Source organism: Cytobacillus sp. FSL K6-0129 (genome assembly GCF_038007625.1).
Lineage (GTDB): Bacteria > Bacillota > Bacilli > Bacillales > Cytobacillaceae > Cytobacillus > Cytobacillus kochii.
Map to the genome: position 1 here is coordinate 2,076,168 of NZ_JBBOXM010000001.1, position 57,671 is coordinate 2,133,838.

The 57,671-nt window shown below is 36.8% G+C and carries 62 protein-coding genes and 1 other annotated feature (2 of these 63 cut by a window edge); of the genes, 17 read left to right on the plus strand and 45 right to left on the minus strand.

Going from position 1 to position 57,671, the window contains the following annotated elements; all coding sequences use genetic code 11:
- The 27 genes from MHI57_RS10260 to MHI57_RS10390 all read right to left on the minus strand — a co-directional run.
- On the minus strand, positions 1 to 69 hold the 5' portion of the coding sequence (locus MHI57_RS10260) for a glycosyltransferase (RefSeq protein ID WP_307318100.1). Its footprint begins 1,110 nt before the window's first position; the window shows 69 of its 1,179 coding nt (coding positions 1–69); the start codon lies at positions 67 to 69; the stop codon falls past the left edge of the window.
- A complete protein-coding gene (locus MHI57_RS10265) occupies positions 69 to 1,229 on the minus strand; it encodes a polysaccharide pyruvyl transferase family protein (RefSeq protein WP_340976187.1) in 1,161 nt (386 codons plus the stop codon). Before MHI57_RS10265 ends, MHI57_RS10260 begins: the two co-directional genes overlap by 1 nt.
- Entirely contained in the window at positions 1,226 to 2,275 is a 1,050-nt protein-coding gene (locus tag MHI57_RS10270; RefSeq protein WP_340976190.1) for a glycosyltransferase family 2 protein, read from the minus strand. The genes MHI57_RS10265 and MHI57_RS10270 overlap by 4 nt, the downstream gene beginning before the upstream one ends.
- A gap of 18 nt (positions 2,276 to 2,293) precedes the next feature.
- Complete coding sequence (locus tag MHI57_RS10275; RefSeq protein ID WP_328197434.1) at positions 2,294 to 3,487, minus strand: glycosyltransferase; 1,194 nt, start codon at positions 3,485 to 3,487, stop codon at positions 2,294 to 2,296.
- Positions 3,484 to 4,224: a glycosyltransferase family 32 protein gene (locus tag MHI57_RS10280; RefSeq protein WP_340976196.1), complete on the minus strand. Its 741-nt coding sequence runs from the start codon at positions 4,222 to 4,224 to the stop codon at positions 3,484 to 3,486. Before MHI57_RS10280 ends, MHI57_RS10275 begins: the two co-directional genes overlap by 4 nt.
- Positions 4,225 to 4,256: 32 nt before the next feature.
- The gene (locus MHI57_RS10285) at positions 4,257 to 4,571 is read right to left on the minus strand and encodes a helix-turn-helix domain-containing protein (protein WP_095372106.1); all 315 of its coding nucleotides are present in this window, start codon (positions 4,569 to 4,571) and stop codon (positions 4,257 to 4,259) included.
- A gap of 10 nt (positions 4,572 to 4,581) precedes the next feature.
- Positions 4,582 to 5,763 carry a DegT/DnrJ/EryC1/StrS family aminotransferase gene (locus MHI57_RS10290; RefSeq protein ID WP_095372105.1) on the minus strand — a complete coding sequence of 394 codons (1,182 nt, stop codon included), beginning with the start codon at positions 5,761 to 5,763 and terminating at the stop codon, positions 4,582 to 4,584.
- A complete protein-coding gene (locus MHI57_RS10295) occupies positions 5,750 to 6,397 on the minus strand; it encodes an acetyltransferase (protein ID WP_340976198.1) in 648 nt (215 codons plus the stop codon). The genes MHI57_RS10290 and MHI57_RS10295 overlap by 14 nt, the downstream gene beginning before the upstream one ends.
- A gap of 5 nt (positions 6,398 to 6,402) precedes the next feature.
- Positions 6,403 to 7,005 (minus strand): sugar transferase, encoded by a 603-nt coding sequence (locus tag MHI57_RS10300; protein ID WP_095372104.1) that lies wholly within the window; start codon positions 7,003 to 7,005, stop codon positions 6,403 to 6,405.
- A gap of 35 nt (positions 7,006 to 7,040) precedes the next feature.
- Positions 7,041 to 8,099, minus strand: a complete 1,059-nt coding sequence (gene galE, locus MHI57_RS10305) for a UDP-glucose 4-epimerase GalE (protein ID WP_340976201.1) — start codon at positions 8,097 to 8,099, stop codon at positions 7,041 to 7,043.
- 22 nt (positions 8,100 to 8,121) lie between these two features.
- The gene (locus tag MHI57_RS10310) at positions 8,122 to 9,192 is read right to left on the minus strand and encodes an EpsG family protein (protein ID WP_307318113.1); all 1,071 of its coding nucleotides are present in this window, start codon (positions 9,190 to 9,192) and stop codon (positions 8,122 to 8,124) included.
- A gap of 2 nt (positions 9,193 to 9,194) precedes the next feature.
- On the minus strand, positions 9,195 to 10,103 hold the full coding sequence (locus MHI57_RS10315) for a glycosyltransferase family 2 protein (RefSeq protein ID WP_340976205.1): 909 nt from the start codon (positions 10,101 to 10,103) through the stop codon (positions 9,195 to 9,197).
- Between the two features lies 1 nt (position 10,104).
- The gene (locus MHI57_RS10320; protein WP_340976207.1) at positions 10,105 to 11,226 is read right to left on the minus strand and encodes a glycosyltransferase family 1 protein; all 1,122 of its coding nucleotides are present in this window, start codon (positions 11,224 to 11,226) and stop codon (positions 10,105 to 10,107) included.
- The gene (locus MHI57_RS10325; protein WP_340976210.1) at positions 11,226 to 12,305 is read right to left on the minus strand and encodes a glycosyltransferase family 2 protein; all 1,080 of its coding nucleotides are present in this window, start codon (positions 12,303 to 12,305) and stop codon (positions 11,226 to 11,228) included. Before MHI57_RS10325 ends, MHI57_RS10320 begins: the two co-directional genes overlap by 1 nt.
- Positions 12,268 to 13,431, minus strand: a complete 1,164-nt coding sequence (locus tag MHI57_RS10330; RefSeq protein ID WP_340976213.1) for a glycosyltransferase family 4 protein — start codon at positions 13,429 to 13,431, stop codon at positions 12,268 to 12,270. The genes MHI57_RS10325 and MHI57_RS10330 overlap by 38 nt, the downstream gene beginning before the upstream one ends.
- Positions 13,428 to 14,309 (minus strand): UTP--glucose-1-phosphate uridylyltransferase GalU, encoded by an 882-nt coding sequence (gene galU / locus MHI57_RS10335; RefSeq protein ID WP_307318122.1) that lies wholly within the window; start codon positions 14,307 to 14,309, stop codon positions 13,428 to 13,430. Before galU ends, MHI57_RS10330 begins: the two co-directional genes overlap by 4 nt.
- 20 nt (positions 14,310 to 14,329) lie before the next feature.
- Complete coding sequence (locus tag MHI57_RS10340) at positions 14,330 to 16,156, minus strand: polysaccharide biosynthesis protein (RefSeq protein WP_340976217.1); 1,827 nt, start codon at positions 16,154 to 16,156, stop codon at positions 14,330 to 14,332.
- 259 nt (positions 16,157 to 16,415) lie between these two features.
- Positions 16,416 to 17,081: a CpsD/CapB family tyrosine-protein kinase gene (locus MHI57_RS10345; RefSeq protein WP_095372095.1), complete on the minus strand. Its 666-nt coding sequence runs from the start codon at positions 17,079 to 17,081 to the stop codon at positions 16,416 to 16,418.
- Positions 17,041 to 17,790 carry a YveK family protein gene (locus MHI57_RS10350; RefSeq protein WP_095372094.1) on the minus strand — a complete coding sequence of 250 codons (750 nt, stop codon included), beginning with the start codon at positions 17,788 to 17,790 and terminating at the stop codon, positions 17,041 to 17,043. Before MHI57_RS10350 ends, MHI57_RS10345 begins: the two co-directional genes overlap by 41 nt.
- Before the next feature lie 100 nt (positions 17,791 to 17,890).
- Positions 17,891 to 19,078 (minus strand): nucleotidyltransferase domain-containing protein, encoded by a 1,188-nt coding sequence (locus MHI57_RS10355; protein WP_307318127.1) that lies wholly within the window; start codon positions 19,076 to 19,078, stop codon positions 17,891 to 17,893.
- Positions 19,072 to 19,548, minus strand: a complete 477-nt coding sequence (locus tag MHI57_RS10360) for a lasso peptide biosynthesis B2 protein (RefSeq protein WP_095372092.1) — start codon at positions 19,546 to 19,548, stop codon at positions 19,072 to 19,074. The genes MHI57_RS10355 and MHI57_RS10360 overlap by 7 nt, the downstream gene beginning before the upstream one ends.
- Positions 19,541 to 19,840 (minus strand): lasso peptide biosynthesis PqqD family chaperone, encoded by a 300-nt coding sequence (locus MHI57_RS10365; RefSeq protein WP_095372091.1) that lies wholly within the window; start codon positions 19,838 to 19,840, stop codon positions 19,541 to 19,543. Before MHI57_RS10365 ends, MHI57_RS10360 begins: the two co-directional genes overlap by 8 nt.
- The gene (locus tag MHI57_RS10370) at positions 19,809 to 20,762 is read right to left on the minus strand and encodes an aldolase (protein ID WP_307318131.1); all 954 of its coding nucleotides are present in this window, start codon (positions 20,760 to 20,762) and stop codon (positions 19,809 to 19,811) included. The genes MHI57_RS10365 and MHI57_RS10370 overlap by 32 nt, the downstream gene beginning before the upstream one ends.
- 208 nt (positions 20,763 to 20,970) lie before the next feature.
- On the minus strand, positions 20,971 to 21,096 hold the full coding sequence (locus tag MHI57_RS10375) for a paeninodin family lasso peptide (RefSeq protein ID WP_224937966.1): 126 nt from the start codon (positions 21,094 to 21,096) through the stop codon (positions 20,971 to 20,973).
- Positions 21,056 to 23,020: an asparagine synthetase B family protein gene (locus tag MHI57_RS10380; protein ID WP_340976231.1), complete on the minus strand. Its 1,965-nt coding sequence runs from the start codon at positions 23,018 to 23,020 to the stop codon at positions 21,056 to 21,058. The genes MHI57_RS10375 and MHI57_RS10380 overlap by 41 nt, the downstream gene beginning before the upstream one ends.
- Before the next feature lie 233 nt (positions 23,021 to 23,253).
- Positions 23,254 to 24,063, minus strand: coding sequence for an endonuclease I family protein (locus MHI57_RS10385; RefSeq protein ID WP_340976234.1), 810 nt, complete (start codon positions 24,061 to 24,063; stop codon positions 23,254 to 23,256).
- Positions 24,064 to 24,438: 375 nt separating this feature from the next.
- A complete protein-coding gene (locus tag MHI57_RS10390) occupies positions 24,439 to 25,080 on the minus strand; it encodes an SDR family oxidoreductase (protein WP_340976237.1) in 642 nt (213 codons plus the stop codon).
- 75 nt (positions 25,081 to 25,155) lie between these two features.
- Between MHI57_RS10390 and MHI57_RS10395 the strand changes: the two genes are divergently transcribed.
- Positions 25,156 to 26,175 carry a potassium channel family protein gene (locus MHI57_RS10395; protein WP_322910439.1) on the plus strand — a complete coding sequence of 340 codons (1,020 nt, stop codon included), beginning with the start codon at positions 25,156 to 25,158 and terminating at the stop codon, positions 26,173 to 26,175.
- On the opposite strand, the gene MHI57_RS10400 is transcribed toward MHI57_RS10395, so the two are convergent.
- Positions 26,172 to 26,579, minus strand: a complete 408-nt coding sequence (locus MHI57_RS10400; RefSeq protein ID WP_095373616.1) for a YugN-like family protein — start codon at positions 26,577 to 26,579, stop codon at positions 26,172 to 26,174. The genes MHI57_RS10395 and MHI57_RS10400 overlap by 4 nt on opposite strands.
- A 259-nt stretch (positions 26,580 to 26,838) precedes the next feature.
- On the opposite strand from MHI57_RS10400, the gene MHI57_RS10405 reads away from it, so the two are divergent.
- From MHI57_RS10405 to MHI57_RS10415, 3 genes are all read left to right on the plus strand, one after another.
- Positions 26,839 to 29,271, plus strand: a complete 2,433-nt coding sequence (locus MHI57_RS10405; protein WP_340976243.1) for a peptidase G2 autoproteolytic cleavage domain-containing protein — start codon at positions 26,839 to 26,841, stop codon at positions 29,269 to 29,271.
- 247 nt (positions 29,272 to 29,518) lie between these two features.
- Complete coding sequence (locus MHI57_RS10410) at positions 29,519 to 30,034, plus strand: DUF3189 family protein (protein WP_180317064.1); 516 nt, start codon at positions 29,519 to 29,521, stop codon at positions 30,032 to 30,034.
- 207 nt (positions 30,035 to 30,241) lie between these two features.
- Positions 30,242 to 30,676: a ferritin-like domain-containing protein gene (locus MHI57_RS10415; protein ID WP_340976245.1), complete on the plus strand. Its 435-nt coding sequence runs from the start codon at positions 30,242 to 30,244 to the stop codon at positions 30,674 to 30,676.
- Positions 30,677 to 31,196: 520 nt separating this feature from the next.
- Here MHI57_RS10415 and MHI57_RS10420 read toward each other — a convergent pair.
- The 3 genes from MHI57_RS10420 to yugI all read right to left on the minus strand — a co-directional run bounded on the left by MHI57_RS10420 (position 31,197) and on the right by yugI (position 34,615).
- A complete protein-coding gene (locus MHI57_RS10420) occupies positions 31,197 to 32,546 on the minus strand; it encodes a glucose-6-phosphate isomerase (RefSeq protein ID WP_340976247.1) in 1,350 nt (449 codons plus the stop codon).
- A 306-nt stretch (positions 32,547 to 32,852) separates the two neighbouring features.
- Positions 32,853 to 34,016 carry an iron-containing alcohol dehydrogenase gene (locus MHI57_RS10425; RefSeq protein WP_328197391.1) on the minus strand — a complete coding sequence of 388 codons (1,164 nt, stop codon included), beginning with the start codon at positions 34,014 to 34,016 and terminating at the stop codon, positions 32,853 to 32,855.
- A gap of 194 nt (positions 34,017 to 34,210) precedes the next feature.
- On the minus strand, positions 34,211 to 34,615 hold the full coding sequence (gene yugI / locus MHI57_RS10430; RefSeq protein ID WP_095372077.1) for a S1 domain-containing post-transcriptional regulator GSP13: 405 nt from the start codon (positions 34,613 to 34,615) through the stop codon (positions 34,211 to 34,213).
- A gap of 191 nt (positions 34,616 to 34,806) precedes the next feature.
- Between yugI and MHI57_RS10435 the strand changes: the two genes are divergently transcribed.
- On the plus strand, positions 34,807 to 35,091 hold the full coding sequence (locus MHI57_RS10435) for a helix-turn-helix domain-containing protein (protein WP_307318145.1): 285 nt from the start codon (positions 34,807 to 34,809) through the stop codon (positions 35,089 to 35,091).
- Between the two features lie 193 nt (positions 35,092 to 35,284).
- Complete coding sequence (locus MHI57_RS10440; RefSeq protein ID WP_307318146.1) at positions 35,285 to 36,121, plus strand: alpha/beta fold hydrolase; 837 nt, start codon at positions 35,285 to 35,287, stop codon at positions 36,119 to 36,121.
- A gap of 19 nt (positions 36,122 to 36,140) precedes the next feature.
- Here the strand turns inward: MHI57_RS10440 and MHI57_RS10445 are convergent, their stop codons facing one another.
- A complete protein-coding gene (locus MHI57_RS10445) occupies positions 36,141 to 36,404 on the minus strand; it encodes a DUF1871 family protein (protein WP_307318148.1) in 264 nt (87 codons plus the stop codon).
- A gap of 88 nt (positions 36,405 to 36,492) precedes the next feature.
- Between MHI57_RS10445 and MHI57_RS10450 the strand changes: the two genes are divergently transcribed.
- The gene (locus MHI57_RS10450) at positions 36,493 to 37,662 is read left to right on the plus strand and encodes a MalY/PatB family protein (RefSeq protein ID WP_307318150.1); all 1,170 of its coding nucleotides are present in this window, start codon (positions 36,493 to 36,495) and stop codon (positions 37,660 to 37,662) included.
- A gap of 45 nt (positions 37,663 to 37,707) precedes the next feature.
- On the opposite strand, the gene MHI57_RS10455 is transcribed toward MHI57_RS10450, so the two are convergent.
- From MHI57_RS10455 to MHI57_RS10470, 4 genes are all read right to left on the minus strand, one after another.
- Positions 37,708 to 38,280: a GNAT family N-acetyltransferase gene (locus tag MHI57_RS10455; RefSeq protein WP_307318151.1), complete on the minus strand. Its 573-nt coding sequence runs from the start codon at positions 38,278 to 38,280 to the stop codon at positions 37,708 to 37,710.
- A 253-nt stretch (positions 38,281 to 38,533) separates the two neighbouring features.
- Positions 38,534 to 39,094 (minus strand): superoxide dismutase family protein, encoded by a 561-nt coding sequence (locus MHI57_RS10460; RefSeq protein WP_095372072.1) that lies wholly within the window; start codon positions 39,092 to 39,094, stop codon positions 38,534 to 38,536.
- 110 nt (positions 39,095 to 39,204) lie between these two features.
- The gene (locus tag MHI57_RS10465; RefSeq protein WP_095372071.1) at positions 39,205 to 39,414 is read right to left on the minus strand and encodes a hypothetical protein; all 210 of its coding nucleotides are present in this window, start codon (positions 39,412 to 39,414) and stop codon (positions 39,205 to 39,207) included.
- Between the two features lie 67 nt (positions 39,415 to 39,481).
- Positions 39,482 to 40,225 (minus strand): peptidylprolyl isomerase, encoded by a 744-nt coding sequence (locus tag MHI57_RS10470; RefSeq protein ID WP_307318154.1) that lies wholly within the window; start codon positions 40,223 to 40,225, stop codon positions 39,482 to 39,484.
- Positions 40,226 to 40,372: 147 nt separating this feature from the next.
- On the opposite strand from MHI57_RS10470, the gene MHI57_RS10475 reads away from it, so the two are divergent.
- Positions 40,373 to 40,753 carry a kinase-associated lipoprotein B gene (locus MHI57_RS10475; protein ID WP_095372069.1) on the plus strand — a complete coding sequence of 127 codons (381 nt, stop codon included), beginning with the start codon at positions 40,373 to 40,375 and terminating at the stop codon, positions 40,751 to 40,753.
- 417 nt (positions 40,754 to 41,170) lie between these two features.
- Here the strand turns inward: MHI57_RS10475 and kapD are convergent, their stop codons facing one another.
- Both kapD and MHI57_RS10485 read right to left on the minus strand, forming a co-directional pair.
- Entirely contained in the window at positions 41,171 to 41,785 is a 615-nt protein-coding gene (gene kapD / locus MHI57_RS10480) for a 3'-5' exonuclease KapD (protein ID WP_095372068.1), read from the minus strand.
- Between the two features lie 379 nt (positions 41,786 to 42,164).
- The gene (locus MHI57_RS10485; protein ID WP_095372067.1) at positions 42,165 to 42,368 is read right to left on the minus strand and encodes a hypothetical protein; all 204 of its coding nucleotides are present in this window, start codon (positions 42,366 to 42,368) and stop codon (positions 42,165 to 42,167) included.
- 258 nt (positions 42,369 to 42,626) lie between these two features.
- On the opposite strand from MHI57_RS10485, the gene MHI57_RS10490 reads away from it, so the two are divergent.
- Genes MHI57_RS10490 through mnhG form a run of 7 tightly spaced genes read left to right on the plus strand, consistent with a single transcriptional unit; the run spans position 42,627 to position 48,389 of the window.
- Positions 42,627 to 45,002, plus strand: a complete 2,376-nt coding sequence (locus MHI57_RS10490; protein ID WP_095372066.1) for a Na+/H+ antiporter subunit A — start codon at positions 42,627 to 42,629, stop codon at positions 45,000 to 45,002.
- On the plus strand, positions 44,974 to 45,414 hold the full coding sequence (locus tag MHI57_RS10495; RefSeq protein WP_180316937.1) for a Na(+)/H(+) antiporter subunit B: 441 nt from the start codon (positions 44,974 to 44,976) through the stop codon (positions 45,412 to 45,414). Before MHI57_RS10490 ends, MHI57_RS10495 begins: the two co-directional genes overlap by 29 nt.
- The gene (locus tag MHI57_RS10500) at positions 45,414 to 45,755 is read left to right on the plus strand and encodes a Na(+)/H(+) antiporter subunit C (RefSeq protein ID WP_095372064.1); all 342 of its coding nucleotides are present in this window, start codon (positions 45,414 to 45,416) and stop codon (positions 45,753 to 45,755) included. The genes MHI57_RS10495 and MHI57_RS10500 overlap by 1 nt, the downstream gene beginning before the upstream one ends.
- Positions 45,748 to 47,238 carry a Na+/H+ antiporter subunit D gene (locus tag MHI57_RS10505; RefSeq protein ID WP_340978597.1) on the plus strand — a complete coding sequence of 497 codons (1,491 nt, stop codon included), beginning with the start codon at positions 45,748 to 45,750 and terminating at the stop codon, positions 47,236 to 47,238. Before MHI57_RS10500 ends, MHI57_RS10505 begins: the two co-directional genes overlap by 8 nt.
- A 5-nt stretch (positions 47,239 to 47,243) precedes the next feature.
- Complete coding sequence (locus MHI57_RS10510) at positions 47,244 to 47,723, plus strand: Na+/H+ antiporter subunit E (RefSeq protein WP_095372063.1); 480 nt, start codon at positions 47,244 to 47,246, stop codon at positions 47,721 to 47,723.
- Positions 47,720 to 48,004 carry a Na(+)/H(+) antiporter subunit F1 gene (locus MHI57_RS10515; RefSeq protein ID WP_095372062.1) on the plus strand — a complete coding sequence of 95 codons (285 nt, stop codon included), beginning with the start codon at positions 47,720 to 47,722 and terminating at the stop codon, positions 48,002 to 48,004. Before MHI57_RS10510 ends, MHI57_RS10515 begins: the two co-directional genes overlap by 4 nt.
- Positions 47,988 to 48,389 carry a monovalent cation/H(+) antiporter subunit G gene (mnhG, locus tag MHI57_RS10520; RefSeq protein ID WP_095372061.1) on the plus strand — a complete coding sequence of 134 codons (402 nt, stop codon included), beginning with the start codon at positions 47,988 to 47,990 and terminating at the stop codon, positions 48,387 to 48,389. Before MHI57_RS10515 ends, mnhG begins: the two co-directional genes overlap by 17 nt.
- Before the next feature lie 239 nt (positions 48,390 to 48,628).
- On the opposite strand, the gene MHI57_RS10525 is transcribed toward mnhG, so the two are convergent.
- Positions 48,629 to 49,015, minus strand: a complete 387-nt coding sequence (locus tag MHI57_RS10525) for a hotdog fold thioesterase (RefSeq protein ID WP_095372060.1) — start codon at positions 49,013 to 49,015, stop codon at positions 48,629 to 48,631.
- Between the two features lie 125 nt (positions 49,016 to 49,140).
- Here MHI57_RS10525 and MHI57_RS10530 point away from each other — a divergent pair, with 125 nt between their 5' ends.
- Positions 49,141 to 49,536, plus strand: coding sequence for a hypothetical protein (locus MHI57_RS10530; RefSeq protein WP_095372059.1), 396 nt, complete (start codon positions 49,141 to 49,143; stop codon positions 49,534 to 49,536).
- Between the two features lie 160 nt (positions 49,537 to 49,696).
- Here MHI57_RS10530 and MHI57_RS10535 read toward each other — a convergent pair whose 3' ends face one another.
- The 6 genes from MHI57_RS10535 to MHI57_RS10560 form a co-directional block, all read right to left on the minus strand.
- Positions 49,697 to 49,987 carry a hypothetical protein gene (locus tag MHI57_RS10535; RefSeq protein ID WP_340976266.1) on the minus strand — a complete coding sequence of 97 codons (291 nt, stop codon included), beginning with the start codon at positions 49,985 to 49,987 and terminating at the stop codon, positions 49,697 to 49,699.
- A gap of 92 nt (positions 49,988 to 50,079) precedes the next feature.
- The gene (locus MHI57_RS10540; RefSeq protein ID WP_095372058.1) at positions 50,080 to 50,664 is read right to left on the minus strand and encodes an ATP-dependent Clp protease proteolytic subunit; all 585 of its coding nucleotides are present in this window, start codon (positions 50,662 to 50,664) and stop codon (positions 50,080 to 50,082) included.
- Between the two features lie 24 nt (positions 50,665 to 50,688).
- The gene (locus MHI57_RS10545; RefSeq protein ID WP_322910411.1) at positions 50,689 to 51,327 is read right to left on the minus strand and encodes a sigma-70 family RNA polymerase sigma factor; all 639 of its coding nucleotides are present in this window, start codon (positions 51,325 to 51,327) and stop codon (positions 50,689 to 50,691) included.
- An 81-nt stretch (positions 51,328 to 51,408) separates the two neighbouring features.
- A complete protein-coding gene (proS, locus tag MHI57_RS10550) occupies positions 51,409 to 52,839 on the minus strand; it encodes a proline--tRNA ligase (protein ID WP_340976267.1) in 1,431 nt (476 codons plus the stop codon).
- A gap of 58 nt (positions 52,840 to 52,897) precedes the next feature.
- Positions 52,898 to 53,109 (minus strand) — a binding site (T-box leader).
- 478 nt (positions 53,110 to 53,587) lie between these two features.
- Complete coding sequence (gene ald / locus MHI57_RS10555; RefSeq protein WP_307318163.1) at positions 53,588 to 54,718, minus strand: alanine dehydrogenase; 1,131 nt, start codon at positions 54,716 to 54,718, stop codon at positions 53,588 to 53,590.
- Positions 54,719 to 54,893: 175 nt separating this feature from the next.
- Complete coding sequence (locus MHI57_RS10560) at positions 54,894 to 56,153, minus strand: PucR family transcriptional regulator (protein ID WP_322910413.1); 1,260 nt, start codon at positions 56,151 to 56,153, stop codon at positions 54,894 to 54,896.
- A 291-nt stretch (positions 56,154 to 56,444) separates the two neighbouring features.
- On the opposite strand from MHI57_RS10560, the gene MHI57_RS10565 reads away from it, so the two are divergent.
- A protein-coding gene (locus MHI57_RS10565; RefSeq protein WP_328197467.1) for an alanine/glycine:cation symporter family protein crosses the window boundary here: on the plus strand, positions 56,445 to 57,671 show its 5' portion. It continues 159 nt past the right edge of the window; the window shows 1,227 of its 1,386 coding nt (coding positions 1–1,227); it begins with the start codon at positions 56,445 to 56,447; its stop codon lies beyond the right edge, outside the window.

Consider the following 57,671-nt stretch of genomic DNA (forward strand, 5'->3'; position numbering starts at 1 on the left):
ATTGATCAAGCTTTTTTCTCCTCCACCTGCTGCTAAACTAGGGATAATAAATAATAGTTGTTTTTTCATTATCCTAGCAATTCCTTTAAAGAATGCACGGCTTCATACGAACGGTTTTGTATAATGGGGATGACTTTTAGCAATTGTTCTTTAATCTGGGCTTCTTGATCTACCATTTCACCAAAATATTGAATCAGTTTATTACTATTTGACACTTCCTCAATCGAAACTACAAATCTTTCACTATTGAATAAGTCATAGGCGATACCTCTTGACTTCACACTATAGCCTAAAACGAGGGTCGGGACAAAACTGGAATAGGCTGCAATCGTTGCATGTGTTCTTGCGCCAATGAAAAAACGCATTTTTGCAATATACCCTTTATACTGTAATGCGTTTAAATCCGCTGGTAGCAATATGACTCTTCTTGAACTTTTATATTTTTGATAGTACTCTTGTAATAAATCATAATCATTATTCCCCTTTTGCATGACATGTGGTGTGAGCGCGATGACAGATTCGGTATTTTCTAAAATATATTCAATTAAATGAGAGACAGCTTGTTTACTACCTTGATTCTTGCTAACTAAAAGTGGACTGATATTTAAGCCAATCGTATCCCCATCTTTCCAAGCAATGGGCAGGTCTACTTCTTCTTTCTCTAGTGTAAATGCAGGATCACCACAAAGTGTCACATGATGAATGCCTCTCTTTTTTAACATTTGGTACGTATATGTCTCTCGAGCCAAAATTAAATCAAATGTTTTGAGATCTGCTAGCTTTCTTGCCGACATATCTTCCTCTCCGATCGAACACCCCCATAATACTAATTTTTTCCCTTTCTTTTTGACCATTTTATCAACTTCATACCAACCGGGCTGTTCACCATAACAGTAATTATCTCCGCCAATTGAAAGACAAATGTCAGCCACATCAATTTGATTAATCGTTTTTTGTTGCGTTTTTTGCAAGGCGTATGTTTCGTCTTGAAAGAGTTTATTCCGAATCGCAGCTCTCCACCAATCTGTTGAATATTTTCTTATAATTGTTTCTGAACCATCAAAGATTCCATCTAGCTGTTGTATATGTTGATCTGTTTCAGGTTGATAAGATGAAAGAAAAACAGCCACATCTTCCACTTTTTCTTTGAGCATAGTTGACGTTGATCGTACAATCGCCTCACAACCGCGATTCTCACTTCCTCCATGGGCAAACATCAGTATTTTCATGAATGAACCTCCCCTTTTTTTCTATTTCGCCACCTACTATATGCAGTTGCACTATATAAACCAAGAAGCGATTGATGCTTTATACACTTCATTAAGAAGCGGTCATATCTGCCGAGCATTCTTACCTTTTCTACCGGGTAGAGTCGTAAAGCTTCTTGAACAACTGGATGATGAATCATTGTTTGTACATATTGCCTTCTTTCTTTTTTACTTAATTCATTTGTAGGTAAAATATAGATGTGAATATAAGCTAACACTTGATGAAGCAGCTTCATAGCCTTTAGTGTCTTGATTTGAGGGCTACTCATTTCAATCCGATCTGGTATACTACGCTGATAAGAGCGTAACGCATGAGAAAAGTAATCTTTTTCTTGGAGATTTCTTGTCGCACTGCCTGCTACTTCACGATAATAATAACCAGGAAAATCGCTATAAATCGCTGAATTCGCACATAAAAAAAAGGACCAATTAAATTGTCCATCTTCCCCAAGCACCTCGTTTATCGGAAATTGCAGCCGAAGTTTATTCAATGTTTCTCTTCTATATAACTTGTTACACACACTATTAAAATCTTCTTTTTGTAACATGTGTGGAATGATAAACTCATGAATGTCATTTTTATGTAATTTTACCCGCCTTGGAAAGGGATAGCTAATCACTCTTTGAATGCCATTGACCTCTTCAACTAAGTGAAATATAACGACCTCACTATCGAATTGATTAGCAAGCTGATATACGTGCTGATAAGTATTTTCTGTTATTGTATCATCAGCATCTATAAATCCGATGTATTCACCTTTAGCTATTTCAACCCCCTTATTCCTCGCATAGCTGACCCCGTGGTTTTCTTGATTCAAAAGTTTAATGCGATAATCTTTTTCTTGATAAGCTTCAATGAGTTGTTGACTGTGGTCACTAGACCCGTCATTGACGAAGATAAATTCACATTGTTGTAAACTTTGCGTAAGTAAAGATTGAATACATTCTTCCAAATAATCGGCTGCGTTATAAACGGGGATGACGACACTTACTTTCGGTTGTTCCAATGGCCCTATCCCCCTTTTTCATTCACAAATAGCATGTAATTTTTCGAGCTCGGCTTCATTACTAAAGTTCGTTCGTTGACAATTCTTGCTCAACCTCTCCCTTTCCTCCGGATGTTCATATAGCTGAATAATGCTTGAAGCTAATTCTTCTGGATTGTTGCCAGCGATATAACCATCCACTCCAACACGAATTTGGCTTTTTGCTGTAGGATAATTCATAAGTAGTACTGGCTTTGCTAGTATTTGCGCTTCACTTACTGTAACGGCTTTCCCTTCATAACGAGAGGGTTGAACATAGAGGTCACATGCCTTCATAAATGGATAAGGGTTGACCTTTTTACCAAGTAATATAAACTGACTTTCTAAATTACAAGCTTGAATGAGTTGTGTCAGTTCTTTTTCATCTCCACCAAAACCAATCACATACCACACAATGTCGTGATAACCTTTTTCTTTAACTATTTTCATCGCCTGTATGGCAATATCTATTCCTTTTGCTTTTGAGAGTCTAGCAACTGTAACAATAGTAAAACGATGATCTAAGAGAATAGGATTTTCGACTATTTCCTCAGACAATTCTTGTATAAATGTCGGCGATATCAGATTTTCCATCACCATCACCTTATTGGCTAACTGTGGATAAACGGTAAGAAATGCTTCTCTACAAGCATCAGAAACTGCGATAATATGATCAAATAACCGCCAAACTTTTTCATCTTCATTCGTATCAATATGAAGAGAGGAAAAGTCAGTATGAATCCAAGCAATCTTCTTTTTAGCCTTTACTTTATAGGCTACAAAATGGTGGGGCCATAAATAACTAATAGCCACATCGTAAGTTTTATCCATTGTAGGAAGGAAGGGTGATGAATATTTACCGATTTGCTGCATCTGATAGTAACCCCACTCTTCATCACGTGCGTGCAGGCTTTTCCATTGTGTTTGCCATTTGGCTAGTAGTCTTACAGAAGCCAATAGCATATGCTTCTTTTGGATTGTTTCAATAATGGACTGACGAAATGTAGCCATACTTGAAAACTCTTGCAACAAATGCACTTGTTTAGGAAGCAGATGAAAAAAATCGCCTTGATGACGATATAATAATAGATCCACCTCATACTTTTCGTAGTTAAGTTGTTTCAATAATTGTAATAAACTTCTTTCTACCCCGCCAATTTCCATATCATATGTAGCAATGAATATTCGGCTCATGACCTCACTCCCGAAAACTTCTTACGTAAATTAGCTAATTTTTCTCCGCCAATCAATTTGACTATATTCCTTTTCACGATTCGTTTAACTAACACATGAGGAGGCAACCAACTCTGATAAAAATGATGCTTCGTTACTGTTTCATCTGATTGCAGGTCGCGACAATTAATATAATCATATGGGGAGAAAATTGTTTGCTCGAATATTACTCCCATTTCTTCTATCACTTGCTTTTGTCCGTTACATATAACCCCTTTTTTCTTCATTTCTTCTGTTATGGCGGCAACATTTGTCCATTCGTTAAAAGTCCCGTCATCATTGATAAAATGATTAGATTGATAGGATTCTAAAAAATACTGGATAAGCGGATGCCCCTTACTGGCACCAATCGTGCTTGTTGCAATATAATTGCCTTCTTCAAATCCCCAAAAGGATGGATAATGAAGGAAACGATCAAAAGATTGATAAACCTCGACATCTGTATCAAGATAAACCCCACCTTCTGTATACAAAGCATACATTCTAAAATAATCACTCACAAAAGCATATTTTTTCGCTTGATACGCTTCGTGTACATAAGCATTACATGTTACATCAACATTGCTTTCATCCCATTGCTTTAGCTCATAATGAGGGAGATGTTCTTCCCAGGACCTTATACACTGTTTCATTAACTCTGGCTTTTCCCCGCCACCAAACCAACAATAATGAATAATTCTTGGTATCTTCTCCATCATTTCAGCGCTCTCTTCCTTTTCTTAAAACTGAGTTATTTATTCTTTACTTCATAAATTCTTTGTTTAACTGTCTCCATCTGATCTTTTTCAATGCCTAACTCTCGCATTTCCTTAATAAGTATTTGCCATTGTCTATTTTGCTCCGTGATATAGACGCCTCTGATGACTTCTTCTATTTCAACACCGAGTACGAAAATAATTTTTTCAATGACTTGAATAGAAGGGTTTTGATGGACCTCCCTTTCAATATTACTAAGATATGACTTCGCTACGCCCGCTCGTTCGGCTAGTTCTGTTAATGTTAATCCTTTTTGTTTACGTAGTTTTGCAATATTTTTTCCTATCATTCTCTGCCACCTATCCTAATAAATATGGATGCAGATGAAGATTTGAGGTAATGGTTGTTTGAATACAGTGTATCACTCTGTTTTGTTGCTCAATTGTTAAATCAGATCCTGAAGGTAAACAAATTCCTTTTTCGAATATCATTTCCGATATAGCTTCGTGCTCGACATCATGTGGATAAAAACTATAACCTTGAAATAACGGTTGTAGATGTAATGGTTTCCATACTGGACGAGCCTCTATATTCTCATTCCTAAGAGCGAAAATTAGCTCCTCGACAGTTACACCAATTGTCTCACTATCAATCAATATAGTAGTTAGCCATCTATTGGAATAGGTTCCCGGAAGCTCAGGTAAAAATGAAATGCCTTCCAAGCCTTGAAGCCCTTCTTCATAACGCTGAAAAATTTTCCGACGTGCATTTATTCTCTTTTCCAGATAGGTCAATTGGGCTCTACCAATACCGGCAGCGATATTACTCATACGATAATTAAACCCGATTTGGCTATGCTGGTAATGTAGTGCTGTATCTTTTGCCTGTGTGGCTAAAAACGAAGCATACTCCACACCTTCTTTATGATTGGAAACGAGCATCCCCCCTCCAGAAGTAGTAATGATTTTATTACCATTAAATGAGTAAATACCATAACTGCCGATTGTGCCGGTTGGCTTCTCCTTGTATGTAGAACCGAGAGATTCAGCAGCATCTTCAATTAAAGGCACACCATAACGTTGACAAATCATTAGCAATTCATCCATTTTGGCAGGTTGCCCATATAAATGAACGACAATTACCGCTTTTGGTAAATTTCCATTTGCACTCGCTTCCTTTAGTGCTCTTTCTAACGCATCAGGAGACATATTCCAAGTTTCGGGTTCTGAATCAATGAATACCGGTTTTGCCCCAATATAAAGAATAGGATTAGCCGTAGCTACAAATGTAAATGTAGAACAAAAAACGGTGTCTAGAGAGCTAATACCAAGTGCTAATAATGAAAGGTGAATGGCAGCAGTACCCGAGTTCACCGCTAAGCAAGATTGGACATTCACAAGTGTTGACATTTCTTGTTCGAACAAATCGATATGAGGACCGACGGGTGCCACCCAATTATCCGTAAATGCGGATTGTACATAATGAATTTCTTCACCAGTCAAATGGGGAGGCGATAAATAAATACGCTCAGTCAATGTCATCACTCCATTTCAATATTTTCTTTGCTTGTGCGGGTAATCCCACTGCCATTACTCGCTCTGGTATTGAATGAATCACTGTCGAGCCTGCCCCTATGACAGACCAATTTCCTAATGTTACTTGTGGAATGACAACAGAAGCAGAACCGAGATGCACCCCCTCTTCAACTTTTACTGATCCAGTTAAAGTTGAACGCGGGGAGATGTGCACATAATCACCAATTTCATTATCATGTTCAATCACTGCTCCTGTATTAATGATTGTATGATGACCAATCACCGCATCCGCATTAATAACCGTCTGCGGCATGATGACGGTTCCTTTACCAATTATTGCGCTCGGACTAATACAAGCAGAAGGATGGATACAAGTGGTATAGTATTCTATTGGTAAAGCTAGCCTTTCGAACATTTGCTTGCGGATTTTATTATTGCCTATAGAGATAACAAACCTAATATTAGGGTTGATTTTTAGGACATCATGTACATAATCAATCGGTGCTAAAAATACATTCCCTTTCATTTTTAATGAGCGATGCTTATCATCAAAAATACCAACCACTTTATTTTTTTGCATTGTAATAATGTCAAAGATTACTTTGCTATGCCCGCCATAACCAATTAATGCAATATCCATTTATGTCACTCTTTCATTTTTATTTGGCTTCCCTTAAACACTTCAGTTGTGGCAGCACCTGGCTGATTAATTCCTTCTGAACGGATGACCTTACTAATCGTAAGAAAAAGAATTTTTAAGTCTAGTAAAAAATGTTGATGATCGACATACCATACATCCATTTTTAATTTTTCTTCCCAACTAATCGCATTCCGGCCATTTACTTGTGCCCAGCCTGTGATTCCAGGTTTGACACAATGTCTTCTTGCTTGTTCTGGTGAATATAATGGTAAATAATCTATTAGTAACGGACGCGGTCCAACCAAACTCATTTCACCTTTTAAGACATTAAGCAGTTGTGGTAATTCATCCAAACTATATTTTCTTAACTTGCTACCGATTTTGGTCAATCTTTTCTCATCTGGTAACAGATGACCTTGCTCATTTGTTTCATCAGTCATTGTACAAAATTTATATAAGCGAAAGGATGATCCATTAAGTCCAGGTCTTTCTTGTCTGAAAAAAATGCACGATCCATTGATAAGCAAAACGGTAGATATAATTGCCATTACAGGTGCAAATAAAAGAAGCAGTATACATGCGCTAATAAAATCAAATAATCTTTTCATATCCTTCCTCTTCTTATACGGGATTCGGCATCTTATTAAGAAAAAGAAAAATCCCCACTTTGCATTAAGTGCGGATTTTTCTTATCACTATATCCAGTGGGGTTATTTTTCTGCCAACGCCAGGCGTCTATACACATTTCCTCTAATCCTCTTTGAGCCTTCCAACCTAACCCCGTCGCTGCAGCTGTTGGATCAGCATAACTAATAGGGATATCACCCATACGGGCATCCGTAATGATATACGGTATATTCACATGATTTACTCTCTCAAAAGTATGGACAATTTCTAAAACACTATAGCCTTTCCCTGTACCTAAATTATAAAAATTAAAACCGGTCACCTTTTTTAATTGTTCTAGTGCACAGATATGTCCCTCAGCTAAATCCATTACATGGATATAATCTCTTACTCCTGTACCATCTTTAGTAGAAAAACCATCGCCGAATATTTGTAATACCGGCCGTTTACCAATAGCTACTTGGGTAATATAAGGCATGAGGTTATTAGGGATACCTCGTGGATCTTCACCTAAATTTCCACTTGGATGGGCACCGATTGGATTAAAATAACGTAAGCATGTAATCGCCCACTCATTATCGGATTCATAAATATCTCTCAACATATCTTCGATTATTAGTTTTGTTCTGCCATATGGATTAGTGGCCGATAGATGAGCATTCTCCGCAATCGGTACCTGCTTTGGTCTACCATAAACAGTCGCTGAAGAGCTAAACACCAGTTTTTTTACGTTAAACTGTTTCATTACTTGCAATAAGTAAATCGTGGAAATGAGATTATTATCATAATAGGAAAGTGGATTAACTACTGATTCTCCAACTGCTTTATACCCGGCAAAATGAATCACTGCCTCGATTTCATTATCAGCAAAGACAGAATGAACTGCGTCTTTATCCTTTAAATCAATCGAATAGTACTTTACCTCTTTCTTCGTCATATGCTCAATCCGCTGCACCACTTTTTGATTACTGTTGGAAAAGTCATCAAGAATAATGACATCCATACCACGGTTTAATAAAGAGACACATGTGTGACTGCCAATATACCCTGCTCCACCGGTGACGAGAACACTCATTTTTTCTCCCCTCTTTCTCTCGTTATCCTAACCAATCACTTTGGTACTGAATATTTAAACTAATGACTGTTTCATAAAAATAATAGAAAAAATATAGCACAAGGATACAATAATAAATAAAGCGTTGATCCTTTGGTTGAAATAATTTAACTATCCAAGCAACAAGAATCAATTGATAAAGACTAAAATAGATAGAAAATCGCGCAAAAATCCAGTTTTGTGTAGAAATAATCATAAATACTAAACCAACTAGTGCCATATTCACAATAAAATCACTTTTAGGAAAGATAGTCCTTAACTTCTCTCGCCCAAGATAAGCAATGAATAAAGGGGTTGCTTCCACAGCCACGCGTAAAATATTGGCTCCTCCTTCTTGGAATTCTGCATATTGCCCATATTGTGTATCTTCTATCGCTGAAAAAAGGAGTGTCGAAAACTCATTAAAGCCGACAACAATAAGAACGGCTATCAGAAGTAATATCAACGTCGCTTTCGACCAGGCCTTATAACGTACAAAAAAGTAAATAGGTAATAAAATGAGCGCACTTTGATGAATTGAAGAAGCAAGGATAACAAATAAAAAGTACACAGGCCAATTCCCATTTATAAGGAACTTTGTTGCCGCAAATACTATCGCCGCTGCTAAGCATTGGCGAATACCATTCATCGTAACTAAAAATAAACCACCAGTTATATAAATATAAATACTCAACTCAAATAATCTTGCATAGTGTGCGAGAACAAATACTATTAAACTGTTCGTCAATAACGAGACAACGAAAATTAACACTTGCGGGTCATCAGTATAAAACTTCAGAACCATTTGTAATAATCCGAAGCCAATATCCTTTCCCTCAACTATTGTTGCCCAGCTAAAATCATTGACTTCATATGCATGCATATAAAAAAAAGTGTCGCCAATATTGGTTCTTGCCCCTGAAACAGCAATAAGAATGAAAGCAACAAAAGTAATCATCAGTTTATTAGGATAAACAGTCTGGACTGAATCCCCTACAAGTACAGGTCTAGAAAAGTATCTAGCTATTAAAGCAACACTAAAACTGGCGAATAAACACATCCAAAAAACAGTCATGATTACTGCTCACTTCCCATGACATTCCTCTTTCGTTGCTCATAGCGTACATAAAATGAAAGTAGATACCCAAATGGTAGCGCAACAAGTGTCATACCTTTTAAAGGTGACTCTTTAATAAAGTGTTTCTTTCGACTTAATAAACAACTAGAAACGTAATGTATACATTCTCTTAATTTTTCTTTCAATGATGGAGCATGGATCATTGCTGTTTGACGAAAGAATGCAAATCCTTTCGGGTTTTTATAGTATTGATTAAGCATATTTAAACTCGATCCGTCTGGTAAATATTCGACATGGCATAATACTTCATTCAGAAGTAATAACGGTTTTAACTGATCAATAAAAATATACTTATAGCTTAATGGGCAATACTTTTCTCCTGAGAAAATAGGATAAGCAGGGGTCGTTTTTGTCAATGCTGTTCGATAGACAAGCTTCTTATCACCCTTCACTTTATGAACACCATACAATTCCCCTAGAGTACAAGTAGACAAATCAGCGGGTAATTCGGTCCCTATGATATCCCCATTTTGATGGGCATCAAGCCCGACAATTCCAGCTACCTCCTCACTACCAAATTGGTTCCAATAAGTAATGATTTTCTGTACCGCATCCACTGGCATATAATCATCAGAATCAATGCACACATTCAATTCTGTTTCGATTAACTCATAGGCTGTATTATGTGCCCCATGCATACCTGAATTTTCCTGGTAATGGTAGTGAATAGAAATGATCCCCTCTTCTATCCACCCTTGAACCAATGACCTTGTTCCATCATTCGAACCATCATCAATGATTAACCACACAAAAGATTGACATGTTTGTTTTTTTAAACTTTCATAGCCTAAATGTAGGGTGTAAGCACGGTTATAGGTAGGGGTAAAGATTGTTAATATAGGTTTCATCTTATCTCGTCCCGCTTGCATGATTTGTAGTATCGTTATATTCGTTATAAAAGGTAGATAACCACTGACTCGTGGTCTCGATATCATAACCAGCTACTTTTAACTCCGTAGAGGTATCCTTATGTTGGTTATCTAATTGCAACAGTTTATCTGCCCACTCAGAAGCCTTTCTAGATAAGCTCACAAACGTTACCCTATTCGTCAGATTCACTTCTGCCGTTATCGTATCAGAGACAAGGCAACTGAGACCTGCAGCCTGTGCTTCAATTAAAACTACAGGTAAACCTTCAAAATGAGAAGGGAATAAAAAGACGTCCAAGGATTGCAAAAGCGAAGGAATATCTTCTCTAACACCTAAAAATTTCACTTGTTGTTCTAGCCCTAGCTTGTGAACTTTTTTCTTTATTTGTGGCATTAAGTCACCATCTCCAGCAAAAATTAAAACAGCGTCTTTTCTTTTATCAGATATAGATTGGAAAATATCTATGATGAAATCATGATTTTTCTGATAATTAAAGCGCCCAATATGACCAATTACAAAAGAATCATCCACGCCCAATTCTCTTCTTATCCGCTTTCGCTCTGGCAAATGATAAAGATATTGACTCACATTTACTGCGTTAGGTAAAACGGTTACCTTGTTCTTAGATGATGTAAACAACCATTCCCCAGCACGTTCAGAACATGCAAAATAATAATTAGGATAATCCTTCATGCATGACCTTGCATACTTGCGAAACGGCCATTTAAAATCTATATGTAAATCGCTCAAATGGCTATGTGCAATCCGACACGGCACTCCAGCATCATATGCTGCACGCATAACAAAACTACTGTTTTCGTTTAAATGAGCATGTACAATTCGATAATATGGGTGTTCGGCAAAAAAGGTGTCCAATTGTTTAAAGTATTTTTGGTAATTGCCTGGGCGAATGGATGGCATATGAAATATACGACCACCTAGCCTCTTAATTTCCTTGTCATAATGACCTTCTTCCTGCCGATGGACAATGAAGTCAAATTGAATGCCAACATGCCTAAGCCGACGATAATAATTCATTAACATGGTCTCTAACCCACCACGATTCATAATCGTTACCACTTGCAACACTCTTAATTCCATTATGACCTACTCCCCCAGCGCTTTTTTCTTAATTTATCAATCATCATAAGCATATAGTAGACACTGCTAGCTGAACGTGAACGGGCACAAACAAAAAATACCCTCCAAACGAATGGAAAGTAGTTGAGATCCAACGTTTTAAAAGCCTCTCTAACAATAGGTTCACTTAATATGTTATCTATTTCATTGATTTTTTCTCGTACTGTTAGTTGGCTTTTAGAAGCAAGGATATTTAAGCCTAAACCAATCATATTTAAGCAAATACGATTATTTAAAGCTGATTGAGCATGACGACTGAATGAATATTCCTTTATGCAATGATTCATTTCATCATAAAGTTGCTGCCAAAGCTGAAATAAATCCGATTTATATTCACTCGTTTGTGAATGTTCATTTTCCTTCCAGTAATGATATAAAGGCCGATCGACATAGACAAAAGAGTCAGCTAGGCTCATCACTTTCATATTGAAAAGGGTATCCTCATTTGATCCAATATGATGTAAATCTGTAAAAAAGATAGGTTGTTTTGTTAATAAATTTGTACGGTATAGCTTTGACCAAACGGTTCCCATAGCATCAAGCATACTAGGATCAGATACTTCTTCCTTAATTGGACCTACTAATCGCCTGACAATTTGTTCTTTATAGGCTTGACCTCTATAGGTTTTTTCTTTCAAGTGATGGAAGTATCTTTCCTTAGAAAAGTGTTGATACGCTCGTGTGTATCGACACATAGCGATATCTGCCTGCTCTCGTTGAAGCGCTTCATATAATGCCTCATACATCTCTTGGTGAACCCAGTCATCAGGATCGACAAAACCAATATACTCTCCTTCCGCGTGCTTTAGTCCAAAATTACGGGCCTGGGAGACACCTTTATTCTCCTGGTAGAAGACCTTCAGCCTTTTATCCTTCTCTTGATATTTTGAAAGAATGTCACCCGTTTGATCGGTTGAACCATCATTGACGGCAATAATTTCAATTCTTTTAAATGTTTGTGTGAGTAAACTATGTAGACATCTTTCAATATACATTTCCATATTATATATAGGCACGATAATGCTGATGATTGCTTTCATCTTTCTTCTCCTGCGTGTATTTAGCGTAAAGGATCATTAATTCTTCCATGACGACTTCAGTTGAATACTTGCTAACAAGTTGCCTATTTGCTTTAGCGAACCTCTCTCTCTCTTGTTCAGAAAGTATAAGACTCTCCATTTTTTCGGCGAAACGATGCACATCAGTCGCTGCTATCAGATATCCATTATGCCTGTCCCTGATCAATTCATGATGCCCTCGATTCATAGTAGCTACAATGGGTAGGCCACAAGCCATAGCTTCCAAAATATTCACTGGGAGGCCCTCCCTTAAACTAGAAGCCACAGCCACATCACTCATTTGTAACCATTCCTTCACTTCATTTGTAAAGCCGAGAAATACTACCTGACGATCAATTCCAAGCTCAGTAGCAAGTCTTTGACAATCTGATAACAGCGGTCCTTCTCCTGCTAATAGTAATTGGCTAGATGGGTGTTGTTTCGCTATTTTCTTAAACGCTTGTAGTAAAAGCCTTTGGTTTTTGTTTCGATTAAACTCTGCTGCATAAAAAAATAAAAAAGCCTCTTTTTCAATTAGATGCTTTTCTCTTAGTTTTTCCTTTATTTCCTTATCAATTGGCTGATATTGTGCCACATTGACGCCTACTCCATGGATAAAAGCTATTTCCTTCGCTTTCAATGCCTTAGTGGCTAAGGCATAATCTTCTTGATTAATCGTAATCAAACAATCCGTTTTCCGCGCCAAGGTTTTTTCAATAGGATAATAGATAAGCCAATTAAGTAGTGGGGCACCTTTGCAAAAATGAAATCCATGGGCAGTATAAAATAGTAATGGCTTCTTCTTCATACTAAAAGTCGCCAATCTCCCAAGTAATCCACCAGTGGGTGTATGACAATGAACAATATCGAATTGATGAATCTCCATTAAGCTTTTCAACTGCTTGTACGCATATAGATTGGCTTTTTTCAACGGATGCCTTTCAATTGGGAGGCGATGCTGTTTGGATACAAAAGGTAAGGTTAAGTCACCTTTAGCCGCTATATGTATTTCCCAACCTTGTTCGTATAGTTGTCGCATAAAGGGGAGATGAAATGCCTTGAAATGATAGTCGACTGTGGCAACTAATAGCAGTTTTTTTGCCGTCATTTGATTGGATATCTTTCTGTTATCGTTTGTAGAAAACCTAACAGCTCCTCTTGTAAATCTTTACGTTTTAAAGCAAATTCAATGGATGTTTGAATATAACCAAGTCTCTCACCAACATCATAGCGCTCTCCTTGAAATTCGAATGCAAATATCGGTTCACTATGATTTAAAGTGGCTAACGCATCTGTTAGTTGAATTTCATTCCCCCTCCCTGGCTCTTGATATGAAAGAATATCAAAAATACGCGGTGGTAGGATGTATCGCCCCATGATTGCTAAATTAGATGGTGCTTGATTAAGGTCTGGCTTTTCAATTAAAGAACGAACCGTATGAAGTCTTTCCGTCACTATTTCACCATCAATGATGCCATATCTTGATACTTCTTCGTCTTTCACTTTTTTCACCCCAAGAATCGTACCTTTATGCTCTTCATACTGTTCTATCATTTGAGCTATGCATGGCGTAAATCCTTCAATAATATCGTCACCTAACAAGACCGCAAACGGCTCATCGCCAATAAACTTCCGTGCACACCATATGGCATGCCCTAACCCAAGCGGTTCTTTTTGTCTGATATAATGAAGGTTGGCCAGTTGAGATGACTTTTTCACTTCTGATAGTAATTCAAATTTACCTTTGCTCATTAAATTTTGTTCTAGTTCAAAAGAATAATCAAAGTGATCCTCTATTGCCCTTTTCCCTTTACCTGTAACAATAATAATATCTTCAATACCAGCAGCAACTGCTTCTTCTACAATGTATTGAATTGCCGGTTTATCGACAAGTGGTAGCATTTCTTTTGGCATTGCTTTTGTTGCAGGGAGAAATCTAGTTCCTAAACCGGCAGCTGGAATAATCGCTTTTCTTACTTGCCTCATACTTACTCACTCCTTCTTCCTTAAGATAGTGATAACATATTAGCAACTTCCTGCTGTTTCTCTGGCGTTTCTTTTCGGTTTGCAAGGGTTAACAATCGTTCTCTTAATTCCTCTTTACTCATCACAGGATATAAATCAATTAAACTTTCAATCTCTTCAATATAAAGGGTGGCGCTTTTCCCAATATAAATATGTGGGTGAATTTGCTGATCGTCCATTTCTTCCTTATTCAATAGTTCTTCAAATAACTTCTCCCCTTGGCGAATACCGGTGAATTTAATACTTATTTCCTGAGTTGTATAGCCGGAAAGTTTAATTAAATTTTTTGCTAAATCATATATTCTTACCGGTTTACCCATATCTAAAATAAATATCTCACCACCTAATGCTAGTGCACCTGCCTGTAGCACAAGCCTTGACGCCTCAGGAATGGTCATAAAATATCTCACCATATCAGGGTGCGTGACAGTAATTGGTCCCCCTTTTTCGATTTGCTTTTTAAAAAGGGGAATAACACTCCCTCTACTACCTAATACATTGCCAAACCTTACCGCAACAAAACGAGTTGTACTTACTTTATTCATTTGTTGAACAAGCATTTCTGCAAGACGCTTCGATGAGCCCATTACACTTGTTGGATTTACTGCTTTATCTGTTGACACCATTACAAATACATTGACTTGTGACTGATGAGCTGCCTCTGCCATATTCCTTGTACCAATTATATTATTTTTTACTGCTTCCTCTGGATGTTCTTCCATTAATGGTACATGCTTGTGGGCGGCTGCATGATAAACAACTGCCGGTTGATATTTTTTCATGACTTGAATCATGCGTTCTTTATCTTGAATATCAGCAATAACAGGAATCAGTTCGCTATCACTTTTCATATCTACCAGTTCTAATAATATGGAATAAATGCTGTTTTCTCCATGACCGAGAAGAATCAAACGCTTCGGTGAAAAATTTAAAATCTGTCGACAAATCTCTGAACCAATTGAACCACCTGCACCAGAGACAAGTACCGTTTGATTGGCAATATACTCCGAAATACTATTGTCCTCTAAGAGAATCGGCTCTCTTCCGAGTAAATCTTCCACCTTTACATCTCGTATATGATTGACTTTTACTTCTCCCATGACAATATCTTCAATAAAGGGTAGTGTTTGTGTCTTACTATTCGTTTTGGTACATTCATTAAAAATGATTTCGAGCTCTTCTTTTTTAAGTGAAGGGATAGCAATGATTAAATGCTCTATACCCATTTCCTGAACAATCTCTCTTAATTGTTCTACCTTCCCTAAAACCTTTAAGCCTGCTAAATACAAGCCTTGCTTCCTATAGTCATCATCAATAAATCCGACTGGAATTAATTGATCATGTCCTTGCATCAATTGTTTGGCAAGCATTCCTCCTGCTGAACCAGCACCAATAATTAATGTTTTTTTCTTATTAATAGCTAGCTCTTGCATTTGTTCTCGATAGACTCTTACGCCATATCTCGAACTTGTTAATATAATAAGCAACACTAAACTATAAATGATTGTAAATTGTGGAAGAAGCGCTTTTAATAACATGTAGTATGTAATCATTGTTAAACAGACTGTCGTTCCTACAAGCCTGAGAATAATGAGAAATTCTCGAATACTAGCATAGGACCATAATTGCTCATAGAATTGCTCTTTATAAGCAAAGATATAATAAAATAGAAGTGATAAACTATAAATTATAATAGCTTGATTGTATGAGATAGAAGTTGGGAGTAATAGATACGTAAATATAAAAGAACTCAATAGTAATACTGCATCCATCAATAACGAAAATATAAGCTTTAGTCTGTATGACACAATATCATCCCTCCCTTGCTTCAGGATTTCAAATGACTTATACCATCAGTAAATGATTAGAACTAATACAATTCTCAACTCATGTAAAGACATTTAATCTAAAAGTAAAACAGGGCATCTAACCCCCCCTCTCACCACACTCTTGACGACAGGGCGTCTAAGGTTTCTTTCAACCCACAGCATGACCGAGTATCTCTCTTAGATAAAGGCAAGGAGACATCACCTTAAATATTCTTTATAACGAACAATCATAAAAAAATTAATGGCTTCCATTCAAGATGGTGCCAATAATGTTCGACTTTGCATATTGTAGTGTTTTTTTAGCATTGTAGACATGTTCTGCTTTTGTTTGCCCTTGTTTTACGACGAGTATCACACCATCACTAACATTCGCTAACACCTTTGTATCAGTAACATCTAATAAACAAGGGGAATCAATTAAAATTACATCATATAATGGGCTAACTTTAGCTATGAGCTTCTTCATGACACTAGAACCAAGTAGTTCTGAGGGATTGGATGGAATCTTCCCACTAGGCAATAGTTTTAGGCCAGGAATTTGCGTAGAAATAGTCACTTCTTCCTGTATTGCATCGCCTTTCAATACATCTGTTAAACCAGGCTCTTGAGCTGCCATAAACATTTGATGCAATGCTGGATTTCTTAAATTAGCATCAATCAAGAGTACTTTCTCTTTTTGGTTCGCAATTGATACAGCAATATTGCCTATCATTGTCGTTTTACCTTCATAACGATCTGGTGAAGTAATAAGCAAGACCATATGCTTTTTCTCACCATTGATAAATTGGATATTTGTTCTTATCGTGCGGAATTGTTCAGAAATGATAGAATGAGGGTACAAATAAGTGACTAAGTTTCGTCCCTTATTGCTCGTACCGATTTTCCATTTCCGCATATTGACCATTAGTCTTCCTCCTTTCTTTCATTGTTTGTTTTTGTTTCTTTTGTTTCAAATTTTTTGTATGTATGATTGAAACAGTACCAATTGTTGGCACATCGATTAATCTCTCAAGCTGGCTTTCTGACTTTACAGAATCATTTAATGAGTCTAATAGAAAAATAAAGCCTATTCCCGCAACTAAACCTAATACCCCTGCAATTACTATTATATTCAGCCCATTACTTTCATTAATAGGGGTCGGGTTTGTTCTTGCCTCCGACAAAATGCTGACTTCATCAAAATCCATAATTGTCGGGATTTTTTCAATAAACACTTTTGCTGTAGTATTAGCAATTAAAGCGGCTCTTTCTGGATGTGAATCAACTACGGTTATATTCACCACCTGCGTATCATCAACACTCGTAACAGCAATCTTATTCGCTAATTGATCACTTGTTTCCGCTAATCTCAATTCTTTAATTACTTCCTCTAACACCACTGTGTCTCTAATGATGACCTGTAGAGTATTTCGATACCCTACTTCTGCCCCAATAATAATATTCGTATCACTTTGATAGAGTAACGTTGGTTTATTTAATAAGTGATAAATAAAAGCAATCCCACAAGCAAGCAACGTAAAAAGAAGCACCAACCAAAACCTTTTCTTAATGACTTTAAATAGTTCAGGTAATTGTATTTCTTTAGCCTCAGGTTCATTCAAATATCTGTTCATTTGTAATCCACCTTTTGTATTTTCTTTATAAAGAACAAAAAGAGTAAAAAAATAGAATTAGATTAGATTTATTTCATTTTAGTTCTTTATAAAGAACAAGTCAACAAGTTTTCTTTCTTGCATTTTGTAGTATTTGCCGTTTCCTATTTAGCCATAGAAAAGGTTTTATCACATAATAGAGTGGGAACCATTTTTTCGGTAACGGGAATGCTTGATAATCTTCGGACAAAGGATAGAACCATTGCAAATAATGAATGAACTTCTGCTTCAAAGTAAATAAACTACGTAAATATTGCGCATGATAATGAGCAATTTCCTTTGGTACATGATGATCATGTAACGAAACCAATTGGTGAAAATAAAACGATGCCCCTCTTGCTAATTTTATTGATGCGCGCTTATCCATGCATGTTGATTTTACATTTGAATTAAATAGTTTCACTGATAATAATAATGCCTGCCCAGCGATTTTATCGTATTGGTATTGGGTTAAATGATGTGACCAGTCCTTATCATTCACAAAACTTCCCTGTAACAAGATCTGATGAATGTCGAACAGCCATCTTAACCTTGACCAACCGTGCCTAGCACCGTGAGTACTTAAGAAATAGAATAAATCTTTTTCACCTAAATAAGGAAAGCTAATTTGACTACTCCATTGGCTTTCTCTTCTTCTCTCCCATAACTCGGTAAAATGGGGCTCTGTGCTTGGTGCAGGGTGAAGGCGCCAGTGAACTTCTACCTTCGTTCGATGTTGCTTATGAAAATAGGTAAAGTGGTGATGTCGCCATTTCCAATCATCCATCACCGATTCAATATATTCATCTTTTTCATAACCTTGTAGGAGCATTAATTGTTCTGCTTGTTCAATACGTTCAATCGGCACCAGCAAATCAATATCAGCACAAGTTCGCAAAGACAGATCACCGTAAAGCTCTTTAGCTAGTATCGGACCTTTGAGAAAAAGAAGCGGTAGAGATGCTTGTTGAAACTGCAAATAGAGTGTGTGCATTTCCGCAGTCAAATGCAGCATACGATAGATATTCTGCTCATAATCTTTCTTTATTTTTGTAAATATATATGCTGGCATCTTATCAGCTACCCTTTGTTCATTTATTGCATGATATATTTGCGGGAATATTCGATGATGCTTTACTGCTAGCAGGAACTGATCCCAATCTACCTTGGTACATAATGAAAGTACTAATTGCTTTTCATTTTTCATCAATGATACGATCAGCTGCATTTCTAAAGGTAAATTTTGATTATCCAATGACGTTCTTACCATCTCTCCTTCTCCTTTTTCGGTATACATGCAAACATACTAACAATTGTAAACTTATCTTTTTCATGCGCCCCGCTCAGAAAGAAAGTACCACTTCTTAACCATGCATGAGCGACAAACTCACCGTAATCATCCCTTGCAGTCCCTAAATATAAAGTACTTTCTATTCCTCTTCTTTCAAGCATTTTCATACAAGCAACAGCCTTCACTAAGCATTCACTCTCCCAAAACGTATATCGACTCATATGATGTACTGCTTCAGAAATTTGTTGAATAGGATTCTCTCTATGAAGGTCCTGTGTTTGTTCTGTCTCTTTCATATGCTTACCTAATAGATGTGAAACTTTAGAAAATGGTAACTGCTTATAGATTCTTGCATAAGCTAGATAAATTAGGGCCTCTATTAATAATTGTTTTTTCTCCCAGGGAAGAGCAAGAAAATGTTTAAGTTTATGAAAAAGTATGCTATTCATGTTGATGTACTTCAATAAGCCCTTCTTTTAAAAGCTGATCAAGAAAGGAAAACACCTCTTCTTCACACTTGATTTGCTCCACTTCGTATTCTGCTTGCATTTGCACAATGAGAGAAGAGATTAACACGCCTTCTTGCATCTTTCCCCAGATTTCACCACCAATGACACCTAAATTATAATACTTACCGTTTTCAATATTCAGCATCACTTTCTCACCGTTCATATCGCTTACCATATTTCCACTTACTTGTTTCACGATATCATTGATTGACAATGGCTTCTTTGTTATCATTCTGCTCCTCCTCAAACAAGTTATGAATCGTATCTGCCAGCTCATATGCTGAAAATAAGTTCGACCGCTCGATCGCATACATAGGAATTTGACTAGCAATCTTAACCGATAAGTCAAAATGCCAAGCTAATAGTCCTAACCGCCCGATCATAAAAGGACGATATGTATGAGCATCCAAAACTTCAATTTTTTGCAACCCATTTAAAGGGTGTATTTCTTTTGGCCTTTCATTCACCTGATGTAGGACGAAAATACCTGCAAGTGGAACCGAGTGATGTGTGAATACATTCTGTACAGGTATCGCATATTTATTTTCTCTATCAAAAAGAGGATGATAACTTGTAACTGATAAACCTAACTTTATAATACTTTCATCCCATAGTTTTTGTTGTGGGTAGCTCGGTACTACATAGGCTGTGCCGTTTACTAATTGAATAGGTATGACATCATCACTTAATAACGACCATCCTTTAAGAATAAGCGTCGAAGCTAGTGTCGACTTTCCTGCCCCTGAATCTCCGACAATTAAATAGGCTTTGCCATCCTTCATTACTGCACTTCCATGAAGGGGTAATATCCGCCTTTGCATTAACAGTACACCCATACACGATCCTAATATAAACAAACGGACCTTATCTATTGAACTACTAGGATGAGGGTCAAAATAAATACTCCTGCCCCCCTCAATATAGAAAGTTGCCGTTTCATTAACTGTAAATAGAACGGATTGATCTGTTAATACTTTAAATTTTCTTTTCTCTCCATAATTATCCCATATAGATGATAAATCTCTTTGTTTAATACTAATCATCTCAATAAGATTAGAGGGCTCAGATTCTTCGCTAGCAACAAGTTCTTTAAATGGAATATCACTTAATACATATAAACCGAATGCCCGATATTTATGTGTCTTCTTATCCAAAACGATCCTCCTTTCTTAGAAAAGCGCCAGACACCACTGCCTATAAGCGTAAAAGAAAGGACTCTGCCTATCCTGTTTTTTTAAGCTATACCTAAGAGCAATAGCGTCCATATTTAGCGCACGAAATGTCAATTAAACTTATTATCTCTCCAACTCTTTTCTAAGAAGCCCTTATACATAAGCACAAGGGCCGGTTCCTTTAATGTGCTTACGAATGATGAATGGTTTCATCTTCATCTGGTTGGACAGCATCCGGGATTTTTAATCCTGGTCCTCCCATTGTTCTTTTTATTTCAAGTTCTTGCAAAATGGGTGTTTGCCAAATTTTTGTCACTTGTTTCACCTCCTTTAATAAGAAAACGGTAAAGAATGAGTGTCCGCATCGCTATGCGAAAATCATCATCAAACACCTGGTTTGCTTGTGGTTGCTGAATACGCTTTAGATGGTCCCGGATGACTGACACATCGATAAAGTGCTGAATGCGCTGATCGTTTAGTGCTTTTTCCATTTCATTTAGAAAAGACGACCAATTTGGTAGGAGACGCAGCAGCCCATCTGCACCTTGCACACCCTTACTTTTCACATTTAATCGGTTAAGATTCGGTAAATATCCTTTTGTTGCTCTACGAATAAAGGCACGATTGAATCCATTTTTCACAAATTGATCCTCCGGAAGCGATAAACAAAAACGGACCACTCGTAAATCATCTGTAGGATCTCTAGGAATTACTCCATATTTTAAGGCCATTTTTGCGCCATATACCCCTGTTGTATGCCAATAATAGAGGTCATTGAATTGTTTTTCTCTCACTTGATATGCATTAGTTAGCCCGTTCCCCGCTTGGTCAATGCCGTTATCTCTTAATTTTTCATACACCTTTGTTTGCCTTGCAAATGCAGGATGAATAAATTGTGGAAAGGGATGCCCCCGATTCACATGGGATGCTCTTATTTTTTTATTTATAATAGTCGACCAAACTTTTTTTCGATCAACACCTAAAGCGATACTATAGGAATTAGTCTCTTTTAAAAAATGTAATAATCGATACTTTTTAAGAAGACTTGCATAGTAATCAAGCGCTGGACCCCAAGAAATGGTCCAATTGCCACGTTGGCCATTGAGGAGAATACCTATATCCAAAGCTGATGCTTGTTCGTAAATCCCTCGTAACCAATACGTATTATCGAAATATTTATAAGGTGATTCAATCACATTCAACCACTCATCCATTTCTGTATAAGCATTACGGTCAGAGAAAGATAAGAAATGCGGAACGAGAGTAGGGTATAGCTTAAGCATCTCTTCAATCCATGGTCTTTCGTTCGCTTGTCTACTTTTGGGTGTCCAATCTTCAAACTTGGGAATAGGGATGTAACTGAAAGTATGTAACGGTTCCCCTTGTAATGATTTGGCCGCAAATGCAGTGACTGTACCTGAATCCAACCCCCCACTTAAATGAGCACCTTTTCCCTTAAATGTTCTTAATTTTGAATCAACTACTTTTTGAAATAATTCTTGAAATGCTTCAATATATTGTTCATCATTCTTTAGTTTAAGCGGTTCTCTTTCTTCTAGTAGGTGACAGTATTGTTTAATCTGCATATGATGTTTCGTTATCGTGATTGAGTGTGAAGGTGGTATTTGATAAATAGATTGATAGACCGTTGAGGTTAAATCTACTGATTCTATCGTTAATGGATTAGCAAGATATTCAGCGATCCAGTTCTCATTATATGTATCTTCTACTTCTGGTAAAGTCAGTAGTGCACCCATAGTTGATGCGAATGAGAAGAACAAAGCATTTTTAGTAAAATATAATGTTCTCGTGCCTGAGAAATCTCTAGCTCCAAACCATGTTTGTTTCTTGTCATTCCAAATCATAAATACAAAATCACCGACTAAAAACCTAGGACAATCTTCTTCCCATTTTTCATAGGCATATAAAATCAGTTGACTATCGGTAATCATACATCTCTCATACTTCCGAATATTTAATAGCTGGTATAAATCTTCGCGATTATCAATAATACTATTGCATATAATAGCTAACCCTTTTTCCCGATTATAATAGGGAATTTCCTCACCCCTAGATTGTGGTGTAATCCAATTTAAAGAACAACTTAAGAATAGGCGGCGCTCTCTTATTGTTTGCACTTGATCATAACGGAACCTTTGAAACTGTTGCAACATCCTATCCCCGTAATGAACGGGAATTTCCCACTCATTGAAGCTCCATATACCAGCAATTGCTGTCATGCGCTACCTCCCTCTTTTTTAGTTCTTTATAAAGAACATATAAGTACTTTTAAACTAACATCATACAAATCAACTGTCAATATTGTTTTTGATACAAATGGCTTATTTTTTTAAAATTGAAGTTATTTTGTTTATTGCTAAAATGAGCCTGCCTTTCATTCTCGTGAAGTAAAAAAAGTCTGGTTGAAATGTAAAAAATTTTACAATTATACCAGACTTACTCTATTCCACTTTTACTGTTCATCATCCCAAATAGCAAATGCCCATTCAGGATTATCAATGAAGGGATTGCGGTTATTTTGAAATTCTTCATAGATGAATTGATTTCTACGTTGTTCATTCTCATCTACAGGGTCCTCTTTATGCCACTTTAACAAAACGGATAATTTTCCATGCAAAGGCGTGCGTCCATTATTGACTCTATCGTTCAATTCTAAATCTAACTCGCCATCATCTCCCTCATAACGTACCGCCATATAGAAAAGCATTCTGGCAATATCACCCTTCACTTCATCACGAGGTTCAAAAGAATCATGATCATAATAATTACCCTTTGCTTCCTGATGTTCTTTTCCACCATTATCAAAATCTAAGTTTCCTCTAGAAGCATTTACACTTACATCCGTCGGCCTTAAATGATGCAGGTCTGTTCCTACACCTGGATCAGTATCAAATCCACCATGGGATTTTGCCCAAATATGTTCACGGTTCCAGTCATCTGCATCTGAACCTTTTAAGTCCTTGTCTTGCGATCTTCCACTATAGAATAAAATTACATTGTCTCTATTTTGTGGATCTTCATCTGTCACCATTAACGCTTCCCATACCTCACGATAAGTCAGTTCATTATGATCATCTATAATCTCATGAAGTGCTGCTTTTAATTCATCTCCCGTTTTCCCTTCTGCCTCTTTATAATAGTCACTATCAACCTGATAATCATTTGTTTGTCTTCCCTCTGTAAATGGGGATTCCCCTTCTGGCGTACAACTAACTAACAAGCTCAATAAAACTAATAATGGGATAAAAGAACGTATGCCCATTGTTTCCTCTCCTTCATAAAGTACTTAAAAGAATATTATCTATGAAAAATAAATATTTGAACAGCACCAACAGTAGGGTTTTATTTAATAGAAGTTTTCCTCCCCTCATATGACTATTTTTTATGCAATGAATGCTGAAAGTAATATCTATCTAAAAACTGCAGCAATGAATTGGAAATATCATTTTAGGCAGCTGAGTACTCTTCGTCGTTTTTTAATTTGAATTGGAGGGATTCCTTATATGAAGAAAAATTCATGAGTATGTCGGCAACGAAATTATAAACAGATTGTTTCCAAATGAAACTAGAGCAAATTCTCTATTAGAATTTGCTCTAGTTTCTTTCTATTTATTTCCATGTCTCTGTATTTTTTTTACTAAATCCCTTTTAGCGCCTCACCTATCGTTTCCTCCCCTGTAACGAGGTCGAATGATTTATGAATGGTCTGATCATTATGAAGCACCTCAACGATTGTTGCAGCCACATCTTCACGTGGAATTGTATTTCTTTCAAGAGAAGCAGAAGCCTTCACTTTCCCTATTCCTGGTTCATTTAATAAGCCACCAGGACGTACGATCGTGTAGTCTAATGAGCTATTCATCAGCATTTTATCAGCATAATGTTTAGCTGCCATATATGGCTCAATCGCTGACCATTTTTCTCGGTCATTCGCATGTATGGCACTAACCATCACAAATCTAGAAACGTCGGCTTTTTCCGCTGCTTCGATTGCTTTACCTGCGCCGTCTAAATCGATGAGCAATGTTTGGTCATATCCTGTATGGCCTCCTGATCCTGCTGTGAAGACAACAGCATCACATCCTTGCACAGCCTTAGCCAAATCTTCAACCGTACCAGTTAATGATGCATGGACCGCTTCCATCCCACGGTTTTTAAAATCAGTTAATTGTTCTTCTTTTCTTACCATTGCTACAGGTATATCACCGGTTGTTTCACTTAATTTATCCATCACTTGTTTACCAATTTGCCCGTTCGCTCCTATTACTAATACTTTCATTCTCTTTCTCCTCTCTTCCTATTCATTTATCGGTGAAAATCGTTTATGAAAATGGATTTTCACCTATACTAAATAATACTATTTTCTAGGGGAGTTTATAAAATGCCACATTATCTGTATTCTTATTTCACTCGCTTACCATTGGTCTTTCGTATACTCATCATGGCACTGATGACAATTATCCTATTTGGCGGTTTTGTTCACTTATTAGAGCCAAATAGTTTTCCTACTTGGTTTGATGGTATCTGGTGGGCTGTCATAACTGCTTCAACTGTCGGGTATGGTGACTTTGTGCCTCACTCTGTTGTCGGAAGACTAGCAGGAATTGTCCTTGTTTTGACAGGAGCAGGTTTTATTGCTTCTTATTTCGTTGCATTGTCTACTGCCGCTGTCGCTAAGCAAAATGACTATATTCAAGGAAATTTCAAGTTTAAAGACCGTGATCATATTATTGTCATCGGTTGGAATGCTCGTTCGAGAGAAATTTTGAAAACGATATGTAGCTATGTTAATAGCGTACCCGTCACATTAATTGATGAAACATTGGAGGAAAATCCATTGCCCCACCAAAACCTTCATTTCGTCAAAGGCAATCCACAAAGAGATGATGTGCTCATGAAAGCAAGTGTAATGGACGCTAGACAATTGATTATTACCGCTGATCAAAACAAAGACGAACACCAAGCAGATATGCACAGTATCTTGACGTTAATTGCTGTTAAAGGAATGAATCCATCCTTACCTTGTATTGTAGAAATCCTAACAACTGAACAGATGAAAAATGCGAAGCGAGCAGGCGCAGATGAAATCGTGCAAACGAACTTATTAACAAGCTTTGTCATGATTAGTAGCCTTACTTCAAGAGAAATGGTTACGGCATTTCTCAGTTTACTAAGGCAAATTGATCAAAGAAGACTAGGTATTGAGCCCATATTGACTGACCATATTGGGGCTAATTTTCGTGATGTAAGTATTAGCTTAATGAATGAAGATATATTGATTCTTGGCATCAAACGAGGAGAAGAGATGATTATTCATCCCCCTCACCCGTTTTCACTTCAAGCAGAGGATTTGCTTATCACGATAAAAAATTAATATTGCAAAATCCCCTCTAGTTCTTTAACAAGCTCGTGACCTATAGCTACATATCTTTCGGTAACTTCTCCGTCCTTATCAACTGGTGCCTGAAATTGATTAAATGAAGCAGAGAAATTACCGATATTTGCGTTATTTTCATCAATATTGCTCTCGTAAATATGTGACAAGAGGTAAGGTGTTCCCAGTTCTACTGTACAATTGCTTGTATCTAATTGACCATCTATGGATTTGAAGGGTATACGTAAGAAATGATAACCATTGTTCGTATCAATCTTGTAATCAAACGCACCATGGTCATAATCCCAATTCCCTCCAATTGTATAACCCATTGGTTTTAATAACTGCTCCAGTTTAAACAAGTGATATTGCTTTCCCTCGATATTAGAATGAATTTCTCTCATTGCTTTCATTCCTTTCAACATCATATTTTGCTTAGTTTTACCCTATTCCCTCTCACTAATACTAGCGCTTTTCACTTCTCTTTAGGCTTCTTCGCATAAATAGCTAACCTTAATGGACAAACATACAATCGTGATAAGTGCTCAACTCATAAGTTATAGCAGATGAAGGGTAAATGTATACAGAGTGCCTTCAGTTAACCTCTTTTAAAAATACATCTATATAATTTTATTTACCCGTATGAAAGGAGAGAATTATGTAATGGCAGAATGTAATCGCAATGCGAATGGTGCCTGTTCTGATGCAGGTGGAATAAATACAAATGCAAACGGTGAAGCTGCTCACGCGGAGGGGACTTCAACGACTGCTGATGGTAATGCTTCTCATGCGGAGGGGTTTGAAACATTAGCTACTGGAGTCGCTTCTCATGTGGAAGGGAGCCAAACAAATGCTATTGGCACAGCTGCTCACACAGAGGGGTTTCAAACCACTTCTGTTAGTGACGCTTCTCATGCGGAAGGGAGTTTAACAACTGCTGAAGGTGAGTCAGCTCATGCGGAAGGGCATAAGACTTTAGCAAGTGGAGCTGCCTCTCATGCGGAAGGTTCTAGTAGTTCTGCAACTGGTAATGATGCACATGCGGAAGGGTTCAAAACTGTTGCTTCTGGTACAGCTAGTCATGCGGAAGGCGATAATACGATTGCGACTGAATTAGCCTCGCATGCAGAAGGTCTCAACACTATATCCATTGGAGAAGCTAGCCATTCTGAGGGAATTGACACGCAAGCTTCAGCAACTGCAAGTCACGCACAAGGGCTGACTACTTCTGCGCTCGGCATTGCTTCTCATGCTGAAGGGAGCTCCTCACAGGCAAATGGCATTGCTTCTCATGCTGAAGGCTTTAGTACAATCACCACAGGGGATGCTTCACATGCAGAGGGGAACTCAACTAGAGCGATCGGATTAGCTTCTCATACAGAAGGATTTGAAACTGTTGCCAGTGGTGATACTGCTCACGCGGAAGGGAATACAACCGAAGCCTCAGGATATGCTGCTCATGCAGAAGGTCACCAAACTGTTGCCAGTGGAAATGAAGCACATGCGGAAGGAACACTCACCTTAGCCAGTGGTCTTAGTGCCCATTCAGAAGGGAATACAACAACAGCAAGTGGTGACTACACGCATGCGGAAGGATTAAGGAATACCGCCTCTGGCGAAAGCGCTCATGCGGAAGGAATGGACACTGAAGCAAGTGGTTTTGTTGCTCATACAGAAGGAAGAAGTACAGTTGCAAATAATTCTTATGCTCATGCGGAAGGCTTTCAGACAAATGCTTCTGGGAGTATTTCTCATGCAGAAGGGCAAGGGTCTATTGCTTCTGGTACTAACTCTCATGCAGAAGGATATTTAACGACTGCATCTGGCTCCACTTCACATGCAGAAGGTGGTAGCAGCGTAGCATCTGATAGCTTTGCTCATGCAGAAGGTCTTTTCACCCAAGCAAGCGGTTATGTTTCTCACGCTGAAGGAAGTTCAACTGTTGCTTCAAATGCCTTTACCCATGCCGAGGGAATAGAAACGACAGCAGCAGGATACGCGTCGCACACCGAAGGATCTCGTACAAGAACAGAAGGTATAAACGCTCACGCTGAAGGAAATACAACACTAGCAAGTGGGGATTATTCTCATGCAGAAGGAAGAGGAACCACCGCTAGTGGAAACTATGCACATGCAGAAGGGTTCAATAATATCGCCTCTGGATATGGGGCCCATGTGGAAGGGGGAGTGAATGCAAATAACGCTTCTTTACCCAATACTGCTTCTGGTAATAGTTCGCATGCTGAAGGTTACGGAACCACCGCAAGCGGCACAGGTGCTCATGCAGAAGGTTTAAATACCCTATCTACAGCGAATGCCTCACATGCGGAGGGTGTCAACAATAACGCGACTGGTCAAGCCGCTCATGTAGAAGGACAAAATAATGTAGCTCAAGGTGTTTTTTCTCATGCTGAAGGATTTCAAAACATAGCCACAAATATCGGTTCACATATAATGGGAATATATGGAGAAACAACAGACAATTATTCTTGGCATGTCGGTAATGGAACAAGTGCTAGCAACAGAGGTTTAGCTGCGCTACTCCAAGGATCTACAGGAGATTTATTTATCGATGGCACACTTCATGAAAATGGCGCTGACTATGCTGAAATGTTTGAAACGATTGATGGAAACAGCATTACACCAGGTAGATTTATCACATTACAAGGTAAAAAGGTGAAAGTAGCAACCAGCGCAGACAGCTATATTTTAGGCATTACAAGTGCTGCCTCCGCCATTAAGGGGAATGCCGCTGAACTGCATTGGCATCATAAGTATCTAAAGGATCAATGGGGCCGTACTCAATATGAACAAATTCCAAGTGACCCTAATGATGAGTACCTCGCAAAGTTAACGCGAGTGGCACCAAAATTAAACCCCGCCTACGATTCACAGCAATCTTATATACCAAGAAGTAAACGTAAAGAGTGGGTAACAGTTGGATTACTCGGTCAATTGCTAGTGACTGATGATGGTAGTTGCTCAATTAATGGTTACTGTTTACCGAATGATGAAGGAATCGCCACATATTCAGAAACAGGTTACCGTGTGATGGATAGAATAAGTTCTGATCAGATACTAGTCATGTTTAAATAGAGTTGGCAAGTACTATGGAAGGATCAAAGTTAACTAAGCACAGAGACGTTTCTCATAGCGATTATCGAGAGCTGGTTAACTTATAATTACCACTCTTAAGCCGGTTCTCCTATTTTTCGATTATCATTTCCACCTTTTGGCTCCTCTCAAGAATCTCCAAGGAATTATAATAGGCTACTTTTATGGAAAGAATGAAGTAGGATTACCCTAATTATAAAAGAGAGGATGGATGGATATGAAAGAAAAAATCATCTATATATATCACGATTTTGGAGGTACCCATACCACCTCTTTAGCCGCTGCCTATCACCTAAATATTTTGAGTGATACTAATTTAATACCAAGTAAAGAAGAGATTTTATCTGTTCCGTACTTTAACAAGCTAAAAAAGAAGGACGCTGGGGAGTTTATTTATCATGGAATTGATAGTGATGGTAATACGGTTTATACTATCGGGAGAAGATCATCCAAACTAACTGTAAAATCACTATATAATTTTAGTGAACTATTATCTCTACAGCATCAAACTATGAATAAAAAAATAATATTTTCTAATACCTCTCCTGTTGTACCGTTAGCTATGACACTTGGAGGCTTTTTTTCACGAGGTCTTGGAATTGATTCCATAGGGGTGCCACTTTTAATTAAAGGGGCACAGCGTTGTAGCGAAAACATCTTTCAACTTGTAATGGAGACAAAAAAAGTGGCTAAAGAATCGAATCAATTAATTGTTAAAATCGAAAACAAAAAATACCAGGCTTGATGTTCTTTAAGCCTAATCACTTCTTCTTTGGAAGCTCTTCGCAAAAAACAGCGGCCTTCCACCCTCTGTTTAGAGCATGGGTGAAACCGTTGAGTTTGTTCATCACCATTATTCTTAGTACTAGTAGTCTTAATAATTCTTGTGTACAAATTCCTTAATTTTTCAAATTGCATATTCTAAACTGATTTAGATTAAGGAGTTGATTAAATGTACTATATGAGTAAGCCAATACAATTCAGAGACAATCACGAACTTATAATGGATATTTCTAAAGCCATTAATGGTGAGTACTCTGCAATTAATTGTTATAAGAAACTTCAGCAATTAGCACCTAATGAGAAAACTAGGACTATTATTAAAGAAATAAGACAAGATGAGAAAAAACATTTTAGGATTTTTAACGAAATATACCGACAACTAACAGGGCATGAGCATTCGCCTCAATTAACTGATCAATGTCCAAATTCTTATCAAACTGGTTTAGATTATTCATTTAACGATGAGCAACCAACTGTGGACTTCTATTTAGAAATTGCCGATAAAACCAGTGACCCATATATTAAAGAACAATTTAATAGAGCAGCTAAAGATGAGCAAAATCATGCTGTTTGGTTTGTCTATTTAATGAATAGAGGATATTAATTTTCATTATTCTTCAAAACATAACAAATAAAGTAGTAATATAAACCCTTCACGCTTTAAATACCGATACCGGGATAAACAAACCCATAGCCAATATGTATTTCATTTACTGATCTTATGTTTCGGTACGTTTATCTAGTAAACGAAAACAACCTAGGGCAGTTCTCTATCTATGACCTATTCGAACTTTCAGTATCGAAACATGGAAGTGCTCGGTGGATGGAAAGTAGCATCTAAGACCAACCAGGTCTTATTTTTTTAAAATAAGAGCATATATTTTAGAGAAGAATGTAAGAATTGTTGATTAACATACCTAAAAGGAGATATTGAAAGTTATATGATAAGAAGCTGGGTACCATTTGAAAAAATACAAGTTAATCTTGGACATAGAAACCTTATGATGTCTGGTAAAATCTCAAAATATATGGCTGATCTATAGACTTTATGCATAAATTGTGGTCAATCAGCCATATACAATTGTTTTATGTTTACTTATTAGACCGTTAAGAGTTGAAGACTTTTATTTCAAGCGTTCTTCAAGCTCTTTTTTCTTCTCTTCATAACCTGGTTTACCTAGCAATGCAAACATATTCACTTTATATTCTTCCACACCAGGTTGATCAAATGGATTCACACCAAGTAAATACCCGCTAATAGCGCAAGCTTTTTCAAAGAAATAGACAAGATAACCAAATGTGAATGCATCCATTGCTGGAATCGTTACGATGAGGTTAGGTACACCGCCATCTGTATGGGCAAGCATTGTTCCTTCGAATGCTTTATGATTCACAAAATCAATCGATTGATTAGCTAAATAGTTTAAACCATCTAAGTCATTTTCAAGGTTCTCAATTTTCACTTCATGTCGTGGTTTCTTCACTTTAATAACTGTTTCAAATAAATCTCTTCTACCTTCTTGCACATATTGACCAAGTGAATGAAGATCAGTAGAAAAATTGGCAGATGAAGGATAAATGCCTTTTTGATCTTTTCCTTCACTTTCACCAAATAATTGCTTCCACCATTCTGAAAAGTATTGCAACCCTGGCTCATAATTAACAAGCATTTCAATTGTTTTACCCTTATTATAAAGGACATTCCTTACTGCTGCATATTGATATGCGATATTCTCTTCTATATCGGCAGAACTTAACTCTTTACGAGCGGCTTCAGCCCCTTCCATTACTTGATTAATATCAATATTCGCAACGGCAACTGGTAATAATCCAACGGCTGTTAGCACAGAGTATCTTCCACCAATATCATCCGGAATAATAAATGACTCATAGCCTTCTTCATTCGCTAAGGTTTTTAACGCGCCCTTTTCTTTATCAGTGGTAGCGTAAATTCGTTTTCTCGCTTCCTCTACACCATATTTCTCTTCTAATATTTTTCGGAATAAACGAAAGGCAATTGCTGGTTCTGTCGTTGTTCCAGATTTAGAAATGACATTAATAGAAAAGTCTTTACCTTCCAATAAATCGATGACATCATGAATATAACTAGAGCTAATATTATTGCCTACAAAAACGATTTGAGGTGTTTTCCTTTTTTCTTTTGAAAGAGCATTATAAAAACTATGTTGTAACATCTCAATAGCAGATCTTGCGCCAAGGTAAGAACCACCAATTCCGATTACTAAAAGAACATCAGAATCTTGCTTGACTTTTGATGCTGCCTGTTGAATTCTTGCAAATTCCTCGCGATTATAATTTTTCGGTAAATCTACCCACCCTAAGAATTCATGACCTGCTCCTGTTTTATTTTCTATAGCGGTATGCGCTGCTGTTACCGCTCCTTTTAAGTATGATAGTTCATGCTCACTAAAAAAGCTAAACGCTTTCGTATAATCAAACTGTATATGAGTCATCGTTATTCCTCCGCTTATGTATTTCATGAATCAATAGTCCTCTATCACTTTATCGAAAGACAAGGAATTTTTCAAGAATCAGTCTTCGCCACCGACGGTTTGCACAACCCCGTTATATAGTTCATGATTACATCATTTCCAAAAATAAGGTTTATAACCCATCACTCGTGCATAAGCCAAATTAGCCTTCACATTTTTTACTATGCTTGTATAAGCAAACTCATACCAGGTGACCACAATTCCATTAAACCCAAATATGACAAGAACCTATAAAGAAAGCTCCCGTTTCACACGAGAGCTTCTTCCTTATAATGCTGAACGATAGATTGAAAGAACATCCTCTTTATCTAATACTTGAAAACGACCAAAAGGACCATTATGAACGGCTTTATTTGCCATATCTTCTAGCTTGCTATCGTCTATACCATAATCTGATAATTGTTCTGGTGCATCAATACTGTTCCAAAACAGTCTTAAACGAGCAATCCCTTCTAATGCGACTTCCTCATCTGTTTTACCTGTTGGATCGACTTCAAACACTCTTATTGCTAATTGTTTCATTCTCTCAGGCTTGGCATGTAATGTATGCTTAATCCAATGAGGGAATAAAATGGCCAAACCGCCACCATGAGGGATATCATAGACTGCCGATACAGCATGTTCAATATTATGCGTTGCCCAGTCTCCTTTATAACCCATATTTAGAATACCGTTTAACGCCATTGTACCGCTATATAAAATGGTCGCACGATGCTCATAATTTTCTAAGTCATCTATTAGTTTTGGAGCCTTATCCATTATCGTTGTTAAGAGAGATTCGCACATACGATCTTGAAAGTCCGTATTTTCTTCCAAATGGAAATAATGCTCAAGTACATGAGACATCATATCGACTATGCCATAAATCGTTTGGTCTCTTGGCACTGAATATGTATGTTCTGGATCTAAAATTGAAAATTGAGGGAATACAGCCGGGCTTCCCCAAGACAATTTTTCATGTGTCTCCCAATTAGTAATGACCGCTCCAGAATTCATTTCTGAACCCGTTGCAGCTAATGTAAGGACGGTACCAAAGGGAATCGCTTCTTCCATTCTTACTTTATTTGTCACCATATCCCAAGCATCACCAGCAAATTTCGTTGCTCCCGCAATAGCTTTTGTACAATCGATGACACTCCCGCCACCAACAGCTAGAATGAAATCAACTTCTTTCTCGCGGCAAATATTCACACCTTCACGAACGGAAGAGACACGAGGATTTGGATCAACCCCACCTAGTTCATACACTTCTGCATTCATTTTCTCAAGCTCATTCATTACCTTATCGTATAGACCATTCCTTTTAATACTTCCACCACCATAAACTACCAGCACCTTACGGCCAAAAGGAGAAATCTCTTCACTTAATTTACTAAGTTCACCTTTACCAAAAATCAATCTCGTTGGATTCCAAAATGTAAAATTCTCCATTCTATCACCTTCCTTTTTTGTTATTATCATTTTTTTTACTAAGGATTGCAAAGAATACATCTTTTTTTATTTATTTTAAAAAATAAAATAAATGCCTCTCTGTAATTGTTTCTCCCAAGGAATTAAATGATTCTTTCATTCGACAAAAAAAAGACACCGAGATTTCCCGGTGTCTTCTATGAAGCTGAACTAGCTTATTTTTTAATTAAATCTTCACGCTCAGATTGTGCAATCCACTCTTGCAACTTATCTTTTAGTGTATTGAAACCTTGGCTACCATTATCCTCTACTTTTTGAGCTACAGGATTATTTGGACGTTTACGAGGTTTTTTCTCTTTTTCTGTTGGAGCTGGTGCTTCTTGTGTTGCACGAATAGAAAGACCGATTTTTCCAGCATTTTCATCAATAGAAAGTACTTTTACTTGTACTTCATCTCCAACACTTAAATGTTCATTAATATCTTTAACGAAGCCATGAGTAACTTCTGAAATGTGAACAAGTCCTTGTGTATTTTCATCTAATGCAACAAAGGCACCATAAGGTTGAATACCTGTTACTTTACCAGTAATCACGCTGCCTACTTCAATTTTCTCTGACATGGGAACACTCCTAATTATTAATATTTTATCGTTTATATACGCAATAAAAAATTATATCATACTCTATAGCTAATATCAAAAGTAAAATGGATAGTCAATAAATAGTCACAATTAATTAACGAAATGTTCATACAATTACCCATTAAAAAAGTTGATTGGTGGTAAAATAAAATATAGAAGGGGGGATAAAAATGAATCACATTGGTGAAAACATTCGCTTAGTCCGTGAACAACATGGGTTAACAAGATTTGAACTTGCAAAAAGAGCGCGGGTAGGTAGTGCAGTAATCGAAAGATATGAGTCAGGTATTTCCACCCCAGATACGCTAACAATCCTCAAGCTATGTACAATATTGGACATCCCAGTATCAACTATTACAAATCCACAAGTTGACCTTCAAAATCAGAATGAGTTGAACCATCCTATGCTTCATCAACAGGATATGAATGAAACTATTTCCAATTTTCACGTATAAACATGTAGGTATTCGGAAAGGCTTGTATTGTAAGTCTTTCTAGAATTCCCCCTTTGTTGAAGGCAATCTGTTATAGGATTGCCTATTTTTTATTTTATACCGAAAATACAATGTTTCTTCTTGTAAGCAATGGCCACGAATGATATGACTTATAGTAACACCTTACATCACTGTAAAGAAATGAGGACAACCATTGCCAAACGATAAAATGCTTCTAAATGGAAATGACTTTTATTATGAATATTACCCACACCCAACCCCTAAACAATCATTTGTATTATTGCATGGGTTTCTTTCTTCCAGCTTTAGTTTTCGAAAACTCATACCATTGCTACAAAAAGAAAATACAGTACTCACAATTGACCTCCCACCATTTGGGAAGAGCGGAAAAGCAAAAAAGTTTATCTACTCTTATGAAAATATTGCTTCAACTATTATTTTACTTCTTGAAAAATTATCTATTCAACAAATCGTGATGGTTGGGCATTCAATGGGAGGACAAATTTGCCTAAACATTGCTCATCAAAGACCAGACTTGCTCGAGGCTGTAGTCTTATTATGTAGCTCTTCTTATCTACCGAAAATGCCAGCAAAGTATGTTTACGCAAGTCACCTACCTTTCTTTTCTCATTTTGTAAAAAGATATCTTGAGAAATCAGGTGTAGAAAAAAACTTAAACAACGTTGTATATGAAAAAGAAATGATTGATGATGCCATGAGGGATGGTTATCTAGAACCATTTTTAAACAAAGATATCTTCTATTCCTTAGCGAGAATGATACGTGACCGGGAGGGAGATTTGGATGAGACCTTATTAAAAACAATTAACACTCCTTGTTTACTCATATGGGGGGAGGCAGACAAGGTGGTCCCTCTCTCTATCGGTCAAAGGTTACAGGGAGACCTACCGCATAGCGAATTACATATCCTTAAGCAGGCAGGACATCTTATACCCGAAGAAAAGCCTGAGGAGATTGTAGCAATTATCGAACAATATTTACAGAAAAAAGAGAATGGTGGGGTGGGATAATTTTTATTCCTTCACCCATTCATTCAATCTCGCAAGAACTATTATTTTTTATCACCAGGAGTTTCTGCGCATATTTTTTACATTGAGCAAGAGGAATTACTTCATCAAAAGAGAATTCATATATAGCTTGGATGTTATGGGCCAATTCATTAGTATCGTCAACAGTTTGTACTATTTGGATTATATCAGCTATTTCCGTATCGTAATTGCCTGTACCGATATGAAATGGGTCCCAATCATTTAAACAATCTACTAACAATAGATTCATTTGTTGTGTATTCATTATACATTCACCTTATTATTTTTCATTTATGTTTACATATCTTATCATATAGATAGAAATCGATAAATAAAGAAATGGTGGGATAGAAGTGGAAAATCAATATTTTCATGAAATTTTTGATCGTAAAAATACGTCATCAGTGAAGTGGGAATTGACCAAAACGGTTTTTGGAGAAGAAGATGTCCTTCCAATGTGGGTTGCAGATATGGATTTCAAACCGCCTAAAGAGGTAACAAATGCACTACAAAAACGTTTAGATCACGGAATTTATGGTTATACATTTGCGTCCCCATCCTTACCAAAAGTAATCAAGGATTGGGTAAGTGTTCATCACGGCTGGGATATTCCCCTGCAGTCCATATTATACAATACTGGTGTGGTTCCATCTTTGGCAGCGGTCGTACAGACCTATACAGAAGAAGGGGACAATATATTAATACATACCCCTGTTTATCCTCCATTCACAAATGTCATTGAAAGTAATCATCGTAAAGTTTTACGTTCTCCACTTAAGCTTGTTAATGGACATTACAAAATTGATTTTGATGACTTTGAACAGCAACTCAAAAAAGGGGCGAAAATGTTTATTCTCTGTAATCCTCATAATCCAGGAGGAAATGTGTGGTCAAAAGAGGATTTACAGAAGATCGGTGACTTATGTATCGCTTATGATTGCTTAATCCTATCAGATGAAATTCATGCAGACCTCGTCTATAAGCCGAAAAAACATGTCGCTATCGCTAGCTTAAGCGAGGAACTGAGAGGCCAGACGATTACATGTATTGCACCAACCAAAACTTTTAATATTGCTGGGTTGCAAGCATCCGCCCTTATTATTCCAAATGAGACATTAAGGAAAAAATTTGAAGATTTTCAAGCTAGACAAGGCTTCCATCAATTATCCATCTTTGGAATGGTCGGCATGGAAGCGGCTTATACCCATGGAACAGAATGGTTAGAAGCTTTACTCTCATATTTACAACAAAATATCCAGAGTGTAAAAAGTTTTATAGAAAAAGAATTGCCTGATATTGATGTCGTTGATCCAGAAGGGACGTATTTAATCTGGCTAGATTGTCGTAAACTCGGCTTAACTGATGATGACATTCAGCAAAAGCTTGTAAAGAAAGGAAAACTTGGATTAGAGCCAGGACCAAAATATGGCCCAGGTGGTGAAGGGTTTGTCCGTATGAACATCGCCTGCCCTCATGATATACTTATGGATGGACTTCATCGTTTAAAAACAGCATTTTCATAAGGATTCTGTAAAAACATGTCGGAAAAACTATTTCCGACATGTTTTTTATTTCAATAAATTCTCTTCTATATGCTTTTTTATTTCTAGCCACTCTTCTATTGTCACACTATACATCACTGTGTGACGAATTTCTCCATTCCTACGAATCATATGATTACGTAATATCCCCTCCTTCTTAGCACCTATTCTCTCAATTGCCTTTTGTGATTGGAGGTTCTCATGGCCTGTTTTTATTTGTACTCGATTAAATTTCAGTTCTTCAAAACAATAAGACAATAAAAGGTGTTTACAATTTGTATTGATTGCACTGCGCCAATAATGAGGATGAATCCATGTTGAACCGATTTCTAACCTTTTATGGGTAAGGTCCACATCTAAAAACCAGGTACAGCCAATAATTTGCTGCTCCTTTTTATTAAAAATAACAAAAGGGAACTCTCTTCCTTCTTCACGCTTTTTGATACCCGCTTCAACATATGTAACGACGTCACTATATTGGGTTAAATCCACTGACATATGTGTCCAAATTGACTCGTCTTTCGCTGCCTTGCTTATCCCTTCAATATGACAAGTTTCCATTGGAATCAGTTGTACTACACTATTTTCTAGTAGCTTCATAAAGTCCCCTCCCTTTAACCTATTAAAGCATATTTACTATAAAATAAATACGCTTTTTACATAATATTCTTACTTTTATTCACGCAATGATTTTCATAAATTTTATTTTAAAAAACTTATGACTCACTTCGCTCACTTAATGGTTTACTCTCTTCCATCGATAAACCAGCCTAATTTTTTATCGTTTCCTAAGCAATAAAAAAGAACAAATTCCTTCCAGAATTTGTTCTTTCTTCCATTCATATAATATTGGTTAACTCTTACTATTTTGTGCTTCTTTCTGCTTTGGTTCTTTGTCTTTCGAAATCACTCCACAGGCAATTCTTTCCCCGGAGTCGCCAGAAGGCTGTGTCATTCCATCATCTGTTTTTTCATCAATGACAATAGATGTACCATCTTTTGTTAATAATGAAGACTTTTCATCTTTCATTGTAACTTCAGCTGCAACTAAGTCTGTCTTCACTTTCCCATCATCTTCCACAATAATATTAGGTAAATCACCCGCATGATGACCATCTTGATTCAGTAAACCATGATCTTTATCTTCGGGATTAAAGTGATTACCAGCCGATTTAAAGTCAGGAGCCTCACACTCACCTTTCTCATGGATATGAATAGCATGATCCCCAGGTGGCAGACCTTTTAAATCTAACCCTAACTTGACCCCACTGGCTTGCTCTTCTAATTTAACCTTACCAAGAGAATCCCCAACTGCGTTAAACATCTCTACATCTACCTTTTTTACTTCCTGTTCTGTACAACCCATTAATAAAACAGATAGACTAAATAATAAATAAACTATCTTCTTATTCATAAAGAAAGCCTCCAAAAAGAAAATCATGCACTTAGCTTTTCCCAATCCAAAAAAAATACAACCACTACTCAAAGTGGTTGTCGAAAAGTTTACAAACATGAAAGTTGTCTTCAATCAACAGAAGAGTTTTTACTTTTTTGTTTTAATTGGTCTTCGAGTTCGCGTGTTTTTTCACTCTCTTTTTTTGAGTGGTGAATAAACCATCTCATTACAAATGCTGCGAGAATCATAAAGGCAACTAACCATATAACGGCCGGAATATATTCTGTCTTGTCTTCTGGAAAATAAAGAAATAAAGAAAACACATAAGTTTGAAGCACGGCTATGTTCCTTTCTTACTTTCGTTGATATCCTTATTATAACAGTCGATGTAATCTATACCAACCTTTATTCGATGACTTGTATTTTCTCAATAATCACGTCTTCTACTGGTTTATCGTTTTCATTTACTTCTACTTGTGCAATATCATCAACAATATCCATCCCATCTATCACCTGTCCAAAAACAGTATGACGCCCATCTAGCCATGGCGTTCCACCACTTTCCACATATTTCTCAATAATTTCAGCTGGATATTCATTATCTTTCATCTGTTGTTCTAGGCCATCCCCTAATGTTGTATTCTGAACAATGAAAAATTGACTACCATTTGTATCAGCACCTTTGTTAGCCATCGATAAGGCACCGCGAATATTAAATAATTGATTAGAGAACTCATCCTCAAAGTATTCCCCGTAAATACTTTCTCCACCAAGTCCTGTGCCTTCAGGGTCTCCACCTTGGACCATAAACTCTTTCATAACACGATGAAAGATAACGCCATCATAATAACCTTCTTTACTATGAGTGATAAAGTTTTCTACTGTCTTTGGTGCAATATCGGGAAAAAGTTTAATCGTAATTTCGCCTAAGGATGTTACCAACTTAACGACTTGCTCATTTTCCCCTACTTCATTGGAAAGCTGTGGGAAACCTTTTACTTTAGCAGCTTCGCCTGTATCATCTTCTTGTGTTTTTTCCTCTGCTGTTGACTTGTCCCCTTTGTCTGCATCAGTTGTATCGTTATTCTCACCACAACCAGCAAGTAATAAAAGAAGCGTGGCAAATAAAACAAACCATTTTTTTCTCATTTTCTCACTCCCAAGCATATGTATTATACTACCATTATTTTAATATTGTACCGCTTTGTAAAGAGCCTATCTATCTGTTTTATGGATTGTCTTTCATTTCTTTCTCATTCATAATATAGGCAAGATCAATTGTTAGGAGGTACATCAATGAGTGAATTAAATATTGGAGATAAAGTTACCGGGATATACAAAACAGGGAAATATATTGGAGAAATCACAGACATCCGTCCGCAAAGTTATTTGGTAAGGGTCTTAGCAGTGCTGAAGCATCCTACACAAGGTGATCTTCACCATCCTAAAGAAGTAGACGGCGTTTTCTTTCAAGAAAGAAGAGCCTTGGCATATAGGGAACAAACGAATGTCCCTTTAAAAATGGTGAAACCTTTTACCGAAGATATTCCCGACTATCAAGATTCACTTCAAGAAGCCATTGAAAAAATGCGTGCAGAATTACTTAGCAAAAACACGCAATGGGCAGAAAAAAGCTTAATGAACTTAAAATCATTAGAAAAAGACTATTTTAAATAATTGTTTTTAAACGAACTGTCACAGATTGAGTCCTAAATCACATTGAGTAATTTAGGACTTAAACACCCCATAACAGTCCATCTCTTTTGCCTACAGTTCTGGCTGATTTTGAAATCATTTATGTGGGCATTTCTTTGTACTCCATATTTCTAGTTAGCTCCTTTGCTTTTCTGATGTTTGCTTTCTCAATAGTATGTGTGCGCTTCGGCTTGCTAACCGTCATTCCTTCTCTCACACCATGAATCCAATGCAAGCTAGTACTGGATTAAGTGGAGTAGATTAGCAACAGTACTGTAAAAACATCGACTTTTTTTCATTCGTAGTTTAGCAGCACCTTGACCACTTTTTTTGCATAAGGTTTGATATTAAAAACAGGTTTACATGCAAAAAAATAAGACCCAATTTCACTTTGAGTCCTTACACATGTTGCTTCAACAGCTTAGAAAAATCTATGACGTCCCCGATTGTAGCAGGCTTTGGTTTCTTTAGATAGCGCTTATCTTTTTCCACAAGCTTAAAGATCTGATAAGTCGTTAAGGCATCATCCAATGCTTTATGGTGCTTCCCCGTGCCTTCTTTTCCATACTCTTGCACAGCTCTCCATAAACCTGTCTGATTCTGATTACCGAAGAATCGTTTATATTCCATTGATAAATCTATTTCTTTACCATCAAAGGGAAACGGTAACTCCGTATGTAAACAATTATTTCGCAGCACCTTCATATCCATATTTCCCCATGTAACGATTTTTAAGGAGGAGACAGTTGGTATTTTCGAAAACTGGTCTAGCATTTGTTTAAAAGTGATGCCTGTATCAACCTGTTGTTGAGAAATTTTCAAAAACGAGCTACACCTTTTAGATAAATGAGGGTACTTAATTGGTTTCACATAAGATGAAAACTGGTCAACGATGTTTCCACCCTCTACCAAAATATAGCCCACTTCAATGATTTCAGGATAAAACCCTTTCCAATTCCGTTCTGGCATTGTAAATTCAAAATCAATAAATAAATACCTTGCTCCTTCCATCAGCTGAGATCCCCCTTTTTACGTAAATAATAAGAAAAGATCCTTTCTTTAAACGGATTTTTCCGTGTACTCTTTATTGTTATTATAGCATGCTATTTTTTTATTTTTCAGTTATTTGAATTAAAACCTAAATATACTCCATCATATTCCTGACTGTCCCAAATATGTACCTTTTTATTTCTCATGTGGTGTACGCTCATTTCTGAAAAACCCCAAAACCCCTTACCTAAATAAACCAAAGAAGTTATGCATCGTATTAGGATTGCATTATTCATTATAATCTCATAATCATTTCAAATAAAAAAGATCCGAGCAAAGTCAAATTTGCCCGGACCTTCCAAGTCTCATTAGTCATATTTACCACGTATTTTTGAAAATTTTCTCAAGACACTTCTCTAATTTTCACGTACTCTCTCGGAGCAAAATCAGATACATCCGCTTCTATTTCCAGATTACTCCATTCACTTTCATACTTTTTAGATTGATCTGCCTTCAGTTTATTTGACATTTCCTGAGATTCAACGAACCAAGCACTGCAGAAAATAATGGCAAATATGCCTATAGCAGTTATTATTTTCCCAAACATTTACAAACCACCACCTAAAAATAGTTTGTATAATTATTCGTTTTTTTATTCATTTAAAAAATTTTTGCCAAAAATCGACGTGTTTCTACTTATTTATAAAGTTTATGGGGAAACCTACTGCTAGAGGATTTCTTCAATGCAACTGATAACTTTTTACGTTATAATTACTACCGTAGCTGTTGAACTTTAGTATGAATAGCATATTTCTCTGCATTATCTTGCAATTCACAGATTTTTTCTTCAAAAGGGGGTAATTTCTTGTCACTGTTACATTTGGCGATTATTGCGCCATTTATTATCGCAGTGTTTGTACCGCTAATATATAAAAATATTAAGTCAGTACACACAGGGTGGTTTATACTACCACTTCCTATTCTGCTGTTCATTTATTTCAGTAGTTTTATTTCTAAAACAACAAATAAACAAGTAACAATGGAATCGTTTTCATGGATCTCTTCTTTAGGAATTGACTTCACAGTTAAAGTGGATGGACTAGGTTTATTATTCGCTTTATTAATTACTGGGATTGGTTCGTTAGTTATTCTGTATTCTATTTACTATCTTTCTAAACAGAAAGAGAAATTAAATACATTCTATGTTTATTTATTGCTGTTCATGGGGGCAATGCTTGGTGTTGTTTTATCAGACAATTTAATTGTCCTTTATGCGTTTTGGGAATTAACTAGCTTTTCATCTTTTCTCTTAATTGGCTATTGGTACAATCGAGAGAAATCACGTTATGGTGCACAAAAATCAATGATTATCACCGTTTTAGGTGGACTAGCTATGTTGGGAGGAATCATCCTTCTCTATAACATGACCGGAACGTTCAGTATTACCGAAATTGTCGCACAAGCTGACACAATTATTGATCACCCACTTTTTGTTGCCGCTCTTTTATGTATTCTATTAGGTGCATTCACGAAATCGGCACAATTTCCATTCCATATCTGGTTACCAGATGCGATGGAAGCACCAACCCCTGTTAGTGCTTACCTTCACTCAGCTACAATGGTTAAAGCGGGGATCTATCTAGTAGCTAGAATGAGTCCAGTTTTTGCCGAAGACACTTTATGGATGGGGCTCATCATTGCTTTTGGATTGTTCACATTATTCTGGGGATCCTTCTCAGCGGTCAAACAAACAGATCTAAAATCTATCCTAGCCTTTTCGACCATAAGTCAACTTGGATTAATTATGTCTTTATTAGGCGTAGGAGCAGCTGCGCTGCATTACGAACAACCTGAATATTTTATGGTAGCAACTACTGCTGCAATTTTCCATTTGATGAACCATGCTACCTTTAAAGGAAGTTTATTTATGGTCGTAGGGATAGTCGACCATGAAACAGGTACAAGGGATATTCGTAAGCTAGGTGGTTTGATGAACCTCATGCCAATTACATTTACGATTGCTATAATTGGCACCTTTGCTATGGCTGGGTTACCACCATTCAATGGCTTCCTTAGCAAAGAGATGTTCTTTACTGGTATGATTAATGCACTTCATATGGATTTTGATTGGAGCATTATTATTCCAGTTATTGCTTGGATTGCGAGTGTGTTTACTTTCATATACAGTATGATCCTTGTTTTCAAAACATTTACAGGGAAATATCAACCAGAGAAATTAGAGAAAAAACCGCATGAAGCCCCTATTGGTATGCTTATTTCTCCAATTATTTTAGCATCATTAGTTATTGTAATCGGCTTTTTCCCTAATCTCGTAAAACCTTTGTTAGTACCTGCTATAGAAACGATTATGCCTATGTATGAGTTTGATGTTCATATTTCTATGTGGCACGGTTTTAATACAGAATTATTTATGACAATCGGTGTTATTATTGTTGGGATTCTAATGTACCTTGGATTAAATAAATGGCGTGGCATTTATGGTATTTTCCCGGAGAAAATTACACTTAACCGCTTCTATGATGGGTTACTTGATTCAATGTATAAAGGCTCTTACAGCTTAAATCGCAATGTAATGTCAGGATCCATTAACCATTATTTAAGCTATATGTTTATTTTCATGGTTGTGCTTATTATTGGTTCATTATTTGGGCTAGACGCTTTCGCCTTTAGCACTGATAATTTAGCGCCAATTGAATTCTACGAAGTAATACTAACATTTATTGTGGCTGCTGCATCTATCGCTCTATTGTTTACTAAGTCTCGTATTGTTTCTATTCTACTAACTGGAACAATAGGATATATGGTTGCCTTGCTATTCATCGTTTTTAGAGCGCCAGATTTAGCGCTCACTCAATTGGTGATTGAGACAATTTCTGTATCACTATTCTTACTTTGCTTCTATCACTTACCGAAGAAATTGACAGACGATCCTGTACCAGTGAAAGTGCGAAATGCCATTATTTCAGTAGGGGTTGGCTTATTCGTCATTTTAGTTGGATTAACAGCGCATAGTACGAAACTATTTGATTCTATTTCACAATATTATATTGAGAATACGTATAGTGAAGCTGCTGGGAAGAACATGGTTAATGTAATCTTAGTTGACTTTAGGGGCTTTGATACGATGTTTGAAATCGCCGTGTTAGGTATTGCTGCATTAGCTATTTTCGGTCTGATTAAGCTAAGGAGAAATGGAGGAAAGAAAATTGAAAACAAGTAACGTTATCTTGCAATCGATGACGAAAGTGTTATTATTTCTCATCATGATTTTCTCCATTTATATCTTTTTTGCTGGACATTATACACCTGGAGGCGGATTTGTAGGCGGCTTATTAACGTCAGGCGCCATCCTGCTTCTACTCTTAGCCTATGACCTTCAAACAGTAAGAAATATTTTACCATTCAACTTCTTATATATGGTTGCACTTGGTTTAGTTTTTGCTATTGGAACAGGTGCAGGTGCATTTATTTACAACAAACCTTTTTTAACACATGCATTTGGAGACCTTCATGTACCTATTTTAGGTGAGCTTCACTTGCATACAGCGACATTGTTTGATCTAGGGGTATATCTTGTTGTTGTAGGTGTAACGATGTCCATTATTCAAACGATAGGAGGAGATGATGAATAATGGAAATACTAATGATTTTTATTGCCGGCATTCTTTTCATGTCTGCAACCTATTTGATGCTTTCACGAAGTGTTGTGCGAATCATTTTAGGGACAACTGTATTAAGTCATGGCGTACATCTTCTCTTATTAACTATGGGAGGCTTGAAGAGAGGTGCACCACCTTTAGTGGGTGAAGAAGCAAGCGCATATACAGACCCTCTTCCTCAAGCACTCATTTTGACAGCAATCGTTATTGCTTTTGGAGTTACTGCTCTATTCCTCGTATTAGGGTATCGCTCATACAAAGAACTTGGCACAGATAATATGGAGAAATTGAGAGGAAATGATGGCAATGATTAATTTTTTGATACTCCCTATTCTAGTTCCGTTAATTACCGCCGTCATTCTGATCTTATTAAATAAATCAGTTATTGCTCAAAGGTGGGTTGCTGGTCTATCAGCCTTTGCTACAGTCATTCTATCTGCACTATTAGTGAATCAGGTAAAAAATGACGGTATACAAACATTAAACTTATCGAACTGGGATGCCCCTTTTGGTATAACCCTTGTTTCTGATATGTTATCATCTTTACTTGTATTAACAACGAGTATCGTCGCATTTGCATGTATTATTTATTCATTTAAAGGAATTGGCGAAGATCGTGAAAAATATCATTTTTATGCCGCTTTACAATTTTTAATTGTTGGTGTAAATGGTGCTTTTACGACAGGCGATATTTTTAACCTTTTTGTATTTTTTGAAGTCATGTTAATGTCTTCTTATGCTTTAATTCTACTCGGTGGAACGAAAATTCAATTAAGAGAATCCATCAAGTATATTTTAGTTAACGTTATTTCTTCCGGTTTATTCGTCATTGCAGTTGGTTACCTTTATTCGGTCGTAGGAACTTTGAATATGGCGCATATTGCTGAGAGAGTGAGTGAAATAAGCGGGGTTTCTCAACCTGGTGTGATTACGATTATTGGAATCATATTCCTCATCGTCTTTGGTTTGAAAGGGGCAATATTCCCGTTATATTTCTGGTTACCGGGCTCTTATTATGCACCTCCAGCACCTGTAATGGCTATTTTTGGAGCACTCCTCACAAAAGTCGGTGTATATTCTATTATTAGAACTTACTCCCTATTCTTTTACGAAGAAGGTGGATATGTTCAACAAGTGATCATGATCTTAGCGATTTTAACTATTATTACTGGGATTATCGGTGCACTGGCTTATTGGGATGTTAAAAAGATTATCATATACAACATTATTGTTGCTGTCGGTATCATTCTGTTCGGAGTAAGTACAATGAATGAAAATGCCTTAACAGGATCAATATTCTATCTTATTCATGACATGATTATCAAAGCAGGGTTATTCTTACTTGTTGGGTTAATGGCAACCATTACAGGTACAAATAACTTAAAGCAAATGGGCGGATTAATAAAGAATTATCCAGGGTTCAGCTGGACATTCTTCCTTGCAGCACTTGCATTAGCTGGTATTCCACCATTAAGTGGTTTCGTTGGAAAAGTCCTTATTGTTCAAGGTGGATTTTCATCTGAACACTTCATTGGCGCTGCAATTGTGTTAGCATCTAGCTTATTCGTGCTCATCTCTATTATGAAAATCTTTATTAATGGCATTTGGGGCGAACCAAAAACATTTGCAAATGAAAAGACAGTTCCTTATAAGCAGTTATTAATCGCTCCAGTGATCTTAGTCATTCTTTCTATCTGCTATGGTGTAGGTGCAGATTTTGTTTATCCGTATATCTCTCAAGCTGCTGAAAGTTTAATCAACACCAATTTATATATCGATGCAGTTCTAAAGGAGTAGTGAGTATGGCAGTTCAAATTTTATTAAATGTTTGTCTTGGGTTTATGTGGATGTTTCTAACAACAACGTATGATCTAGTGGCATTTATCAAAGGATACTTTTTTGGCCTACTCATTTTGTTTGTATTTAGAAATTTCTTCAGCAGCCGTTTTTATTTGTACCGTGTTTATGCAGTGGTTAAATTGCTCTTTATCTTTATACGAGAGCTAATTCTAGCCAACATTGCTGTCGTTAAGATTGTGTTAACACCTAAGCTACACAACACGCCTGGGATATTTGCCTATCCAACAAGTTTAGAAAAGGACTGGGAAATTACCACACTATCTAACTTAATTACCCTAACACCAGGTACGTTAGTAGTAGATATTTCAGAAGATAAGAAAATCCTTTTTGTACATGCTGTAGATATGAATGATGTCCAGGATGAAATAGAAGCGATTCAAACAAGCTTCGAAAAGGCGATTATGGAGGTGAGCCGAAAATGATACAAACTGCCGTTACAATTGCAATCATTTGTTTAGCTCTATCCATGCTTGCATTAGTCTACCGAATCATTAAAGGCCCAACATTGCCGGATCGTATCGTTGCTTTAGACGCCGTTGGTGTAAACATTGTTGGTATTGTCGCGTTAATATGTATCAAAGTAGATACAACTGCCTATGTAGAGTTCATTTTACTATTTGGGATATTAGCGTTTATCGGGACAGTAGCCTTCTCCAAATATCTAGAGAAGGGAGTCATTATTGATCATGATAGAGATCGCTAATATTATCATCGTCATATTTATTATTCTCGGAGCGTTCTTTCACTTAATAGCTGCGCTAGGTGTAATCAGATTACCTGATGTATATACGAGAAACCATGCTGCTTCAAAAGCTGCTACACTTGGTGTCCTTTGTATATTATTAGCTGCATTCTTTTACTTTTATTTTCATGAGAGTGAGTTTAATACAAGAGTACTTCTCTGCATCGTCTTTATGTTTTTAACAGCTCCAGTTGCTGGCCATTTACTTGGAAGAGCAGCCTATCATCATGGCGTAAAAATGGAAGGTAGTAAGGTTGATGATTACCAAGAATACCTCGAGATAAAGAAATCTAATGAACAACAAAAATATGAAGAATTTAAAAAGAAATTAGGGAAGAATCTATAAAAAAAAACGCTACCATATGCAATCTAAACTGCATGTAGGTGGCGTTTTTTTTATTTTAATAAACAAATTTTCCAATCGTGACTAATCAAATGAATGAAACGTAACTAAGTGCGGTTTATTAAAAATGATTGTTGTGTGGATACTGGACACCATGCGAAGGTTTAACTTTCATATCATACAATGCCACATATAAAACCAAAAAAAAACAGGGTAGAAATTACCTTTCCACCCGCATTTCATTAAGACTTTTTCAATTTTAAAACAGCCATTGTACACCTTGATGCACATATTAATTTTTCTTGTTCATCGACGATCTTTATTTCCCAAACCATCGTTGTTTTTCCTTGATGTAGAACTGTTGCAATTGCTGTCACAACGCCGTCTTTCTTTGACTTAATATGGTTAGCATTAATCTCTAGTCCTGCTACACCTTCTGTTTCTTTATCAACGAGTTCATAAGCACCTAAGCTCGCTACAGTTTCAGCAAGCGCTACAGAAGCCCCTCCATGAAGGATACCAAATGGCTGTCTCGTTCTGCCGTCTACAGGCATAGTGGCAACAACCTTTCCCTTTTCAAGGCTTGTAATTTCAATACCTAACGTTTCTATCATTGTTTTTGGATACATATGTACGCCTCCCCTCAACTACCATTATAACCGAACATATATTTTATGGGAATATTCTGTTTAATCATAGAATAAGCCTTAGGCACATATATTTATGCTAATGCGATATTGAAAGGAGACCTATGATGTATCCTACACGTTTTAATCCCTCTCCTATTTGTCCGTATCCTTATACCTATCCTATATATTGCCACCCTTATCCACCAATACCTATACGTTCATTCCCTCCAGTTAATCCGGATCAGTTCATTCAATCAGCAAAAGCAATGGAAGTATTAATGAATAGTGCTAGTAAATTACTTGATAAAATGGCGAAGTCCAGAGAATACTCCTATAATATTATGACTGCTGCCCAGGAATCAAATCAAACAAAAGTTAATCAATTAATTGATTCTGCTAATCTGAACAATCATCCGAAAGTTACTTATACACCAGATGGATTAACATTAAATTTTCAATCTGCCGGTGATCAAAGTGCGAATTTGTCATTAAAATTAAAATGGACTACGATGCAAATGTAGGGTTAAGCCATATTTTCATACCTAATATAGAAGAGCAGTCAATTTACGACTGCTTTTTATTTTTATAATCTTGGTTATGATTTTGCTGTACTATCCTTCAATATATAAATTTAAGCTTACAAAAAAATACCACAGCATCTCTCCGTGGTATCATTTTTATCTAGTTAATCTCATTATTTATATTAATATTTGGTCCATAAAGATTGGGATTGCCAGCATAGGGATTTTGGTAGCCACCAAAACCTTGATTGCCATATGGAACAGGGCTGGGGCCGTAACCGTATCCATATGGTGGACAAGGTCCTCCAAAACACGGCCTAGGTCTAAAGAACAGCGGTGCGGCTAACGCCCCTCCCGCTAATCCTCCAAGAAAACCGCCAACAAATGGCGCCGCCAAAAAGGGAAAAAAGCGTTCATCCGCAACACCAGGATGTCGATAATAATAATGCACTAGGGATTACCTCCTTTAATTAAAAGCTGGGTACCTTCCCTATTACATATGCATCTATCATCAATTAAGCGTGGGCTTAATGTGAGTTATTATCATTCACTCTTCGTTAAAATAGCATCCGCGATTCCATAATCCACCGCTTCTTGTGCGCTCATAAAATAATCACGTTCTGTATCCAACTTCACCTTGTCTAATGGTTGATTTGTTTTCTCGGCAATCATTTGGTTGGTTACGTCTTTTAGCTTTAATATCCTCCTTGCAGAGATCTCAATATCTGTCGCTTGCCCTCTTGCACCACCTAAGGGCTGATGAATCATTACTTCGCTATGAGGAAGCACAAATCGTTTTCCTTTCGTGCCAGATAGAAGCAGTAGTGCACCAAATGAGGCAGCCATCCCTGTACAGATAGTGCGAATATCACACCTAACATAGTCGAGTGTATCTAAAATAGCAAAGCCCGCTGTTGTTGATCCTCCAGGACTATTAATATAGAGTGAAATATCTTTTTTCTCATCTTCTGCAGCTAAAAATAATATTTGAGCAACAATATTATTCGCCATATGATCATTGATTTCTTCACCAATCATAATAATCCGATCTCTCAATAGTCTTGAATAAATGTCATAGGACCGTTCACCTTTAGCCGTTTGTTCAATTACATAAGGTATTGTACTCATTAGGAAACCTCCAAAAGGCAAGCATTAAGCTGCCATCATATTGAAAGCATTTGAAGGGGTGCTTTGCTTGGAAGTACTATAATGATTAATTATTGGCAGTAATTTGATAAGCTCAGTGGGATGTTGATGCTCAAATGCACGATGGAAAACTTGAAAGATTTTTCTCTCGACCGGCTCATCCCATTGCTGATTTAATTCTTTCATATCTGTTCCTAAACGTCTTCTTGCTCGATGCAATAAACTCTTAACAGAGGCTTCTTTCATATTTAACATCTCTGCAATTTCACTATTCTTAAATAAAAACGCTTCTTTTAATGAAAAAGCTAGCGCCTGTTGCACAGTTAATTTCTCTAATAATAATTCAATTGTTTCTGTCAAATGATGATTTCTTGTTTCGATATCAACATGATTTTCTGTTAATTGCTCTTTTTTCTTTTTTCTAACCACATCGATCCATTGATGATAAGCAATTTTCTTTAACAAAGCTCGTGTTAATTTAGCCTCGTTATACTTCATTGCCTTCAAGATGGTTTCTTGCGCTATGTCCTCTCCATCCCACTCATTTTGGCAAAGAAAGGTGCAATAGCTTACTAAGTCTCGATAATACTTTTTCGCAATCAAATCTAACGTTGCTGACCGGCTTACCATCTGCTCCTTCTGCATTGTTTCCTTCACCCCTTCACACTTTCTATTACTTAAACGGCTATAAGTGAAAAAAAGATATGGGTCAATAAAATTTTTTTCTTAATAAGCTTTAGCCCAATAGACAAGATGCTGTGCTTCTTCTTTACAGCAAACACACGCTTTAGCAATCGCCGTTTCATCAAATGGCATACATCGGGAAGTCACACTTGTGTCTTCTTTTATTTTCTCTTCGCATGCTTGATTGCCACACCACATCGCTTTGACGAATCCTTGTTTTTCATTAAATATCTGCTTAAACTCTTCATAAGTATATGCTTCATACGTATGTTCGTTGCGATGTTCTTTTGCCTTATGATAAAGTGAAGTTTGAACCTTTTCTAAGAGTTGAACAATTGTTTCTTCTAGATTTTCTAATGGAGTGACCATTTTCTCCCCTGTATCTCTTCTTGCAAGTACGACTTGGCCCTTTTCAATATCTTTAGGACCTACTTCTAAGCGAATGGGCACACCCTTCATTTCATATTCATTAAATTTCCAACCTGGCTTTTTATCACTTGCATCAATATCTACGCGCGCTACTTTACTTAGTCTTTCTTTTAAATCATAGGCAAAATCTAATACGCCACCCTTATGTTGCGCAATAGGAACAATCATTACCTGCTTTGGGGCAACCTTTGGCGGAATTACTAAACCTCTGTCATCACCGTGGACCATAATCATCGCACCGATAATTCTGGTTGTGAATCCCCAAGAAGTTTGCTGCACATACTGCTCTTTTCCATCTTGGTCGGTAAATTGAATCCCAAATGCCTTTGCAAAGCCATCTCCTAAATGATGAGATGTCCCTGATTGTAGCGCTTTACCATCATGCATTAAACTTTCAATTGTATAAGTTAATTTAGCGCCAGCAAACTTTTCTTTTTCCGTTTTCTTGCCTTTAACAACAGGGATAGCTAAAAGATTTTCACAAATATCTGCATAGACTTCTAGCATCTTTACTGTTTCTTCTAACGCTTCTTCATCCGTCGCATGACAAGTATGGCCCTCTTGCCATAAAAACTCCAACGTTCGTAAAAATGGTCTTGTTGTTTTCTCCCATCGAACAACATTTGACCATTGATTATAAAGCTTTGGTAAATCACGATAAGAGTGAATAATATTTTTATAATGTTCTCCGAATAGTACTTCTGATGTCGGGCGCACACAAAGTCTCTCAGCAAGCTCATCTTCCCCACCATGAGTTACCCAAGCGACTTCTGGGGCAAATCCTTCAATATGATCTTTTTCTTTCTGAAGAAGGCTCTCAGGTATAAATAGAGGCATATAAACATTTTCATGCCCAGTTTCTTTTATCTTTTGATCAAGTACTGATTTAATGTTCTCCCAAAGGGCGTAACCATATGGACGAATAATCATTGAACCTCTCACACTCGAATAATCGACTAAATCAGCTTTCTTTACGACATCTGTATACCATTGTGGAAAATCTTCATTCATTGATGTTATTTCTTTCACAAACTGCTTACCCATATTGACACCTCATTTTTAATTTTTATTCTTTCAAAGACACAAAAAAGCCCTGCTTTCAAATAGGGACCCAATGACTGGTGGTACCACCCTATTTCAAAGCAAAGCTTTGCACTCTTATTGATAACGGTTCAACAAGTAAACCGCATATTCTAAAGAATATGTACTCAGAGGGCAGGTTCAGCTTTTCATTAATAGATATCTTACAGCACAAACGGATACCTTCTCTGAAAATAATGATGAAAACTTACTATTCCTCATCAACGATTAACTATTTTTTGAAGATTATATAGAGTTTAATGAAAAATGTCAAATTTTGATTGAAGGCTCTTGGTCTAATGGCTTTTTACTTCTCTTTTTAGCCCTCTCAAGTGACCTTTTTTCTATTACTAGACTAATTGGTACACAAGAAGAGGCAAAAAAATAAGATGATCAATAACAGAATGTGAAAAGATAAACCTTTCCGTACAAAGAATACAATCCATTTTTCTATTTTAATATTTTGAAGGAATTCGATTATCCCCTATATGTGTAACTAGAAAAATACAGCCCTATTAAATCCTTGAATGGTAAGGGCTCCTGAAGATACGTTAACCATCATAGCAAAGAATACTAAATGAAGGCTATAAGAAAATCGCGTTCAACATGATTTAGTATCAACTGAAATACTCCTACAAATTCATACATCGTCTAATATATCATCCAAAAAGTAAAAAAACCTACCCCTATTAAGAGGTAGGAGAAAGTATCATTAGTTTGTTATTTCTTCATTTGCGAATGCTGCATCGACTTGAACATAATCATAACCTAAGTCCCTTGCGACTGCTTCATACGTTACATGCCCATTTACTACGTTTACCCCTAATTTCAATGCTGGGTTTTGTTCAACAGCTAGATGTGCACCTTTAGTCGCTATTTGTAATGCATAAGGAATTGTTACATTCGTTAATGCGATTGTTGATGTTCTTGGCACGGCACCTGGCATGTTTGCCACAGCATAATGCACAACACCATGTTTAATATATGTTGGATCATCATGTGTAGTTACATGATCAACCGTTTCAAGAATACCACCTTGGTCAACCGCAACGTCGATAACGACTGCACCAGGTTTCATCGTTTGAATCATTTCTTCTGTTACTAATTTTGGCGCTTTTGCTCCTGGAATGAGTACAGCACCAATTACAAGGTCAGCTTCTTTTACAGATTCAGCAATATTTAATGGATTAGACATTAATGTTTGAATGCTATTACCGAAAATATCATCAAGTTGACGAAGTCTTTCAGGGCTTAAATCAATGATTGTTACATCTGCACCAAGACCAATGGCCATTTTCGCAGCATTAATACCCACAACGCCCCCACCAATAATCGTCACTTTTCCTCGAGATACACCTGGCACACCTGCAAGTAATATTCCTTGGCCACCGTTTGTTTTTTGTAAGAATTGCGCTCCAACTTGTGTAGCCATTCTACCGGCAACTTCACTCATTGGTGTTAATAATGGAAGTGTACGGTTCACCTCAACTGTTTCATATGCAATAGCCGTTACTCCACTTTTCACTAGCGCATCTGCCAATTCTGGTTCTGCTGCTAAATGCAAATAAGTAAACAATACTAGGCCTTTACGGAAATAGTCATATTCAGTTGGTAGCGGTTCTTTTACCTTCATTACCATCTCCGCTGCCCATGCTTCTTTTGCCGTGCCTACGATTTTCGCGCCTGTTAACTCGTAATCTTGATCTTGAAATCCACTTCCGAGTCCTGCAGTCGTTTCAATAAGTACTTCATGTCCAGCTTTTACTAATGCATCTACCCCCGCTGGTGTCATTGCTACACGGTTCTCGTTGTTTTTAATCTCTTTAGGTACGCCGATAATCATATCCTTTTGGCCCCTTCCATTTATTATATTAATTTTTAAGTATGAATAAATTGCATAGAATAAATTGTCAAATAATAAATGACAATTTTATGTTTCCCTATTGTCAGTATAATAATAGAATGTTGAAATGACTTTGTTTATATTTGAAAAATGAAAAAGCATCATTTGTGTAATTTCACAAACGATGCTTTTTTTCTATGTATTTGCGGATTTGCAGTTCTAAATACAAGGAAAATTTCTCATGTGTACTTTTAAAGTTCACATGAGTGAGTTCTGTAATTCTCTTCAAACGATAATTTAATGTATTAACGTGAACATGCAGGACTTTAGCAGCGTCATTTACATTGCTATCATTTAAAATAAAGGCCTCTAGCGTCATTAATAGCTCCGTTCGATGAGCATGGTCATAATCAATTAAACGTTGGATGACGGGATGTTCATATGCATCACGGCTTCTTATATCAAGAATGGCATCCAAATATTTAAAGACACCTAATTGGTGATAAGTATAGATTTCTTGCATTTCTTTCGGATATTGTGATTTTAAACGAAGTACTTCTAAGCATTCTGAATAGCGATCTTCAACATGGTCATAGGTCAATTTCAAACTACTGCTGCCACTAATGATATGATCAATTTCAAACCTTACATACATTTGATTGATAACAAACTGTACAAACTCAGATAAATCTGTTTCATTTGCCTGTGTAGATGGCGGAGATGCTAGTAAGATAAAATCATTACCCATCGTTGCATAAAAAGTCATATGGATTTTTTGGCTCGTTGAAATAAGATAAATCATGCTTTGTTCTGTTTGCATGTCTATATCGTCAATAAAACGAAAAATAATGACAGCAGAGTGTAGAGATGGTTTGATATGAAAATCATCTAACTTGTCTACTACTTCTGCATGCTTGGGATATCTGCCAGTTAACAACTGCCAGAAAAAATCCTGATAGCTTTCTTCTCTTTTCTTTTTTTGACGATAAAGCTTCAACAATTCAATTCTTGCCGATTGAGCAGCCAGTTTTAGTAAATACATATCTTCTGCTGTAAGAGACTTATCTCGTTCGACCACCCAAATATAGCCAAGCACCTCTTCTTGATGCCTGATAGAGATTGCTACCCTATTCCCCAGCCCAATTTCTTTAATTTCTGGAATCTTTAATGGTTCAGCACTCCTTAATAATTGAGGTATAGCATCTGCTTTCCATAAACTATTTATTACCTTTTCGGGAACTTTTCTGCTAATAATCGTTGCAATTCTAGCCTGATCGGTTTGGTCATCATGCGTACTATAAGCTAATAACCGATGATTAGCATCTTCAATAGTAACTGGACATTCAAGAACATCTCTAATTTTATCCACAAATGTTTCTAAGTTATCAAATGATCGTTTAAATGGATCTTTCCCGTACTGTTTTTCTCTCCCCATTTCAAACCTCCAACTGCCTCTTTTTTTTATTATATCTAAACCTTTACATGCTGTCGAAAAGCTCTTTTTAAACTTATTGATTATTATAAATAGTTAAACTTTTTTAAAATTGATTGAAGTTATCCTTGTATAATTTTACAATAATAAGTATTCTTATAATTTTCCGTGCACTTCAATCATTTTATTAAGATAGTATGATTTTGGTTTATGTTTAAGAAAGCGATTACATCTAAAAAAATATAGTATGGTATGATATTCAACTATAGAGAGGAAGATTCATCTGTGGACATTATGAACATACTTGAAAAAGTTAATTCCTTTTTGTGGGGAACCCCCAGTTTAATCTTATTGTTTGGGACGGGCCTACTTCTAACAATCATGCTTAAAGGTCGTACATTTACGAAACTCTATTATGCTTTTAAATTAGCATTTACAAAGGAAGGGAACGCTAAGGATACAAATGATGAAGGCGATGTAAGTAATTTCAAAGCGTTAATGACTGCATTGGCAGCAACAATAGGGAATGGAAACATTGCTGGAGTCGCCACAGCTATCACTTTAGGTGGACCAGGCGCCATTTTTTGGATGTGGATTGTTGGGCTTTTCGGGATGGCTACTAAATACGCGGAAGCCTTACTAGCAATGAAATATCGTGTAAAGAATAGCAATGGTGAATATTCAAGTGGACCCATGTACTATATTGAGAGAGGATTAGGAGCTAAGTTTAAATGGTTAGCCATTGCCTTTGCCATTTTTGGTGCTTTTGCCGCTTTAGGTATAGGGAATAGCGTGCAATCTAATACGATTGCTCAAGTAGCTAGTGAATCCTTTGGTATCAACAGTGTTATTACTGGCATCGTTTTAGCTGTTTTTGCTTCACTCATTATTTTTGGAGGCATTCAAAGAATTAGTACCGTCGCTGGATACTTTGTTCCCATTATGGCTTTTCTTTATATTGGTGGCGCCTTAATCATCATTGCGGTTAATTATGAAATGATTATTCCGTCATTTCAATTAATTTTTCATTATGCTTTTAATCCGATCGCAGCAACCGGTGGTTTTGTAGGAGTTGTCGTATCAGAGGCAATTAAAAATGGTGTCTCAAAAGGAATCTTTTCTAATGAAGCTGGTTTAGGTACTGCTGCTTTAATCGCCGGTAATGCCAAAACAGACCATCCTGTGAAGCAAGCACTTGTTGCTATGACAGGCACTTTCATTGTTACCATCATCGTTTGTACAATGACTGGACTTGTATTAATCATTACTGGTTTTTGGGATTATACAGGAGGATTACTTTCTGGCGTAACCCATGACCCTAATCTCGATGGTGGTGCATTAACGAGTGCAGCGTTCGCATCAGTATTAGGAACAGCAGGAGAATATATCGTCGCTTTTTCTGTTATCTTTTTCGGATTTACAACAATTGTAGGCTGGTATGTATACGGTGAGAAATGCTTTGAATATATAGCTGGGACAAAAGGAATTGCAGGCTACCGCGCGATTTATATTATTGCTTGT

What these genes read in the sequence shown, in the direction of transcription:
- MHI57_RS10345 (WP_095372095.1), bottom strand. Translation starts at nt 17,081, where the DNA reads ATGGTCAATATGCGGAAATGGAAAATCGGTACGAGCAATAAGGGACGA.
- MHI57_RS10290 (WP_095372105.1), bottom strand. Translation starts at nt 5,763, where the DNA reads ATGACATTGACTGAGCGTATTTATTTATCGCCTCCCCATTTGACTGGT.
- MHI57_RS10315 (WP_340976205.1), bottom strand. Translation starts at nt 10,103, where the DNA reads ATGAAACCTATATTAACAATCTTTACCCCTACCTATAACCGTGCTTAC.
- MHI57_RS10380 (WP_340976231.1), bottom strand. Translation starts at nt 23,020, where the DNA reads ATGACAGCAATTGCTGGTATATGGAGCTTCAATGAGTGGGAAATTCCC.
- MHI57_RS10510 (WP_095372063.1), top strand. Translation starts at nt 47,244, where the DNA reads ATGGCAGTTCAAATTTTATTAAATGTTTGTCTTGGGTTTATGTGGATG.
- MHI57_RS10320 (WP_340976207.1), bottom strand. Translation starts at nt 11,226, where the DNA reads ATGGAATTAAGAGTGTTGCAAGTGGTAACGATTATGAATCGTGGTGGG.
- MHI57_RS10360 (WP_095372092.1), bottom strand. Translation starts at nt 19,548, where the DNA reads ATGAATAGCATACTTTTTCATAAACTTAAACATTTTCTTGCTCTTCCC.
- MHI57_RS10470 (WP_307318154.1), bottom strand. Translation starts at nt 40,225, where the DNA reads ATGAGAAAAAAATGGTTTGTTTTATTTGCCACGCTTCTTTTATTACTT.
- MHI57_RS10350 (WP_095372094.1), bottom strand. Translation starts at nt 17,790, where the DNA reads ATGAACAGATATTTGAATGAACCTGAGGCTAAAGAAATACAATTACCT.
- MHI57_RS10365 (WP_095372091.1), bottom strand. Translation starts at nt 19,840, where the DNA reads ATGATAACAAAGAAGCCATTGTCAATCAATGATATCGTGAAACAAGTA.
- MHI57_RS10285 (WP_095372106.1), bottom strand. Translation starts at nt 4,571, where the DNA reads ATGATAGGAAAAAATATTGCAAAACTACGTAAACAAAAAGGATTAACA.
- MHI57_RS10500 (WP_095372064.1), top strand. Translation starts at nt 45,414, where the DNA reads ATGGAAATACTAATGATTTTTATTGCCGGCATTCTTTTCATGTCTGCA.
- MHI57_RS10330 (WP_340976213.1), bottom strand. Translation starts at nt 13,431, where the DNA reads ATGACGGCAAAAAAACTGCTATTAGTTGCCACAGTCGACTATCATTTC.
- MHI57_RS10400 (WP_095373616.1), bottom strand. Translation starts at nt 26,579, where the DNA reads ATGAGAGAAATTCATTCTAATATCGAGGGAAAGCAATATCACTTGTTT.
- MHI57_RS10310 (WP_307318113.1), bottom strand. Translation starts at nt 9,192, where the DNA reads ATGACTGTTTTTTGGATGTGTTTATTCGCCAGTTTTAGTGTTGCTTTA.
- mnhG (WP_095372061.1), top strand. Translation starts at nt 47,988, where the DNA reads ATGATAGAGATCGCTAATATTATCATCGTCATATTTATTATTCTCGGA.
- MHI57_RS10405 (WP_340976243.1), top strand. Translation starts at nt 26,839, where the DNA reads ATGGCAGAATGTAATCGCAATGCGAATGGTGCCTGTTCTGATGCAGGT.
- MHI57_RS10275 (WP_328197434.1), bottom strand. Translation starts at nt 3,487, where the DNA reads ATGAGCCGAATATTCATTGCTACATATGATATGGAAATTGGCGGGGTA.
- MHI57_RS10265 (WP_340976187.1), bottom strand. Translation starts at nt 1,229, where the DNA reads ATGAAAATACTGATGTTTGCCCATGGAGGAAGTGAGAATCGCGGTTGT.
- MHI57_RS10455 (WP_307318151.1), bottom strand. Translation starts at nt 38,280, where the DNA reads ATGAAGCTACTAGAAAATAGTGTAGTACAACTGATTCCAATGGAAACT.
- MHI57_RS10355 (WP_307318127.1), bottom strand. Translation starts at nt 19,078, where the DNA reads ATGGTAAGAACGTCATTGGATAATCAAAATTTACCTTTAGAAATGCAG.
- MHI57_RS10485 (WP_095372067.1), bottom strand. Translation starts at nt 42,368, where the DNA reads ATGTTTGGGAAAATAATAACTGCTATAGGCATATTTGCCATTATTTTC.
- MHI57_RS10505 (WP_340978597.1), top strand. Translation starts at nt 45,748, where the DNA reads ATGATTAATTTTTTGATACTCCCTATTCTAGTTCCGTTAATTACCGCC.
- MHI57_RS10425 (WP_328197391.1), bottom strand. Translation starts at nt 34,016, where the DNA reads ATGGAGAATTTTACATTTTGGAATCCAACGAGATTGATTTTTGGTAAA.
- MHI57_RS10415 (WP_340976245.1), top strand. Translation starts at nt 30,242, where the DNA reads ATGTACTATATGAGTAAGCCAATACAATTCAGAGACAATCACGAACTT.
- ald (WP_307318163.1), bottom strand. Translation starts at nt 54,718, where the DNA reads ATGATTATCGGCGTACCTAAAGAGATTAAAAACAACGAGAACCGTGTA.
- MHI57_RS10295 (WP_340976198.1), bottom strand. Translation starts at nt 6,397, where the DNA reads ATGGATATTGCATTAATTGGTTATGGCGGGCATAGCAAAGTAATCTTT.
- MHI57_RS10420 (WP_340976247.1), bottom strand. Translation starts at nt 32,546, where the DNA reads ATGACTCATATACAGTTTGATTATACGAAAGCGTTTAGCTTTTTTAGT.
- MHI57_RS10280 (WP_340976196.1), bottom strand. Translation starts at nt 4,224, where the DNA reads ATGATGGAGAAGATACCAAGAATTATTCATTATTGTTGGTTTGGTGGC.
- galE (WP_340976201.1), bottom strand. Translation starts at nt 8,099, where the DNA reads ATGAGTGTTCTCGTCACCGGTGGAGCAGGGTATATTGGCAGTCACACA.
- MHI57_RS10540 (WP_095372058.1), bottom strand. Translation starts at nt 50,664, where the DNA reads ATGAGTACAATACCTTATGTAATTGAACAAACGGCTAAAGGTGAACGG.
- MHI57_RS10385 (WP_340976234.1), bottom strand. Translation starts at nt 24,063, where the DNA reads ATGGGCATACGTTCTTTTATCCCATTATTAGTTTTATTGAGCTTGTTA.
- MHI57_RS10545 (WP_322910411.1), bottom strand. Translation starts at nt 51,327, where the DNA reads ATGCAGAAGGAGCAGATGGTAAGCCGGTCAGCAACGTTAGATTTGATT.
- MHI57_RS10530 (WP_095372059.1), top strand. Translation starts at nt 49,141, where the DNA reads ATGTATCCTACACGTTTTAATCCCTCTCCTATTTGTCCGTATCCTTAT.
- MHI57_RS10525 (WP_095372060.1), bottom strand. Translation starts at nt 49,015, where the DNA reads ATGTATCCAAAAACAATGATAGAAACGTTAGGTATTGAAATTACAAGC.
- MHI57_RS10435 (WP_307318145.1), top strand. Translation starts at nt 34,807, where the DNA reads ATGAATCACATTGGTGAAAACATTCGCTTAGTCCGTGAACAACATGGG.
- MHI57_RS10445 (WP_307318148.1), bottom strand. Translation starts at nt 36,404, where the DNA reads ATGAATACACAACAAATGAATCTATTGTTAGTAGATTGTTTAAATGAT.
- MHI57_RS10300 (WP_095372104.1), bottom strand. Translation starts at nt 7,005, where the DNA reads ATGAAAAGATTATTTGATTTTATTAGCGCATGTATACTGCTTCTTTTA.
- yugI (WP_095372077.1), bottom strand. Translation starts at nt 34,615, where the DNA reads ATGTCAGAGAAAATTGAAGTAGGCAGCGTGATTACTGGTAAAGTAACA.
- MHI57_RS10495 (WP_180316937.1), top strand. Translation starts at nt 44,974, where the DNA reads ATGGAGGAAAGAAAATTGAAAACAAGTAACGTTATCTTGCAATCGATG.
- MHI57_RS10475 (WP_095372069.1), top strand. Translation starts at nt 40,373, where the DNA reads ATGAGTGAATTAAATATTGGAGATAAAGTTACCGGGATATACAAAACA.
- proS (WP_340976267.1), bottom strand. Translation starts at nt 52,839, where the DNA reads ATGGGTAAGCAGTTTGTGAAAGAAATAACATCAATGAATGAAGATTTT.
- MHI57_RS10390 (WP_340976237.1), bottom strand. Translation starts at nt 25,080, where the DNA reads ATGAAAGTATTAGTAATAGGAGCGAACGGGCAAATTGGTAAACAAGTG.
- MHI57_RS10325 (WP_340976210.1), bottom strand. Translation starts at nt 12,305, where the DNA reads ATGAAAGCAATCATCAGCATTATCGTGCCTATATATAATATGGAAATG.
- MHI57_RS10515 (WP_095372062.1), top strand. Translation starts at nt 47,720, where the DNA reads ATGATACAAACTGCCGTTACAATTGCAATCATTTGTTTAGCTCTATCC.
- MHI57_RS10560 (WP_322910413.1), bottom strand. Translation starts at nt 56,153, where the DNA reads ATGGGGAGAGAAAAACAGTACGGGAAAGATCCATTTAAACGATCATTT.
- galU (WP_307318122.1), bottom strand. Translation starts at nt 14,309, where the DNA reads ATGAGGCAAGTAAGAAAAGCGATTATTCCAGCTGCCGGTTTAGGAACT.
- MHI57_RS10460 (WP_095372072.1), bottom strand. Translation starts at nt 39,094, where the DNA reads ATGAATAAGAAGATAGTTTATTTATTATTTAGTCTATCTGTTTTATTA.